Source organism: Arsenicicoccus sp. UBA6765, assembly GCF_002453335.1.
GTDB classification, from domain to species: Bacteria; Actinomycetota; Actinomycetes; order Actinomycetales; family Dermatophilaceae; genus Arsenicicoccus; species Arsenicicoccus bolidensis.
The window spans coordinates 1-57,092 of the sequence record NZ_DKGR01000022.1; the positions used below are offsets into that span (position 1 = coordinate 1).

The 57,092-nt window shown below is 71.5% G+C and carries 49 protein-coding genes, 2 tRNA genes and 1 pseudogene (1 of these 52 running past the window's edge); 23 read left to right on the top strand and 29 right to left on the bottom strand.

The genetic code is table 11. From position 1 onward, the window contains the following. Positions 1–119: 119 nt before the first annotated feature. Positions 120–641: pseudogene (locus B4K29_RS18410) on the top strand (recombinase family protein); the annotation flags it as partial. A 562-nt stretch (positions 642–1,203) separates the two neighbouring features. Here B4K29_RS18410 and B4K29_RS06480 read toward each other — a convergent pair. The 8 genes from B4K29_RS06480 to B4K29_RS06510 form a co-directional block, all read right to left on the bottom strand. Continuing rightward, positions 1,204–1,276 (bottom strand) — tRNA-Ala (locus B4K29_RS06480). Between the two features lie 26 nt (positions 1,277–1,302). Further along, a complete protein-coding gene (locus tag B4K29_RS18415; protein WP_230082589.1) occupies positions 1,303–1,419 on the bottom strand; it encodes a DLW-39 family protein in 117 nt (38 codons plus the stop codon). A gap of 145 nt (positions 1,420–1,564) precedes the next feature. After that, a tRNA-Ile gene (locus B4K29_RS06485) sits at positions 1,565–1,641 on the bottom strand. 109 nt (positions 1,642–1,750) lie between these two features. Continuing rightward, the gene (locus B4K29_RS06490) at positions 1,751–2,242 is read right to left on the bottom strand and encodes a DUF3566 domain-containing protein (RefSeq protein ID WP_239262039.1); all 492 of its coding nucleotides are present in this window, start codon (positions 2,240–2,242) and stop codon (positions 1,751–1,753) included. Further along, on the bottom strand, positions 2,239–4,923 hold the full coding sequence (gene gyrA, locus B4K29_RS06495; RefSeq protein WP_286966729.1) for a DNA gyrase subunit A: 2,685 nt from the start codon (positions 4,921–4,923) through the stop codon (positions 2,239–2,241). The genes B4K29_RS06490 and gyrA overlap by 4 nt, the downstream gene beginning before the upstream one ends. Before the next feature lie 189 nt (positions 4,924–5,112). Beyond that, positions 5,113–7,257, bottom strand: a complete 2,145-nt coding sequence (gene gyrB / locus B4K29_RS06500) for a DNA topoisomerase (ATP-hydrolyzing) subunit B (protein ID WP_286966730.1) — start codon at positions 7,255–7,257, stop codon at positions 5,113–5,115. Positions 7,258–7,551: 294 nt separating this feature from the next. Beyond that, positions 7,552–9,366 (bottom strand): FUSC family protein, encoded by a 1,815-nt coding sequence (locus B4K29_RS06505; protein WP_156911410.1) that lies wholly within the window; start codon positions 9,364–9,366, stop codon positions 7,552–7,554. Between the two features lie 20 nt (positions 9,367–9,386). After that, positions 9,387–9,785, bottom strand: coding sequence for a PaaI family thioesterase (locus tag B4K29_RS06510; protein WP_286966733.1), 399 nt, complete (start codon positions 9,783–9,785; stop codon positions 9,387–9,389). 62 nt (positions 9,786–9,847) lie between these two features. Here B4K29_RS06510 and B4K29_RS06515 point away from each other — a divergent pair, with 62 nt between their 5' ends. Both B4K29_RS06515 and B4K29_RS06520 read left to right on the top strand, forming a co-directional pair. Beyond that, complete coding sequence (locus B4K29_RS06515) at positions 9,848–10,231, top strand: DoxX family protein (RefSeq protein ID WP_286966736.1); 384 nt, start codon at positions 9,848–9,850, stop codon at positions 10,229–10,231. A 50-nt stretch (positions 10,232–10,281) separates the two neighbouring features. Beyond that, a complete protein-coding gene (locus tag B4K29_RS06520) occupies positions 10,282–11,061 on the top strand; it encodes a hypothetical protein (protein ID WP_286966738.1) in 780 nt (259 codons plus the stop codon). Between the two features lie 10 nt (positions 11,062–11,071). Here the strand turns inward: B4K29_RS06520 and B4K29_RS06525 are convergent, their stop codons facing one another. The 5 genes from B4K29_RS06525 to dnaA all read right to left on the bottom strand — a co-directional run bounded on the left by B4K29_RS06525 (position 11,072) and on the right by dnaA (position 17,443). Beyond that, positions 11,072–11,689 (bottom strand): DUF721 domain-containing protein, encoded by a 618-nt coding sequence (locus tag B4K29_RS06525; RefSeq protein WP_019285986.1) that lies wholly within the window; start codon positions 11,687–11,689, stop codon positions 11,072–11,074. Next, positions 11,670–12,881, bottom strand: coding sequence for a DNA replication/repair protein RecF (gene recF, locus B4K29_RS06530; protein ID WP_019285987.1), 1,212 nt, complete (start codon positions 12,879–12,881; stop codon positions 11,670–11,672). Before recF ends, B4K29_RS06525 begins: the two co-directional genes overlap by 20 nt. 1 nt (position 12,882) lies before the next feature. After that, a complete protein-coding gene (gene gnd, locus B4K29_RS06535; protein WP_286966741.1) occupies positions 12,883–13,887 on the bottom strand; it encodes a phosphogluconate dehydrogenase (NAD(+)-dependent, decarboxylating) in 1,005 nt (334 codons plus the stop codon). A gap of 97 nt (positions 13,888–13,984) precedes the next feature. After that, on the bottom strand, positions 13,985–15,118 hold the full coding sequence (gene dnaN / locus B4K29_RS06540; protein WP_239262021.1) for a DNA polymerase III subunit beta: 1,134 nt from the start codon (positions 15,116–15,118) through the stop codon (positions 13,985–13,987). Between the two features lie 660 nt (positions 15,119–15,778). Beyond that, entirely contained in the window at positions 15,779–17,443 is a 1,665-nt protein-coding gene (dnaA, locus tag B4K29_RS06545) for a chromosomal replication initiator protein DnaA (RefSeq protein ID WP_286955787.1), read from the bottom strand. Positions 17,444–17,990: 547 nt separating this feature from the next. Between dnaA and rpmH the strand changes: the two genes are divergently transcribed. From rpmH to B4K29_RS06585, 8 genes are all read left to right on the top strand, one after another. Beyond that, entirely contained in the window at positions 17,991–18,128 is a 138-nt protein-coding gene (rpmH, locus tag B4K29_RS06550) for a 50S ribosomal protein L34 (RefSeq protein ID WP_013885212.1), read from the top strand. Between the two features lie 13 nt (positions 18,129–18,141). Further along, positions 18,142–18,501 (top strand): ribonuclease P protein component, encoded by a 360-nt coding sequence (gene rnpA / locus B4K29_RS06555; protein ID WP_239262017.1) that lies wholly within the window; start codon positions 18,142–18,144, stop codon positions 18,499–18,501. Further along, the gene (yidD, locus tag B4K29_RS06560) at positions 18,501–18,776 is read left to right on the top strand and encodes a membrane protein insertion efficiency factor YidD (RefSeq protein WP_286966743.1); all 276 of its coding nucleotides are present in this window, start codon (positions 18,501–18,503) and stop codon (positions 18,774–18,776) included. The genes rnpA and yidD overlap by 1 nt, the downstream gene beginning before the upstream one ends. Before the next feature lie 66 nt (positions 18,777–18,842). Continuing rightward, the gene (gene yidC, locus B4K29_RS06565) at positions 18,843–19,910 is read left to right on the top strand and encodes a membrane protein insertase YidC (protein ID WP_286959642.1); all 1,068 of its coding nucleotides are present in this window, start codon (positions 18,843–18,845) and stop codon (positions 19,908–19,910) included. Between the two features lie 119 nt (positions 19,911–20,029). Then, positions 20,030–20,728, top strand: coding sequence for a protein jag (locus B4K29_RS06570; RefSeq protein ID WP_286959641.1), 699 nt, complete (start codon positions 20,030–20,032; stop codon positions 20,726–20,728). Further along, complete coding sequence (gene rsmG, locus B4K29_RS06575; protein WP_286966745.1) at positions 20,728–21,510, top strand: 16S rRNA (guanine(527)-N(7))-methyltransferase RsmG; 783 nt, start codon at positions 20,728–20,730, stop codon at positions 21,508–21,510. Before B4K29_RS06570 ends, rsmG begins: the two co-directional genes overlap by 1 nt. Positions 21,511–22,888: 1,378 nt before the next feature. Next, entirely contained in the window at positions 22,889–23,884 is a 996-nt protein-coding gene (locus B4K29_RS06580) for a ParA family protein (RefSeq protein ID WP_286959643.1), read from the top strand. Continuing rightward, on the top strand, positions 23,881–25,011 hold the full coding sequence (locus B4K29_RS06585) for a ParB/RepB/Spo0J family partition protein (RefSeq protein WP_286959638.1): 1,131 nt from the start codon (positions 23,881–23,883) through the stop codon (positions 25,009–25,011). Before B4K29_RS06580 ends, B4K29_RS06585 begins: the two co-directional genes overlap by 4 nt. 166 nt (positions 25,012–25,177) lie before the next feature. On the opposite strand, the gene B4K29_RS06590 is transcribed toward B4K29_RS06585, so the two are convergent. Together B4K29_RS06590 and B4K29_RS06595 are read right to left on the bottom strand one after the other, a co-directional pair. Continuing rightward, the gene (locus B4K29_RS06590) at positions 25,178–26,143 is read right to left on the bottom strand and encodes a D-alanine--D-alanine ligase family protein (RefSeq protein ID WP_286955780.1); all 966 of its coding nucleotides are present in this window, start codon (positions 26,141–26,143) and stop codon (positions 25,178–25,180) included. After that, entirely contained in the window at positions 26,140–27,450 is a 1,311-nt protein-coding gene (locus B4K29_RS06595) for a PLP-dependent aminotransferase family protein (protein WP_286966747.1), read from the bottom strand. The genes B4K29_RS06590 and B4K29_RS06595 overlap by 4 nt, the downstream gene beginning before the upstream one ends. A gap of 147 nt (positions 27,451–27,597) precedes the next feature. On the opposite strand from B4K29_RS06595, the gene B4K29_RS06600 reads away from it, so the two are divergent. Next, complete coding sequence (locus B4K29_RS06600; protein ID WP_286966749.1) at positions 27,598–28,251, top strand: hypothetical protein; 654 nt, start codon at positions 27,598–27,600, stop codon at positions 28,249–28,251. Positions 28,252–28,387: 136 nt separating this feature from the next. Here the strand turns inward: B4K29_RS06600 and trxA are convergent, their stop codons facing one another. The 8 genes from trxA to B4K29_RS06640 all read right to left on the bottom strand — a co-directional run bounded on the left by trxA (position 28,388) and on the right by B4K29_RS06640 (position 38,195). Continuing rightward, positions 28,388–28,717, bottom strand: coding sequence for a thioredoxin (gene trxA, locus B4K29_RS06605; protein ID WP_286966752.1), 330 nt, complete (start codon positions 28,715–28,717; stop codon positions 28,388–28,390). Between the two features lie 82 nt (positions 28,718–28,799). Continuing rightward, complete coding sequence (trxB, locus tag B4K29_RS06610) at positions 28,800–29,798, bottom strand: thioredoxin-disulfide reductase (RefSeq protein WP_205621881.1); 999 nt, start codon at positions 29,796–29,798, stop codon at positions 28,800–28,802. 180 nt (positions 29,799–29,978) lie between these two features. Beyond that, positions 29,979–30,839 (bottom strand): hypothetical protein, encoded by an 861-nt coding sequence (locus B4K29_RS06615; protein ID WP_019286003.1) that lies wholly within the window; start codon positions 30,837–30,839, stop codon positions 29,979–29,981. A 190-nt stretch (positions 30,840–31,029) separates the two neighbouring features. Further along, positions 31,030–31,581 (bottom strand): RNA polymerase sigma factor SigM, encoded by a 552-nt coding sequence (gene sigM, locus B4K29_RS06620; RefSeq protein ID WP_019286004.1) that lies wholly within the window; start codon positions 31,579–31,581, stop codon positions 31,030–31,032. Position 31,582: 1 nt separating this feature from the next. After that, complete coding sequence (locus B4K29_RS06625) at positions 31,583–33,532, bottom strand: hypothetical protein (RefSeq protein WP_286966754.1); 1,950 nt, start codon at positions 33,530–33,532, stop codon at positions 31,583–31,585. Positions 33,533–33,607: 75 nt separating this feature from the next. After that, complete coding sequence (gene murJ, locus B4K29_RS06630; RefSeq protein WP_286966755.1) at positions 33,608–35,281, bottom strand: murein biosynthesis integral membrane protein MurJ; 1,674 nt, start codon at positions 35,279–35,281, stop codon at positions 33,608–33,610. Next, positions 35,281–37,707 (bottom strand): DUF6049 family protein, encoded by a 2,427-nt coding sequence (locus B4K29_RS06635; RefSeq protein ID WP_286966756.1) that lies wholly within the window; start codon positions 37,705–37,707, stop codon positions 35,281–35,283. Before B4K29_RS06635 ends, murJ begins: the two co-directional genes overlap by 1 nt. Next, entirely contained in the window at positions 37,704–38,195 is a 492-nt protein-coding gene (locus B4K29_RS06640; RefSeq protein ID WP_034253333.1) for an NUDIX hydrolase, read from the bottom strand. Before B4K29_RS06640 ends, B4K29_RS06635 begins: the two co-directional genes overlap by 4 nt. Positions 38,196–38,272: 77 nt before the next feature. Between B4K29_RS06640 and B4K29_RS06645 the strand changes: the two genes are divergently transcribed. Continuing rightward, a complete protein-coding gene (locus tag B4K29_RS06645; protein WP_286966757.1) occupies positions 38,273–39,835 on the top strand; it encodes an HDIG domain-containing metalloprotein in 1,563 nt (520 codons plus the stop codon). A 177-nt stretch (positions 39,836–40,012) separates the two neighbouring features. Here the strand turns inward: B4K29_RS06645 and B4K29_RS06650 are convergent, their stop codons facing one another. Further along, the gene (locus B4K29_RS06650) at positions 40,013–40,687 is read right to left on the bottom strand and encodes a GOLPH3/VPS74 family protein (protein WP_019286887.1); all 675 of its coding nucleotides are present in this window, start codon (positions 40,685–40,687) and stop codon (positions 40,013–40,015) included. Positions 40,688–40,941: 254 nt separating this feature from the next. Next, positions 40,942–42,033, bottom strand: coding sequence for an inositol-3-phosphate synthase (locus B4K29_RS06655; RefSeq protein WP_019286886.1), 1,092 nt, complete (start codon positions 42,031–42,033; stop codon positions 40,942–40,944). Between the two features lie 259 nt (positions 42,034–42,292). Between B4K29_RS06655 and B4K29_RS06660 the strand changes: the two genes are divergently transcribed. The 6 genes from B4K29_RS06660 to rplI all read left to right on the top strand — a co-directional run bounded on the left by B4K29_RS06660 (position 42,293) and on the right by rplI (position 47,875). Next, positions 42,293–44,533 carry a transglycosylase domain-containing protein gene (locus tag B4K29_RS06660; protein WP_286966760.1) on the top strand — a complete coding sequence of 747 codons (2,241 nt, stop codon included), beginning with the start codon at positions 42,293–42,295 and terminating at the stop codon, positions 44,531–44,533. 28 nt (positions 44,534–44,561) lie between these two features. Then, complete coding sequence (locus B4K29_RS06665; protein ID WP_286966761.1) at positions 44,562–45,944, top strand: glycosyltransferase family 87 protein; 1,383 nt, start codon at positions 44,562–44,564, stop codon at positions 45,942–45,944. A gap of 120 nt (positions 45,945–46,064) precedes the next feature. Beyond that, on the top strand, positions 46,065–46,352 hold the full coding sequence (rpsF, locus tag B4K29_RS06670; RefSeq protein WP_019286883.1) for a 30S ribosomal protein S6: 288 nt from the start codon (positions 46,065–46,067) through the stop codon (positions 46,350–46,352). Positions 46,353–46,401: 49 nt separating this feature from the next. Beyond that, the gene (locus B4K29_RS06675) at positions 46,402–47,025 is read left to right on the top strand and encodes a single-stranded DNA-binding protein (protein ID WP_029212168.1); all 624 of its coding nucleotides are present in this window, start codon (positions 46,402–46,404) and stop codon (positions 47,023–47,025) included. A gap of 141 nt (positions 47,026–47,166) precedes the next feature. Next, positions 47,167–47,403 carry a 30S ribosomal protein S18 gene (rpsR, locus tag B4K29_RS06680; RefSeq protein WP_019286881.1) on the top strand — a complete coding sequence of 79 codons (237 nt, stop codon included), beginning with the start codon at positions 47,167–47,169 and terminating at the stop codon, positions 47,401–47,403. 22 nt (positions 47,404–47,425) lie between these two features. Further along, a complete protein-coding gene (gene rplI / locus B4K29_RS06685) occupies positions 47,426–47,875 on the top strand; it encodes a 50S ribosomal protein L9 (protein ID WP_286966763.1) in 450 nt (149 codons plus the stop codon). Positions 47,876–48,130: 255 nt separating this feature from the next. On the opposite strand, the gene B4K29_RS06690 is transcribed toward rplI, so the two are convergent. Further along, positions 48,131–48,871 carry a GntR family transcriptional regulator gene (locus B4K29_RS06690; RefSeq protein WP_029212042.1) on the bottom strand — a complete coding sequence of 247 codons (741 nt, stop codon included), beginning with the start codon at positions 48,869–48,871 and terminating at the stop codon, positions 48,131–48,133. A 169-nt stretch (positions 48,872–49,040) separates the two neighbouring features. Between B4K29_RS06690 and B4K29_RS06695 the strand changes: the two genes are divergently transcribed. From B4K29_RS06695 to B4K29_RS06705, 3 genes are read left to right on the top strand one after another with little or no spacing between them, the layout of a single operon-like run. Further along, entirely contained in the window at positions 49,041–50,108 is a 1,068-nt protein-coding gene (locus B4K29_RS06695) for a transaldolase family protein (protein ID WP_286958598.1), read from the top strand. Between the two features lie 25 nt (positions 50,109–50,133). Then, positions 50,134–52,095 carry a 3D-(3,5/4)-trihydroxycyclohexane-1,2-dione acylhydrolase (decyclizing) gene (iolD, locus tag B4K29_RS06700; protein WP_286966766.1) on the top strand — a complete coding sequence of 654 codons (1,962 nt, stop codon included), beginning with the start codon at positions 50,134–50,136 and terminating at the stop codon, positions 52,093–52,095. Between the two features lie 17 nt (positions 52,096–52,112). Continuing rightward, positions 52,113–52,847 carry a sulfite exporter TauE/SafE family protein gene (locus tag B4K29_RS06705; protein ID WP_239264346.1) on the top strand — a complete coding sequence of 245 codons (735 nt, stop codon included), beginning with the start codon at positions 52,113–52,115 and terminating at the stop codon, positions 52,845–52,847. A gap of 190 nt (positions 52,848–53,037) precedes the next feature. Here B4K29_RS06705 and B4K29_RS06710 read toward each other — a convergent pair whose 3' ends face one another. Further along, positions 53,038–54,030: a sugar phosphate isomerase/epimerase family protein gene (locus B4K29_RS06710; RefSeq protein WP_286966768.1), complete on the bottom strand. Its 993-nt coding sequence runs from the start codon at positions 54,028–54,030 to the stop codon at positions 53,038–53,040. Positions 54,031–54,032: 2 nt separating this feature from the next. Continuing rightward, entirely contained in the window at positions 54,033–55,253 is a 1,221-nt protein-coding gene (locus tag B4K29_RS06715) for a Gfo/Idh/MocA family protein (protein ID WP_286966770.1), read from the bottom strand. A 122-nt stretch (positions 55,254–55,375) separates the two neighbouring features. Between B4K29_RS06715 and B4K29_RS06720 the strand changes: the two genes are divergently transcribed. After that, the gene (locus tag B4K29_RS06720) at positions 55,376–56,362 is read left to right on the top strand and encodes a LacI family DNA-binding transcriptional regulator (protein WP_286966772.1); all 987 of its coding nucleotides are present in this window, start codon (positions 55,376–55,378) and stop codon (positions 56,360–56,362) included. Between the two features lie 116 nt (positions 56,363–56,478). On the opposite strand, the gene B4K29_RS06725 is transcribed toward B4K29_RS06720, so the two are convergent. Next, positions 56,479–57,092: the 3' portion of a 6-phospho-beta-glucosidase gene (locus B4K29_RS06725; protein ID WP_286966774.1), read on the bottom strand. It continues 724 nt past the right edge of the window; 614 of the gene's 1,338 nt are visible here — the last part of the coding sequence; its start codon lies off the right edge, out of view; its stop codon occupies positions 56,479–56,481.

A 57,092-nucleotide genomic window follows, 5' to 3' on the forward strand; every position in this document is an offset into this window, starting at 1 on the left:
CCACCAAACCCGGGGCGGTTCACACCGAAGTCACCAAGGGCATGACCCAGAAGGCCATCGGTGGCGGCACGAACGGACGAGCACCCATCGGCTACCTCAACGTCCGCAAGCGCGACGAGATGGGCCGCGAGCTCCGCACCATCGAACTCGACCCCGAGCGAGCACCGATGATCGAGTGGGCATTCAAGGCATACGCATCCGGGAACTGGAGCGTCAGCCAGCTCCACGACGAACTCACCTCGCGCGGACTGCGCAGCCTGCCCACGCCGAAGAGGCCGGCGAAGCCCTTGGCCGTGTCCACCATCCATCGCCTCCTGATCAACCCGTACTACAAGGGCGATGTCATCTACCGAGGCACCCGATACAAGGGCAACCACCCGGCGCTCGTGCCTGCCGAGGTCTGGTACCAGGTCCAGTCCGTGCTCACCGCGCACCAGTGCGCCGTCGAGGCGACCCAAGTCCACGGCCACTACCTCAAAGGCACTATCCACTGCGGCCAGTGCGGTTCGCGGCTCATCGTCTCCAACGCGAAGAACCGCCACGGCAACGTGTACTGCTACTTCGTCTGCTCCGGCCGACACTCCAAGCGGACCGACTGCACGCGCCAGGCGATGCTCATCGAGGATGTCGAGAAGCTCGTCGAGGACTACTACTCTCGCGTGCAGATCACGCCGGCTCAGCAGGACGCACTCGCGGGGATGCTCCACCACGAGTTCGACCGGCTCATGGCCGCCGAAACCGAGGAATTGGAACGCCTCACCACCAGCCGCGACCGGCTCGAAAGCGAGCAGGACCGGCTCATGCAGGCGCACTACGCCGACGCGATCCCGCTGACCGTGCTCAAGCGCGAGCAGGACCGAATCGTCGCCGAACTCGACAAGGTGACCCGACGTATCGACGCCCACTTCGGCGACTACGCCGACGCCCGCGCCCACCTCGACGACGCCCTCGGACTGCTCGCCAACTGCGCCGACATCTACGCCCGCTGCGACGACACCAACCGGCGGCTATGCAACCAGGCGTTCTTCACGAAGGTCTACATCGACGAGGACAACGAGCTGCGCGTCGAGCACAACCGGCCCTTCGAAATGCTCCTCGATCCGCAGGTCAACGCCAACGCTCTGACCTGGGCCGCAGACGCACACAAGGCCCGAACCTCCACCAACGTTTCCGTTGGCAAGGGTTCGAGCCTTGTGCGTGGGGTGGAGCCTAGGGGACTCGAACCCCTAACCCCCTGCTTGCAAAGCAGGTGCGCTACCAATTGCGCCAAGGCCCCGGATGCGCCGCGAGGCGCTCGGCCGACTATACCGGCTTGGTGGCCTCGGCCCACAGCTCGTCCTCGGCCCGACGGCGACGCTCGCGCTCGGTGAGGGCGACGGCGGCGCCGACGGCGAGCAGACCGGCGATGATCTTGCGCATGACTACCTCCTGGGTCGGGGGCTCCAGCCTAGCCACCGTGACGATCCGGGGCGGCGGACAGGCGGGGCGGGCCGGCGGCGGTGCCTGGCGATCATGCTCGGACGACGAAAGGAGCCACCGTCTCGGGGACTGGTGGCTCCTCACGTGGTGGGCCTAACAGGACTTGAACCTGTGACCTCTTCCTTATCAGGGAAGCGCTCTAACCGTCTGAGCTATAGGCCCGCACCCGCCTCGAGGACCCCTTGACAAGGTGCTCGACGCGAGGAGTAACGCTACCGCATGCCCGGTGCTGCGGCCAAAACGGGCGGCCGTCTGCCAGGCTCGCGGCTCGTCAGTCGTCGGTCAGCGTCTGACGCACGCCGCCGACCAGGCCGGCGCAGATGTTGTAGAGGAACGCCGCCAGGGTGGCCAGCGCCGTCAGCAGCAGGATGTTGATGAACGAGATCACGATCGACAGGGACAGCACGCGGCTGAAGCCGACGTAGTCCATGAGGTCGAACTCCTTGCCCTGCGGCAGGAGCCCGAGCACCATCTCGTTGATCGACGAGAATACGCCCATCCCGTTGAGGATCATCCACAGCACGGCGATCAGCACGACCCCCGCGATGCCCGCAGCCACCGACAGCAGGAACGCCAGCTTGAGCACCGACAAAGGGTCGACCCGCTGCACGCGGAGCTTGGCCTGCCGGCCGCTGCCCGTGCCCGAGCCCGCCGCCGGGACGGAACCGCCCGACGTGGTGCGGACGGGCTCGCGCACCGCCGTGTCGTTCACGGCGTCCATCGACTGGGTGCGGTCGGATGCCGAGCTGCTCGAGCTGCTCACTGGTCGTCCTCCTGCGGGTCCTCGGCTGTGGTCGCGTCGTCGGACACGTCCGTCTCGTCGCTCTCCCCGGCCACGCTAGTGCCTGGGGACGGCTCCGTCGTGCTCGCAGCGCCGTCACCGGCGCCCGTGTCGGCGGTGTCCGAGGGGCCGTCGCCCGGCATACCGGCGTCGTCGTCACCCTCGGGGGCGAGCGCGCCCGCCTCCTCGAGCTCCTCCTCCGCGGCGCGCTCGACGTTGCGGGCCACGGCCACGATCGCGTCGTTCTTGCCCGGGTTGGCGAAGGTCACGCCCTGGGTGTTGCGGCCGGTGTAGCGGACCTCGTCGACGCGGGAGCGCACGATCCGGCCCTTCTCCATGACCAGCATGACCTCGTCCTCGGGGGACACGACCAGCGCACCGACGAGGTCGCCGCCACGGTCCGAGGCCTTGGCCACGAGCACACCGAGCGTCGCGCGGCCCTTGACGGGGTACTCCGACGAGAGCGTCCGCTTGGCCAGGCCGTTCTCGAACACCACGAAGACGTCCGGGTCGGTGCCGTCCTCGATGACGTTCATCGCCAGCAACGAGTCGCCGTCGCGGAACTTCATGCCCGTCACGCCCGAGGTCGAGCGACCCATCGGCCGCAGCGTGTCGTCGGTCGCCGTGAACCGCACCGACTGACCCTTGACCGACACGAGCAGCAGATCGTCAGCCGCCGACGCCAGCGAGGCGCCCACGAGCTCGTCCCCGTCGCGCAGGTTGATCGCGATGAGGCCGCCGGAGCGGTTGGAGTCGTAGTCGTCCAGACGGGACTTCTTGACCAGGCCGTTGCGGGTGGCGAGGACAAGGTAGGGGACGTTGATGTAGTCCTGGATCGCCAGGACCTGCGCGATCTTCTCCCCCGGCTGGAAGGCCATGAGGTTGGCGACGTGCTGGCCCTTGGACTCGCGCGAGCCCTCCGGCAGCTCGTAGGCCTTGGCGCGGTAGACGCGACCGAGGTTGGTGAAGAACAGCAACCAGTGGTGCGTCGTCGTCGTGAAGAAGTGCTCCACGATGTCGTCGCCACGCAGCGAGGCGCCACGCACACCCTTGCCACCGCGGTGCTGCGAGCGGTACTCACGGGTGACGGTGCGCTTGGCGTAACCACCACGCGTGATGGTGACGACCACGTCCTCCTCAGGGATCAGGTCCTCCATGGACATGTCGCCGTCGTAGGGGACGATCTCGGTGCGGCGGGCGTCGCCATACTTGTCGACCAGCTCGCCGAGCTCGTCCTTGATGATCTGCCGCTGCCGCTCGGGCTTGGCCAGGATGTCGGTGTAGTCGTCGATCAGGCGCTGCAGCTCGTCGTGCTGCTCCATGATCTTCTGCCGCTCGAGGGCGGCCAGACGACGCAGCTGCATGTCGAGGATCGCCGTGGCCTGGATCTCATCGATGTCCAGCAGGTCGATCAGCCCGTCGCGCGCCACCTCGACCGTGCGCGAGGCGCGGATCAGGGCGATGACCTCGTCGAGGGCGTCGAGGGCCTTGAGCAGGCCGCGCAGGATGTGGATGCGCTTCTCGGCCTCGCGCAGGCGATAGGTCGTGCGGCGCACGATGACCTCGACCTGGTGCTCCACCCAGTAGCGGATGAACGCGCTCACCGGCAGCGTGCGCGGCACCCCGTCGACCAGCGCCAGCATGTTGGCGCCGAAGGACTGCTGCAGCTGCGTGTGCTTGTAGAGGTTGTTGAGCACGACCTTGGCCACGGCGTCGCGCTTGAGCACGATCACGAGGCGCTGGCCGGTGCGGCCGGACGTCTCGTCACGGATGTCGGCGATGCCCTGCAGGCGCCCCTCCTTGGCGAGCTCGGCGATCTTGAGCGCCAGCGCGTCCGGGTTGACCTGGTAGGGGAGCTCGGTGACGACCAGGCACTGGCGGCCCTGGATCTCCTCGACGTTGACGACCGCCCGCATGACGACCGAGCCGCGGCCCGTGCGGTAGGCGTCCTCGATGCCGCGACGGCCCAGGATCAGCGCTCCCGTGGGGAAGTCCGGGCCCTTGATGCGCTGCATGCACACCTCGAGCAGGTCCTCGCGGGACGCCTCGGGGTTGGCCAGCAGCCACTCGACCGCGCTCGCGACCTCGCGCAGGTTGTGCGGCGGGATCTGCGTGGCCATGCCCACAGCGATGCCCGACGAGCCGTTGACCAGCAGGTTGGGGAACCGCGCCGGCAGGACCTCGGGCTCCTTGGTCTTGCCGTCGTAGTTGTCCTTGAAGTCGACGGTGTCCTCGTGGATGTCGCGCACCATCTCCATGGCGAGCGGCATCATGCGGCACTCGGTGTATCGCGGCGCGGCCGCGCCGTCGTTGCCCGGCGACCCGAAGTTGCCCTGCCCGTCGATCAGCGGGTAGCGCAGCGACCACGGCTGCACCAGGCGCACGATGGCGTCGTAGATCGCCGAGTCGCCGTGCGGGTGGTAGTGACCCATGACGTCGCCGACGACGCGGGAGCACTTGTTGTAGCCCCGGTCGGGGCGGTAGCCCCCGTCATACATGCCGTAGACGATGCGACGGTGCACGGGCTTGAGCCCGTCCCGCACGTCCGGGAGCGCGCGGCTGACGATGACGCTCATGGCGTACTCGATGTAGCTGCGCTGCATCTCGGAGTTCAGGTCGACCGGCTCGACCCGATCAACAGTAGGAGGAGTCTGCTCACTCATGCGTCAACGGCCTCTCGTCGGGCGAAGGTGCAAGAAGGGTGCTGGTGGCCACGAGCCGCAGGGAGACCGGTCCCGAGCGGAACGGCTGGGCGGCGGGCCGTGGAGGGCTTGGCGGGAGCCGCGAGGAACGAGCGGCGGATGGTAGGCCCGCCGCCCAGCCGTGAAGCTCCACCGTCGACATGCGCGAGATCACGCATCGAGGAACCGCACGTCCCGCGCGTTGCGCTGGATGAACGACCGCCGCGACTCGACGTCCTCGCCCATCAGCACGGAGAAGATCTCGTCCGCGGCGGCCGCGTCGTCGAGGGTGACCTGCAGGAGCACCCGGTGGTCGGGGTCCATCGTGGTCTCCCACAGCTCCTGGTAGTTCATCTCGCCGAGGCCCTTGTAGCGCTGGATGGGGGCGTCCTTGGGGAGCCGGCCACCGTTGGCCTGACCGGCGGCGACCATCTCGTCGCGCTGGCGGTCGCTGAACGCGAACTCGTGCTCGCGGTTGGACCACTTGAGGCGGTAGAGCGGGGGCTGGGCGAGGTAGACGTAGCCGGCCTCGATCAGCGGGCGCATGAAGCGGAACAGCAGCGTCAGCAGCAGCGTGCGGATGTGCATGCCGTCGACGTCGGCGTCGGCCATGAGCACGATCTTGTGGTAGCGCGCCCGGGTGATGTCGAAGTCCTCACCGACGCCGGTGCCGAAGCCGGAGATGAGGGCCTGGACCTCCTGGTTGGCGAGGACCTTGTCGATGCGGGCCTTCTCGACATTCAGGATCTTGCCGCGGATCGGGAGGATCGCCTGGTTGAAGGGGTTGCGGCCCTGGACGGCGGAGCCGCCGGCGGAGTCACCCTCGACGATGTAGACCTCGGAGACCGAGGGGTCCTTGGACTGGCAGTCCTTGAGCTTGCCGGGCAGGCCGCCGGACTCCATGAGCCCCTTGCGGCGGGTCGCCTCGCGGGCCTTGCGGGCGGCGATGCGCGCTGCGGACGCCTGCACGGCCTTGCGGACGATCTCGCGACCCTCGGTGGGGTGCCGCTCGAGCCAGTCGCCGAACCGGTCGGTCATCGCGCCCTGCACGAAGCCCTTGACCTCGGAGTTGCCGAGCTTGGTCTTGGTCTGGCCCTCGAACTGCGGCTCGCCGAGCTTGACCGAGATGACGGCGGTGAGGCCCTCGCGGATGTCGTCGCCGGTGAGGTTCTCGTCCTTGTCCTTGAGGAGGTTCTGCTTGCGCGCGAAGTCGTTGATCATGCGGGTCAGCGCGGCTCGGAAGCCCTCCTCGTGGGTGCCGCCCTCGTGGGTGTTGATGGTGTTGGCGTAGGTGTGGACCGACTCGGAGTAGGCGTTGGTCCACTGCATGGCGATCTCGACGGACAGGGACTTGCCCTGGTCCTCGAGCTCGAAGTCGATGATGTCGTCGTGCACGACGTCGGCACGCTTGGACGTGTTGAGGTGCTTGACGTAGTCGAGCAGGCCGTTGTCGTAGCGGTAGGTCACCGAGCGGCCCTTGGCCTTGCCGGCCCGGTCCTTGGCGACCTCCTCCTGCGCGCCCTCGTCGGCGCCCTCGCCGGCCTCGGTCTCGACGCTGTCGACCGCGCCCATCTCCTCGGCCTCGAGGTCCGCGTCGGCGTCGGCCTGCGCCTGGGGACGCTCGTCGGTGAGGACGATGGTCAGGCCCTTGTTGAGGAAGGCCATCTGCTGGAAGCGGGCCCGGATCGTCTCGAAGTCGTAGGTCGTCGTCTCGAAGATCTTGTCGTCGGCCCAGAAGGTAATGGTCGTGCCGTTGCGGTCCGACGCCTCCTCCTTGGCCAGGGGGGCGACGGCCTCGCCGTGGTCGAACTCGACGCGCCAGGCGTGGCCCAGCTGGTGCACCTCGGCGACCAGCCGGGTGGACAGGGCGTTGACCACCGACGAGCCCACGCCGTGCAGACCGCCGGACACCTTGTAGCCACCGCCGCCGAACTTGCCGCCGGCGTGCAGCTGGGTGAGGACGAGCTCGACGGTGCTCATGCCGTACTGCTCGTTCTTGCCGGTGGGGATGCCGCGCCCGTTGTCGACGACGCGCACCCCTCCGTCGGCGAGCAGGGTCACGTCGACGCGGTCGGCGAACCCCGCCATCGCCTCGTCCACGGCGTTGTCCACGATCTCCCACACGAGGTGGTGCAGACCGCGCTCACCGGTGGACCCGATGTACATGCCCGGGCGCTTGCGGACGGCCTCGAGCCCCTCCAGCACCTGGATCGAGCTGGCGTCGTAGTCGCCGCTGGGGGCCGGCGCCTGCTGGGCGAGGTCCTCGGCGAGCTTCTCGACGGCCTCGGGACCGGTGGGCTCCTCGACGTCGGCCACAGTGCTCCTCACAATCGATCGCGCGTATGCCGGAAACCTCCCGCACGACCCTGGCCCGTGATGCGGGCAGGGGTCGCGCCCTCGGCCGCGTCATGCGCGTGCCGTGATGAGGCCGGACACCGGTCGCCACCTTGGCTGACCGTCCGTCAGTCTATCGGTCGCGGGAGGTAAAACACGCCTCCTGAGGCCCCTGGGAGCCATGTCGGCGGAAAATTTCCGCCATCTGCATGGTCCCCCTCACGGACGGGGTCGCGAGAGGCCCCTGTGGGCCGCCACCCGCCCCGCCATGGGGCGTCAGCGGAGGCTCAGCACGAGCTCCTCGACCTCACGCACGTCGCGCTCGATGGCCTCGGCGGGGCGCGGCGTGGTGACGGGGTCGGCCATGATCCGCTCCAGCGGGCCCCGCGCCCGGTCGAAGGCCGCGTGCGCCCGGCGGATGTCCGGGTGCCAGCACGCCCCGAGCACGAGATAGCCGAGCGCGGCCAGCGAGCGCTCCATCCGGTGATAGGGACCGACGGCGTCGCGGCTGTCGGCCAGCGCTCGTCGGGCGACGACGTCGGACTCGAGCAGCTCGTAGTAGAGGTTGCGTCTGTGGTCCAGCGCGTCCCGCGTCTCGAGGGCGCCGGCGGCGAGGTCCACCATGACGCGCTCGGTCGCGACGACGACCCGCCGGGCGTGCGCTCGCAGCACGACCTCCGGCGCCCGTCGACCCGTCGCCCAGAGCACGAGCAGGGCGCACGCCACGCCGACGAGCGTGTCGACCAGGCGGTCCGCCACCACCGAGGACACGGGCTCGCCCGGGGCGGACGCCATACCGATGGTGAGGGCGAGCGGGGTGATCACGACCACGGCGAGCGCGTAGTTGCGCGTGATGAGCAGCTCCACGACCAGCTGCATGCCGGCCACGACGACCACCAGCCACCAGCCCTGCGGGTCCAGCGCCAGCAGCCCCGCAAAGATCAGGAGCCCGACCAGCGTCCCGAGGGTGCGATGCACGCCGCGGACGGTCTGGACCTCGCGGGTGCCGCCCTGGTGCAGGACCAGCGCGGCGAAGCAGACGGCCCAGTAGACGTGGCCCTGGTGCAGGACGTGCGCGACCAGACCGGCGAACGTGGTGGCCAGACCCACGCGCAGCACCATGAGCAGCACCTCTGACGGCCATCGCGCCGCCTCCCGCAGCAGGTAGCCCGCACCGGGTCGACCGAGGGCGGTGTCGCGCAGCTGCTCGGCGTCGACGGCCGCATCGACGAGTGGCTCCTGCTCGCCGCTCCGGACGTCGTGATCGGCGGCCTCGTCGTCCACCGATCCCCACGGTCGGGGCTCGACGCCCAGCCGGGCCCCGGCCAGGCGTGCGCTCGCGGCGGCATAGGTGAGCTGGGCGCGCTCCAGGCGCTCCACCAGCCGTGGGGGCCGACCACCGTCGGTGACGGCGGTCCAGGCCCGGTGCAGCGCGCCCGAGGCGCTCGCTCGCAGCGCCTCGAGGTCGCCGTCGTCGTCCTTGCCGGGCTCTGGGGCCGGGTCAGCCGGGTCCTGGGGGACACCGGCGGCAAACGCCCGTATGGCGCCCTCCGCCGCCTCGGTCGCCCGCTGCTCGGCCCGGTGCGGCGCCACGAGCAGGTCCGCCATGCCGATCACCCACGCCGACACCGCTCCGGCGAAGGTCAGCGCCACCACGCTCCAGGGAGCCGCGCCGTGGGTGACCGCGAGATTGCCCACGCCCAGCACCAGGACGAAGAAGTAGGAGCCGGGTGGCCCGACCTTGAGCGCCACGCACACGAACGCCGCGACCATCGCCACCACCACGAGCACCGCGACCGTCACGACGGGGTGGCCCGCCGTCATCGCCCCCAGCGCCACCGCCCCGGTCAGGCCGAGGGCGGCCAGCGCCATGACCCGGGCCCGGAAGCGGCCGGGCGCGGTGGCGCCATACAGGATGGTGAAGACCCCGAGGCTCGCCACGAGACCGAGGGACAGGTGCCCGGCCAGCTGCCCGACGGACAGGGGCACCGCCATGGCCACGGCGGCCTTGACCGCGACCGGCCATCGCGGCGGTGAGGGGTTGAGGCGCAGGATCGTGCGCGTGTGGCGGCGCAGGCTGGGAGAGCTCATCGCCACCATCATCCCGCGCGTCAGTCCCCGTCGGTCACGTCGATCACCGAGAACGTGGCGACGCCGTGGGCGATGGCCTTGTCGTCCTCGGCGCGGACCACGTCGCCCTCGACCATGACGAGCGATCCTCCCTGCTTGCGGACCTCGGCGCTGGCGAGCAGCTCCTCGCCGACCTTGGCCCCGGAGAGGAAGGTCACGGTGAGCGAGACGGTCACGGCGCTCTCGCCGTCGGGCAGGTCGGAGCGAACGGCGTCGCCCATGACGGAGTCGAGGAGGGTGCCGAGCAGCCCGCCGTGCACGCCGCCGTTGACGTTGCTGTGCTCGTCGGTGGGCGTGACGCGCAGCCCGGCGTCGTCACCGGGACGGTCCGTGGCCGAGGGGTCGCTGCCGGTGACGCCGAGAGTGTCGAGGAAGGTCATTCTCGTGACTTGCCCCCGCCCAGGGCTCCTGAGACCTCGGGCGAGGACCTAGGGTCTGCCGTATGACGCCCGACGCCGCCTCCCACGCCCCCCGAACGACGCTCGCCCTGGTCGGCCTGCTGACCGTCGCGGGGGTCCAGCACTTCCGCAAGCCGCGCCCCTTCGACTCGATCGTGCCACCGGCGCTGCCCGGTCCGGCGCGGTGGTACACCTACGGCTCCGGCGTGGCGGAGCTGGCCACCGCGGCGCTGCTCGCGGCGCCCCGGACCCGCCGGCTGGGTGGCGCGGCGGCGACGGCGCTGTTCGTCGCGGTGTTCCCCGCCAACGTGCAGATGGCGTGGGACTGGCGACGCAAGCCGGCCAAGCAGCAGGCCATCGCCTATGGTCGGCTGCCCCTGCAGGGCCTGCTCGTCGCGGGGTCGGAGCACGTGCGCAAGCACGGGTGAGGCATCCTGTCGTCTGTCCTGCCGTCTGACCTGTCGTCTACCGTGAAGGCATGGATCGTCGTCTCGCCATCGCAGCCCTCGCCTCCTCGATCGCCCTGGTGACCGCCTGCTCGGGCGGCTCCGGCGCCGCGACCACCTCCACCACGACCTCCACCACCGCGTCTGCCAGTGCTTCTGCCTCTGCGCCCGCCTCCGCATCGGGCTCACCGTCGGGCTCGGCGCCAGCGACGGCGACGGCGTCGGCGTCGGAGACGGAGACGTCGAGCGGCGCGACGAGCACCGCCAGCACCCCCGCCGCAGCCGTCTCCCTCCCCAAGGGTCACCAGTGGCTCACCGTGCCCGCGCTCGGCACCCGCCTCGCCATCCCCACGACCTGGAAGGCCCTGGACGTCGCCACCCTGCGCGACCAGAAGGGGACGCCGGCCTACGCCACGGCGGCAGAGAACCTCGGCTACACCGAGGCGGAGCTCACGAGTCTCGTGTCGTCGGGGGCCTTCGCGATCGCGGTGGGGCCCAACACCGGGGAGACGGCGCCCAACCTGCTGATCCGCGCCATCGGCGGCGGAACCTTCGAGGACGGCGACCAGCTCACCTCCGGCACCCGCGGCGAGACCGGCACCCTCGACGCCCAGAGCAAGCCGCAGACCGCGGTGGGGCCGGGCGTTCGCGGCGACTACCACGCCACCGTCGACGGCACCGTCCTGCACGGCTCCCAGCTCGCGGTCACCAGCCAGGGCCAGCAGGACGTGATCGCGATCGGCGCGGCCGACGCCGCCACGGTCAAGAAGGTCATGGACGTCGTCGTCGCGACCTACTCGACCGCCCCCTGAGGTCAGTGGCTCAGCCGTAGGTGTCCCGCGGGCCGCGCCCGTCCGTGGCGCGTCGGCGCCCGTGCCCCCACCGCGGGGCGCTCGGCCCGACGACCCGCAGCTCCTCCACGACCCCCTCGCCCACCTCGGCCGACAACCGCCCGAGGATCGTCGACGCCATGAGCCGCAGCTGGGTGGCCCACGCCGTCGACGACGCCCGCACCGTCAGCACCCCCTCGTCGAAGGTCACCGGCTCGCTGTGCTCCGCCACGTCGGACCCCACGACCTGCGGCCAGCGCCCCATCACCGACCCGACCTTGACGTCCGACTGCCAGCCCCGGCCGGCCACCAGGCGCTCGAGGGTGTCCCCGAGCAGGAGCGGGTCTCGTCCGTCGACCTCGGCGGCCGAGCCGCTCAGCATCACCTCCGACGGACGGCGACGTCGCTTGGCCATCGAGCCGGGGCGCAGGCCCTTGCCCTTGGCCACCGTCCGGGCCCGCAGCAGCGCGGCGGACGCTGCCGTTCTGGCCGCGTCCGGGTCCAGGCGGGGGTCCGGCTCGTCGGCGTGATCGTCCCGCTCGGCCGCACGGCCCGCGGCGTCGTCGGGCGGGGCCCCGTCATACGGCTGGTCAGGAGGCTGGCTGCTCAACGGGGTTCACCTCCCCGCGTTTCACGTGGAACCGCGCACTCTCGCCGAGCTCGGACGGGATGTCGTCACCGACTGCCGCGGTGATGAGCACCTGCTCGCAGTCCGCCACGAGACCGGCGAGCCGCGAGCGTCGTCCGGCGTCGAGCTCGGCGAAGACGTCGTCGAGGATCAGGACCGGGTCCTCGCGCAGGTCCGTGCGGAGCAGCTGGAAGGCCGCGAGCCTCAGCCCGAGCGCGAAGGACCAGGACTCGCCGTGGGAGGCGTAGCCCTTGGCCGGCAGGTCTCCGAGCCCCAGGACGAGGTCGTCGCGGTGCGGCCCGACCAGCGTGATCCCGCGCTCGACCTCCTGGTCCCGGACCCGGGCCAGCGAGTCCACGATCAGCTCGGCGAGCTCGGGGATCTCGGGCACCTCGCCCTCGGCGAGGCGAGCGGCCGCCTCCTCGTGCAGGGACGAGCGATAGGTGACCCGTGCGTCGGACTGTCCCGCGCTCACCTCGTCATAGGCCTGCGCCAGATAGGGGCCGAGGTCGCGCAGCAGGCGCAGCCGGGCATAGAGCAGGCTCGACCCGACCTGCGCGAGGTGCTGGTCCCACACGTCCAGGGTGTGCAGGGCGCTCGCCCGGGAGTCCTCCACCGGTGCTTGGTCGTATGCCGACCGCCGGCGCGAGCCCTTGCGCAGGACCGGTGCGGCGGACTTGAGCAGGGCGTTGCGCTGCTTGACGACCTTGTCGTAGTCGCCGCGGACCCCCGCCCAGCGGGGTTGGCGCTGCACGAGCAGGTCGTCCAGGAAGCGCCGGCGCTCGGAGGGGTCCCCCTTGACCAGGGCGAGGTCCTCGGGGGCGAAGAGCACCGTCCGCAAGGACCCCAGGACCTCGCGGGTGCGGGTCACGGGGGAGCGGTTGAGCTTGGCCCGGTTGGCCCGGCCGGGGGTGATCTCAAGCTCGATCAGCGTCTCGCGACCGTCCCGCACGACCACGCCGCGCACGATCGCGTGCTCGGCGCCATGACGCACGAGGGGCGCATCCTGCGCGACCCGGTGCGAGCCGAGCGTCGCGAGGTAGCCGATGGCCTCGACCAGGTTGGTCTTGCCCTGGCCGTTGAGGCCCTCGAAGGTCGTGACACCCGGTCCCAGCGGCAGCTCCGCGGTCTCGTAGCTGCGGAAGCTGCCGAGGGACAGGTGCCGGACGTACACCTCAGTGCTGCTGCAGGTCCTGGGTGCCGGACTCGTCCCCGCCACCCTGACGGCCCTCGGCCTTCGCGCCCGTGTCGTCGCTCTTCTCCTCGGCGCCGCGGTGGACGTCGGACTTGGGCGTGCCCTCGAGCATCTGCACGGCGTGGCCGCCGAACTGGCCGCGCAGGGCGGCGACGGCCTGCATGGCGGGGGAGTTCTCCTGGCGCGACTGGAAGCGCGCGAACAGAGAGGCTGCGAGCACCGGCATGGGGACGGCGAGCTCGATGGCCTCCTCGAGGGTCCAGCGACCCTCGCCGGAGTCCGTAGTGAACTCGCTGATGCCCTCGAGGTCGGGGGTCTCCTCCAGCGCCTTGACCATGAGGTCGAGCAGCCAGGACCGCACGACGGTGCCGCGGGTCCACGCCTTGAAGCAGCCCTCGACGTCCTCGACGATGTCCTTGGCCATGAGCAGCTCGAAGCCCTCGGCGTACGCGTGCATCAGGCCGTACTCGATGCCGTTGTGCACCATCTTGGCGTAGTGGCCGGCGCCGACCTTGCCCGCGTGGACGAAACCCTCCTCGCGCGGACCCTCGGGGCGCAGCGCGTCGAAGATCGGCATCGCGCGCTCGACGAGCTCGTCGCCGCCGCCGCACATCAGGCCGTAGCCGTTGTCCTTGCCCCAGATGCCGCCGGAGACGCCGCAGTCGAGGTAGCCGATGCCCTGGCCGGCCAGCAGCTCGGCGTTGACGGCGTCGTCGGTGAACTTGCTGTTGCCGCCGTCGATCACGAGGTCGCCCTCGTCGAGGACCTCGGACAGCTGCTGGATCGTCTCGCGGGTGGGGTCTCCGGCCGGGACCATGACCCACACGGTGCGCGGTGCCTCGAGCCTGCTCACCAGGTCCTCGAGGGAGGTGGCGTCGCTGACGTCGGGGTTGTGGTCGTAGCCGACGACCTCGTGCCCGGCCGCACGGATGCGGTCGCGCATGTTGCCGCCCATCTTGCCGAGGCCGATGAGTCCGAGCTGCATGGGTGAACCTTTCCTGGCGCGGTGGGCGCCGACGAGGAGGTCGGGGCTAGTGGGTTCCGGGGGGTGGGTGCGGTGGTGGTCGGGCAGCGGTGGCGGGTCAGGCGGGGAAGCGCACCGGCATCAGGACGTAGCGATAACTCATGTCCGGCTCGGCGTCGGCGTCGGCCTGGCCGACGAGCACGGCCGGGCGGCTGGGCTGGGTGAACTGCAGGCGGCAGTGCGACGTGCCGAGGGCGCCGAGGCCGTCGAGCAGGAAGTGCGGGTTGAAGCCGATCTCGAGCTCCGGGCCGGTCATCGTGCACGGCACCGCCTCGCTGGCCTGCGCGTCGTCGCCGGCACCGGCCTCGATGGCCAGCTGGCCGTCGGTGAAGCGCAGCCGCACCGGGGTGTTGCGCTCGGCGACCAGGGCGACGCGCTTGACGGCCTCGACCAGCGCCGCCGTCTCGACGACGGCCTCGCTGTCGACCGAGGACGGAAAGATCGACGTGACCTTGGGGTACTCGCCGTCGAGCAGGCGGGTCGTCGTGCGGCGGGTGCCCGCCTCGAAGCCGACCAGGCCGTTACCGCCGGCCGCGTCGCCCAGGGCGATCTCGACCGAGCCGGAGGCACCGAGCGACTTCGCGGTGTCGGAGAGCAGGCGGGCCGGGATCAGCGCGACGTGGGCGGTGCCGGGTGCGGAGGGGCTCCAGGTGAGCTCGCGCATCGCCAGGCGGTAGCGGTCCGTGGCCAGCAGCGTCATCTTGTCGCCATCGATCTCGACGCGGACGCCGGTGAGGATCGGGAGGGTGTCACCGCGGTCGGCCGCCACGTGCACCTGGGCCACGGCCTGGGTGAAGGTCGTGCCGTCGATGGAGCCGCTGGGCTCGGGGCTGCTGGGGAGCGTGGGGTAGTCGCTGACCGGCATCTGCAGCAGCGCGAAGCGGCTGGACCCGCAGGTGAGCTGGACCTTGGAGCCGTCGGTGGCGAGCTCGGCCGGCTTGGCGGGCAGGTTGCGGCAGATGTCGGCGAGCAGGCGGCCGTTGACGAGCGCGGACCCGGCCTCGGTGACCTCGGCGGCGATGGTGAGCCGAGCGGAGATCTCGTAGTCGAAGGCCGACAGCGTGACGGTGTCGTCGTCCTTGGCCTCGATCAGGACGCCGGCGAGCACCGGGGTCGGCGGGCGGTTGGGCAGCGCGCGGGCCACCCAGGTGACCGCCTCGGTGAGGACCTCACGCTCCAGTCGGAACTTCACCGTCGGTCTCTCCTCATCGCTTGCTCCTGCTCTCCACTCGGACCGCACACGCGTCCAGTCCCGCACGACAGTAGTGCAACGACCGCCGCGACGTGTAGTTCTCCCCAGCCGTTCTCGTGCCGTCCCGGCCCGTGGGTTCTCCGTGATCCGTGGAGGCTCGTTCATGCCCTCGTCCCCAGATGTACGCGGGGCGGATCGATCCAGGTGAATAGGTCTCATCGTTGTCATAGGGCCTGTGGACGTTGTGGACAACTTTCGTCTCCGCACGTCAGGGGCCGGACGGGCCTGTGTACTCCGTGTGGAGCGATCGGTGGACACACAACGTTGCCTGGGGACGACGGCGGGTTGTCCACATCCCGTCCACCGACGATGCCCGCTCGTCCCCAGGTGGAGTGGGGGGTTATGCCCGAGTTATCCACCGACGGCCCACAGGGCGTCCGGACCTGCCCGACATCACCCGGGTCAACACGGCCAGCGATCATCCACAGGGTTTTCCACAGCTGGGGATAGGCCGAGTGAGTGATCTTCTGGGACCGGGGGATTGACGCTGAGTAACACTTGTCGCTAATGCGTCACAATGCACAGGTCTGTGGACAACCCTGTGGACAGCCAGCTCCGCGGGATCCTCGCGGGCAGAGGGCGTCGGGCGGGACGCCCGTGTCAGCTGGGGTTGGACTTGATCCGGTTGGTCAGCTCGGTGACCTGGTTGTAGATCGCCCGACGCTCGCTCATGAGCTCTCGGATCTTGCGGTCGGCGTGCATCACGGTCGTGTGGTCGCGCCCACCGAACTGCTGGCCGATCTTGGGCAGCGACAGGTCGGTCAGCTCGCGGCAGAGGTACATCGCGATCTGGCGTGCGGTCACGAGCACCCGCGACCGGGAGGTGCCGCACAGGTCGTCGACCGTCAGACCGAAGTAGGACGCGGTCTGCGCCATGATCGTCGCGGGCGTGATCTGGTTGGTCTGGTCCGCGGGGATCAGGTCCTTGAGGACGACCTCGGCCAGGGTCATGTCGACGCCCTGGTGGTTGAGGCTCGCGAAGGCAGTGACGCGGATCAGGGCGCCCTCGAGCTCGCGGATGTTGGTCGAGATCTTGCTCGCGATGAACTCCAGCACGTCGTCCGGCGCGGTCATGCGCTCCTGGGCGGCCTTCTTGCGCAAGATCGCGATCCGGGTCTCGAGGTCCGGGGGCTGCACGTCGGTCAGCAGGCCCCACTCGAACCTGCTGCGCATCCGCTCCTCGAAGCCGGAGAGCAGCTTGGGCGCCACGTCGCTGGTGATCACGACCTGCTTGTTGGCGTTGTGCAGCGTGTTGAAGGTGTGGAAGAACTCCTCCTGCGTCTGCACCTTGCCCTGCAGGAACTGGATGTCGTCGATCATCAGGAAGTCGATGTCGCGGTAGCGCCGCTGGAAGTCGCTGGCCTTGTTGGCGCCGATCGAGTTGATGAAGTCGTTGGTGAACTCCTCCGAGTTCACGTACTTCACGCGGACGTTCGGATAGATCTGCTGGGCGTAGTGCCCGATCGCGTGGAGCAGGTGCGTCTTGCCCAGTCCCGAGCCGCCATAGATGAACAGCGGGTTGTAGGCCTTGGCCGGCGCCTCGGCGACCGCGATGGCGGCGGCGTGGGCGAACCGGTTGCTGGACCCGATGACGAAGGTGTCGAAGGTGTACTTGGGGTTGAGCTTGGCGTCGCGGCCGTCCTCCGGCACGAACGGCTTGCGGAACATCTCACGGATCCCGTCGCCCTCGGCGAGCAGCTCGCGGTCGTCGTCCGCGTCGTCGTCCTGAGCCCACCGTATGCCGGGGGCGTGGCCAGGACCGCCGTCGTGCCGGGCTGCCTCGGCATACGGCCGCTCCCCTCCGAACGAGGCGTCGGTGGACACGGGGCGCGGCACGCGCTCGTCGCGCACGAGGCGGGGCCCGTCGGTCGAGCGCGGGTCCGACTGGCGGCGGTCGCCGTCGTGGCGCACCGCGTCGGAGGACGTCACGACGTGCGGGACCTCGCCGGGCGAGCCGGGACGCTGCGTGCTGTCGTCGCGGTCCTCCGCCTCGGACAGCTCCAGCGAGCTGTCGACGGTGACCGCGAGGCGCACGTCGCGACCGAGCTGCTCCTGCAGCGCCGCGACCAGCTCGGTGCGGATGCGCTTCTCGACGATGTCGCGGGTGTAGTCGTTGGGGACGGCGATGAGCGCGGTCCCCTCGAGCAGACCGACGAGCCGGCTGAGCCGCAGGAAACCACGGTGCTGGGCAGAGATGCCGCCCGACTCGAGGGCGCGCAGCGTGTCTCGCCATACGCGGGGGACGTCCACCTGCGCGTCGGTCACGAAGTGCCTCGTTTCACGGTCTGCTGCTCGGCTGCGTGCCTGCTGGCACGACCTGGGGACGACGGGGCGTCCTGGCTGTGGATGACGCTGGATCGACGCTGGTGGCGCCGTGGTCCACACCTTTGTCCACAGGCTGTGGACAAGAGCATAAACAGGCGGGGCCGCGCCGACCGGAAGCCACCACGCTAACAACCCCCGTGTCTCGTCACAAAGGGAGCGGAGCGCCGGGCGGGTGAACGCCGACCGCCCCGGTCGGCGTGTCGTCGGATCCCGCCCCAGGCCATCGCCGATGCTGGAGACGTCGTGTGCCCGCGTCGGACCCGATGTCGCAGGAGACGGCGTCCGCGCAGCTGCGACGGTTTGACCGCTCTCGACCGGCTGACGTACCTTGGAGGACGGTCGGTTCGCGCCGACCCGTTTTGCATGCCGGTTGGCACCCGCTCGTCCGTCTCGTCATCGCGGGGCCGCGACCCGTCAGGCGTGCAGACCACCCGCCCAACGGGTCCACCACGAGTGGACCGCCCGACACCGTCAACGGAGTTGTCCCGTGAGCAAGCGCACCTTCCAGCCGAACAACCGTCGTCGCGCCAAGACGCACGGCTTCCGCCTCCGCATGCGCACCCGCGCCGGCCGCGCCATCCTGGCCGCCCGCCGTCGCAAGGGCCGCTCCGAGCTGTCCGCCTGAGAGCCGACCTCCCGTGCTGTCGGCGCAGCACCGCCTGCGCGACAGCGCGGACTTCGCCTCGACGGTGCGCGGACGGACGTCCGTCCGCTCGGGCAGCCCGCTGCTCGTGGTGCACACCAACCTGACCGACTCGCGTGCGGCCCAGCCGCCGCGGGTCGGTCTCGTCGTGTCCAAGGCCGTCGGTGGAGCGGTCGTGCGCAACCGCACCAAGCGTCGGCTGCGGCACGCGATGCGTGACCGGGTGGAGACCCTGCCCCGCGGCCTGGACGTGGTCGTCCGGGCCAACCCCCCGGCTGCCGAGGCGGACCACGCTCGGCTGGTCGCCGAGCTCGACCGGCTTCTCACCCGCTGCCTGACCAAGGTGCGTCCCTGATGGCCCCGGCATGGCACGCCGAGTGGCGGCGGCGCCCGGTCAAGGCCCTGGCCCTCGGTCTGATCCGCTTCTACCAGGTGTGGATCTCGCCGCTGACCCCGCCGTCGTGCCGGTTCTATCCCAGCTGCTCCGCCTACGCCATGACCGCGGTCCAGCGGTTCGGGCCGGTCAAGGGCACCTGGCTCGCTGCGCGTCGTCTCGGGCGATGCCATCCGTGGAACCCCGGCGGGGTCGACCACGTTCCCGAGAAGGACCCCCCTCCAGCGACCCTCTGACGTCGCCTCGCGGGTGACCGCGGCCGGCCCACGACAGGGCAGACTGGACCCAGACCTGCACCACCCATGGCGGACGACCGCCTGAGCACAGAGGACGAGATGGACTTCTTCAGCACCTTGCTGCGGCCGATCGAGATCGCCGTCGCGTGGATCATGTACGGCTTCCACCAGCTGTTCACGACCATCGGCATGGACCCTGAGGGCGGTCTCACCTGGGGCCTGTCCATCGTCGGTCTCGTGGTGGTGATCCGCATCCTGATCACGCCGCTGTTCATCAAGCAGCTGCACGCCTCGCGCAAGATGACGCTGATCCAGCCGGAGCTGCAGAAGATCCAGGCGAAGTACAAGGGCAAGACCGACCCGGAGTCCCGTCAGAAGATGACGGAAGAGACGATGGCCCTCTACAAGGACTCCGGCACCAACCCGTTCTCGTCCTGCCTGCCGATCCTGCTGCAGATGCCGATCTTCTTCGCGCTGTTCAACGTGCTCAACGGGCTGGGCTCGATCGCGAGCGGGGCTCGTGACGGTGTGGGTCCCATCACGGCGGCCGTGGCGAGGCAGGCCGAGCTGTCGACCTTTGCGGGGGTGCAGCTGTCGGACAAGTTCATCGGCAGCCCGGACCTGGCGGCCAAGGCCATCACCGTGGCCCTGATCGTCCTGATGTCGATCACGCAGTTCACCTCGCAGCACCAGGCCATGACCAAGAACATGCCGGCGTCCGCCATGGACAACCCGATGTTCAAGCAGCAGAAGATCCTGCTCTACGTCATGCCGGTCGTCTTCGCCGTCTCGGGCATCAACTTCCCCATCGGTGTCCTCATCTACTGGCTGGTCACCAACCTGTGGTCGATGGGCCAGCAGTTCTACACCATCGGTCGTATGCCGACCCCCGGCTCCCCGGCCTACGAGCGTCTCGAGGCCAAGCGCAAGGCCCAGGGCAAGCCCATGCCGGGTGCCGGCAGCATGACCCGCGGCACCAGCGCTGCGGCCACCGACACCGTGGAGGGCGAGGTCACCTCACCCCGGCCGAGCGGCCAGCGGGTGCAGCCCAGGCGCAAGGGACGCAAGGGCACGGGCCCGGCCGGCGGAGCTGCCGGAGGCGCGTCCCGGGCGACCCCAGAGGGCACGGACTGACCGAAGCGCCATCGGCCCACCAGAGCCGACCAGCACCGACCAGCACCGACCAGCACCGACCGGCGCCTCCGGGACGACCCTCGTCCTACCGCCGGCCACGATGAGAAAGGCTGACCGCAATGAACACGAGCACCACCGAGGGAGTCGAGCCGCAGACGGACGGCGCCCCTGACCAGACGTCCCACGCCGACCCCGGCACCCAGATCGAGCCGGCCGCGCAGGCCGAGCAGCGGGAGCAGGGCCAGGGCCCGGACCAGCAGCCGGACCAGGAGCAGGGCCCGGACCAGGAGCAGGACCCGGACCGGACCGAGGACCAGGGCCGCGAGCCCGGGCGCCGTTCGGGGGGCCGGGTCGCTCTGCTGGAGCGCGAGGGCGAGGTCGCAGCCGACTTCCTCGAGACGCTGCTGGACATCGCAGACCTGGACGGCGACATCGACGTCGACGTGGACGGCGACCGTGCGTCGGTGGCGATCGTGGACTCCGACGAGGGCCGTGTCCCGCGCCGTCTGGTCGGCGACCAGGGCAAGGTCCTCGAGGCGCTGCAGGAGCTGACGCGCCTCGCGGTGCAGGCCGAGACCGGTGAGCGCAGCCGCCTGATGCTGGACGTGGCGGGGCACCGCGCGTCGCGTCGTGACGAGCTCGTCGAGCTGGCCCGTGACGCCGTGCGCGAGGTCAAGGAGTCCGGCGAGGAGAAGGCTCTGGAGCCGATGACCGCGTTCGAGCGCAAGGTCGTCCACGACGAGGTCCTCGCGGCCGGGCTGAGCTCGGAGTCCGAGGGCACGGAGCCCCGGCGTCACGTCGTGGTCCTTCCGGCCTGATGACGCCCCAGCGCGACCAGCACGACCAGGCTGACCACGACGGCGCCGCTCCCGACCTGGGGGCGGCGCTGCCGCGTGTGCCGGCCGCGGCCGAGGTCGTCTTCGGTGACCGCCTCCCCGTGGCGCAGGTGTTCGTCGAGGCCCTGGCCACCACCGGGGTGGCCCACGGCCTCATCGGCCCCCGCGAGATCCCCCGGCTGTGGGAGCGGCACGTGCTCAACTGCGCTGTCGTGGCAGAGCTCGTCCCCCGGGGCGCCTCGATCGTCGACGTGGGGTCGGGTGCCGGGCTGCCGGGGCTCGCCCTGGCGATCGCCTGCCCGGCGAGCGAGGTGCACCTCGTCGAGCCCCGGCGCCGGGCGACCGACTGGCTCACGGCCACCGCCTCCGCCCTCGGGCTCGACAACGTCATCGTCCACCAGGGTCGGGCCCAGGACGTGGTCGGCACCGTCGTCGCCCCGGTTGCGACGGCGCGCGCGGTGACGCGCATCGGCCAGCTGGCGCAGTGGTGCGCCCCACTCACGTCTGCCGGAGGGACCCTCTTGGCGCTGAAGGGCGCGAGCGTGGTCACCGAGCTGGAGGAGGACTCTGCGGCGCTGCGAGCGGCGCACGTGGTCGACCACGAGGTCTTGAGCTGCGGTGCCGAGATCCTGGAGACACCCACGACCGTCGCTCGCCTCTACCTGGCGGACGACCACGTGCCGGGGATCGCGATCGTGCCCGAGGGCTCCGGCCCCCGGCGTGGGCGAGCCGGCAAGGGACGCCGCCGGGCGTCCAGCTCCTAGCCCGGTCTCGGTCCGTCGGTCACGAACGGCCGCCGCGGCGTCGGCGCCGGCCTCGCACCTGGGTGGTTCGTCCCCCCGGACTCGTCGTCCGGTCCCGGGCCCGGTCTCGTCGTCCGTCCGGGTCTCGTTGTTCGTTCCCCGTCTTGAGCTGCAGCCCCTGACGGGGCATGGCGGCCCAGAGCGTCACTGCTACACCAGGCGGGCCATTCATCTGTGAGGCCGAGGCTGGAATCCAGTGGGGTCGGTGGCTGGCCCAGAGCACGTTTCACGTGAAACAGATGTCGGCCACGTGGGTCTCTCACCGATCCGGGACAAACCGTCCGACGCCGCGCGGCAACACGTGACGAGGCTCGTCCGACGGGCGTCTAGAGTGGGCGCTTGGCATCATCGAGCGGCACGAGGAGTAGGTGTGAGCGTCACGACCGGGTTGGGTTGGCCTGACCTGCAGCTGTTGGCAGGTGGTGGTTCGGGGCTGGGTTGGCCGTCACCTGTTTCACGTGAAACGGCGCGCGTCGAGGTGCACGATCCCGCGAACGTCGGGCTCCGCGGGCTGGCCGTGGCGGGGGATGACGGCGCCGACGTCACGGAGACCAATGCGGCCAGAGGGGTCCCCGAGGCTGAAGCCGGGCCTGATGACGGCATAGGTGACGGCCTGGGTTCTGGGGTCCCCGGCACTGAGCTCATCGGCACCGCGGTCCGCGAGGCGACCAAGGGGGTGCGGTCCACGGGGCCGGCCAACGAGGGTGCTGAACCGGCTGTCGGCGCTGACGTCGATGGCGATGGTGTTGAGGGCGGGGACATGGCCGAGGGGGCGCCGGACGAGCCGTCGCTCGTACCCGCCGGCTCTGACCGCTCGACCGATGCCGGGGGGGCGCTCGGGGTGATGGCGGCCACCGAGGATGCCCGCGCCCACGGCATCGAGAGCTCCGAGGCGGAGGTGAGCGCTAGCCAGACCGCACCCTCGACGCCGTCGGCCCTGCCTGGCGAGGGACTGGGTGATGGCCTGGGCTCGGTGGCGCAGTCCTGGACCAAGGATCTCCCGGGCAAGGACTACCAGCCCGAGCAGCGCTTGCGAGCCAACCGGACACGCGGTGCCGAAGCCGCGGCGAACGCCGACGTGCAGAGCCGCTTCCTGGGGGCCGCCCCCCACGACGATCGCAAGAGCCGCCTCGCGTCGGCGTGGGAGGAGCCGGCGAGCCGGCAGGTGGCGGATGCCGCCCTCTTCGGCAACACGGCTGAGGCTGCTCGGGACGAGCTCGCCGAGGTGGCTTGCGCCGTCACGAGCGACGACCCTGTTTCACGTGAAACGGGCAACGAGAGCGGCGATGTCGACGTCGTGGAGACCTTCCGTCAGCAGGAAGACAAGGACCAGGACGCCATGACCGACCTTCAGGCCACGCCCATGACGGCATCCGTCGGCGCGCCGGCCCCCGCTGTCACCCAGGGGCCCTCCGCTGCCCCCGCCACGGCGGCCCCAGACGCCGCCGCTCGCGCGAGCGCGCCAGCCTCGGCGACCACGCCCGCCGGCCGCGCGCAGACCGAGGGCGAGGCCCTCCCGGCACCGCGGCGCACCCGCGTCATGACGGTGGCCAACCAGAAGGGTGGCGTCGGCAAGACGACGACCACGGTCAACGTCGCCGCAGCCCTCGCCAAGGCCGGGCTCCGCGTGCTGGTCCTGGACCTGGACCCCCAGGGCAACGCCTCGACCGCGCTCGGCATCCCGCACCACGCCGAGGTGCCCAGCGTCTACGACGTCCTCGTCGACGGTGCGCCGATGCGCGACGTCGTCCAGTCGTGCCCCGACGTGCCCAACCTGCTGTGCGCCCCCGCCACGATCGACCTCGCCGGCGCCGAGATCGAGCTCGTCTCCCTCGTCGCGCGCGAGATGCGCCTCGGTCGCGCCCTGACCGCCTACCTGCGGGACCAGGAGGACCGCGACGAGCGGATCGACTACGTGCTCATCGACTGCCCGCCCAGCCTCGGGCTCCTCACGATCAACGCCTTCGTGGCGGCCGAGGAAGTCTTCATCCCGATCCAGTGCGAGTACTACGCGCTCGAGGGGCTGTCGCAGCTGCTCAAGAACATCGAGCTGATCAAGGCGCACCTCAACCCGTCGCTGCACGTCTCGACGATCCTGCTGACGATGTATGACGGGCGCACCCGGCTCTCGGCGCAGGTCGCCGACGAGGTGCGCCGCCACTTCGGGCAGCAGGTCATCCGGTCGACGGTCCCGCGCTCGGTGCGGATTTCGGAGGCACCCAGCCACGGGCAGACCGTCATGACCTACGACCCGACGAGCAGTGGTGCTCTGTCCTATGCCGCCGCGGCGGTCGAGATCGCACGGCAGGGTGCCGGCGAGGGAGGTATCCGATGAGTGAGAAGCGACGCGGCCTCGGACGCGGACTCGGGGCGCTGATCCCGCAGGCTCCTGCCGGGGACCGCCCGATCGACGTCTTCTTCCGCGACGCCGAGCCGGCGAAGCCCGCCACGGACGTGGCCACCGCCGACTCGGTGACGCCGGAGCAGCAGCCCCCCAGCCCCCTCGGCGACGACCTGCGCGGCCTCGGCTACGGTCGACGACCGCTCGACGCGGGGCTCATCGCCTCGGTCACCTCCGAGGGTGCGATGGCGTCCGAGGGCGGGCTCCAGCAGGTCCCCGGCGCGACCTACGCCGAGGTGCCGGTCGACGCGATCCAACCCAACGCCAAGCAGCCGCGCACCGTCTTCGACGAGGACGACATGGCCGAGCTGGTGCACAGCGTCACCGAGCTGGGCGTCCTGCAGCCCATCGTCGTGCGTCCCCTGCGCGGGGCACCCTCGGCCGACCACCCGCGGGCCGAGTACGAGCTGATCATGGGCGAGCGTCGCTGGCGGGCGACGCAGCGGGCGGGGCTCGCCACCGTGCCTGCGATCGTTCGCAACACCGACGACGACGAGATGCTCCGGCACGCCCTGCTGGAGAACCTCCACCGCTCCGAGCTCAACCCCCTCGAGGAGGCCGCCGCCTACCAGCAGCTGCTCGAGGACTTCGGCTGCACGCACGACGAGCTGGCGGGCAAGCTGGGGCGTTCGCGTCCCCAGATCTCCAACACGATCCGCCTGCTCCGGCTCCCGCCCCTGGTCGCGCGCCGTGTCGCCGCGGGCGTCCTCAGCGCCGGTCACGCACGGGCGCTGCTGGGCCTCGACGACGCCGCTGCCATGGAGCGGCTGGCCCAGCGCATCGTCGCCGAGGGGCTGTCGGTCCGCTCGGTCGAGGAGATCGTCTCGCTCGGCGGCGACGGATCGTCCGAGCCCACGGCGCGGGCACCACGCAACCACGAGCCGCAGCCGGAGCTCGACGAGGTCGCCACGTCCCTGTCCGACCGCTTCGACACCCGGGTCCAGGTCACCATGGGCCGCCGCAAGGGCAAGCTCACGGTCGAGTTCGCGTCGGTCGACGACCTCCAGCGGATCCTCGCCCTGATGGGTCAAGAAGGCGGCCTGGACTCGTCCGGGGTCTGATCCGACGGCAGCCACCCCGGCCACCCGGCCCCGTCGAGGGGACGCATGAGCGCGGGGAGGCCGAACGCCCGCCGCCTCGCACGAGGTGCGAGACGGCGGGCGCTCTAGTCTGGGCTAGCAGGCGCTAGGCGGATCTATGCATGTCTAGGATTGTGTGAGAGCGATTCTAAGCGTCGTCGCGGGCCGCGCGATGCTCCGCGATGACGCGTTCCGCGAGGTCGGCATACACGTCGGCGGCCTCCAGGCCGGCTCCCGCGATGGCCAACGGGACCTGGCTGGTCTCGGTGAGGCCGGGAGAGACGCTGCACTCGAGGAACCACGGGGTGCCCTCGGCGTCGACGATGAGGTCGGTGCGGGACAGGTGGCGGTGGTCGAGGACCCGGTGCGCGGTGAGGGCCGCCTGCAGCGACGCCTCGGTGGCCTCCGGGGAGAGCCGCGCGGGGGTGAAGTACTCCGTCTCGCCCGCGTTGTACATGTGGTCGTAGTCGAAGACCCCGTCGACCGGGCAGATCTCGACCGGCGGCAGGGCCCGCAGCTCGCCGTCCGCCTGCTCGATGACCGTCACCGACACCTCCGTCCCCTCGACGACGTGCTCGACGAGCGCGAGGTCGTCATAGGCATAGGCGTCCACCAGGGCCGCGCCCAGGTCCGTCGCCGTCCGGGCCACGTGGAACCCGAGGGCCGAGCCACCACGAGCGGGCTTGACCGCGAGCGGGAGGCCCAGGTCGCGGGCGAGACGCTCGAGGACGGCCCCGGCGCCGATCTGGCGGAAGGTGCTGTGGGCGACCGCCACGTGCGCGGGGGTGGCGACGCCGGCCCGCGCCACCAGACCCTTGGCGATGGGCTTGTCCCACGCCATGCGCGAGGACGGACCCCGCGGCCCGACGAAGGCAAGACCCAGGTGCTGCAGCACATCTCGCAACGACCCGTTCTCACCGGGTGATCCGTGGAGCGTCGGCCACACGAGGTCGGGCTGCAGAGAGTCGATGGTGCCCAGCAGGTTTCGATCGAGATCGGCGATGGTGACCTGGAAACCCTTGGAGCGCAACGCTTCCGCGAGCCGGCGGCCCGATCGGACGGACACCTCACGCTCGTGCGAGAGGCCACCTGCGAGGACGAGGACAGAGGTCATGACACATCCGGTGAGGGGAGGAGGACTCGGCGAGCCCTGGAGCGGGTGGAATCGTCATACGGCCCGAAGGTGTCGAGCAGCTCCTGCTCGCGCTCGACGACGGTCGCGAAGCGGCGCACGCCCTCGTGGATCCGCTCGGAGGTGGGGTAGGAGAAGTTGAGGCGGGCGTTGCGGCGTCCCGTCCCGTCGGCGTAGAAGCCGGTCCCCGGTGCGTAGGCGACGAGCTCCTTGACCGCCAGCGGCAGCATGGCCTTGGTGTCGAGGCCCTCGGGCAGCTCGATCCAGAAGAAGAGGCCGCCCCGGGGGAGGTTCCAGCGGGCCTGCGGCAGCAGCGATCTCAGCGCGTCCGCCATCGCGTCGCGACGCTCCTGGTAGAGCGCGCGATAGCTCGCGGTCTGGGCCTGCCAGTCGATCTCGGACAGGTAGCGCGACGCCACCGCCTGGGTGAACGCGCTCGGGCACAGGATCGCGGCCTCGTTGGCGAGGACGAGCTTCTCGCGGACGGCGTGCGGAGCCACGGCCCAGCCGACGCGCAGACCCGCGGCAAAGATCTTGGAGAAGGTCCCGAGATAGATCACGCCGTCCTCGTCCATGGACTTCAGCGCCGGGTAGGTCCGCCCCTCGAACCCGAGCAGGCCGTAGGGGTTGTCCTCGACCACGAGGATGCCGTGACGGCGACAGATCTCGAGCACGCGGGGGCGGCGCTCGTCGGACAGCGCCGTGCCGGCGGGGTTCTGGAAGGTCGGGACGGTGTAGAGGAACTTGATCCGGCGGCCCTCGGTCTCGAGCCGGGTGATGTGCTCCTCGAGCGCCTCGGGGACGAGACCGTCGGCGTCGCAGGGCACGTGCACCACGTCCGCCTCGTAGGCCGCGAAGACCCCGAGAGCGCCGACGTAGGAAGGGGACTCGGCGATCACGACGTCGCGCGGGTCGAGGAACACGCGGGCCACGAGGTCGAGCGCCTGCTGGGACCCGGTCGTCATGACGATGTCGTCGGGGTGGGCGTCGATCCCCTCGAGCGCCATGACCTCCAGCAGCTGGTCGCGCAGCCGCTCGTCGCCCTGGCCCGAGGAGTACTGCAGCGCCGTGAGCCCCTGGTCGTGCAGCAGCCGCTGCACCGTGTCCCCGACCAGGTCCATGGGCAGGGCGCCGATGTTCGGCATACCCCCGGCCAGGGAGACCACCTCCGGGCGGGAGGCGACGGCGAACAGGGCGCGGATCTCGGAGACCTTCATCCCGGCGGTGCGTGCGGCATAGGACTCGATCCAGGGATCCAGCCGTGAGCCAACGGGATGCTGGTCGGTCATGCGCGCTCCTTCGTCGTGGGCCGGGCACGGCGAGCGGCATCGGCCCGTAGCCTGGGACCAGGGTGAGGTCTGCATCCTCGCACGACCACCCGAGGCGGCGTCGTAGTGTCCGGGCGCGCCGGGCCCCGAGCAGGGAGGATCTCAGCCATGACCGGTCGTCAGGTGGTCCCGCTGACGGCCGCGACCACGGACCTGCTGCGTCCGTCCTGTCGCGGCTGCGTGCGCTGGCTGCGCGACCCGGTCGAGGCGCACGAGGACTCGCCGCGGCACTCGGGCCCGCGGCTGCGGTCGTGGGCCGAGACGGTGACCCGCGAGTGGGGTCCGCCCGGTCTGCTCGTGCGCCAGGACGGGCGCACCGTCGCGCACGTCGTCGTGGCGCCCCCGTCGCTGGTGCCGCGCGCGGCCCTGCCGGCGACGGCCCCCGTCTCGGAGGACGCCGTGCTCCTTCTGTCCCTGTCGTCGAGCAGCCGAGCGTTCACCAAGGTCGCCGTCCAGTCGCTCGGCCGGGAGCTCCTCCGGCGCCGGGTCCGGGCCGTCGAGGCGTATGGCGGGCCCGCCGTGGTCCCGGGGTGCCTGTCACCAGCGGCGGTGACCCGGAGCGACCTGCCGTGGCCGCCGCCGGACGTGTGCCGGGTGCCGACCACGCTGCTGACCGGTGTGGGCTTCACGGTCGTGCGCGAGCACCCGACGTGCCCCCGGCTCCGCCTCGACCTGCGCTCCGCAGCCACGGTCCGCGAGGACGTCACCGCTGCAGTGCGGTCGTGGTTGTCGGACCGCGCCACGGCCCCGGCCGCGACGTGAGGCGGCCGTGCACGACGGCCCCGGCCGCGACGTGAGGCGGCCGTGCACGACGACGCCCGCCACGACCTGAGGTCGGGCGGGCGTCGGGGGGTGCTGGTGGCTGGCGTGCGGCTCCAGCGGGCGTGCGGGTGTCGGCTCAGCTGATGTAGTCCGCGAGCTCCTTGAGGATGCGGGGCTTCGGCTGCGCGCCGACGATCGACTTCACGACCTCGCCACCGACGTAGACGTTGATGGTCGGCAGACCGGTCACGCCGTACTTCGCGGTGGTCTGGGGGTTCTCGTCGGCGTTGAGCTTCACGACGTCGATCTTGTCGGCATAGGTGCCGGCGATCTCGTCGAGGACCGGCGAGATCTGGCGGCACGGGCCGCACCAGGACGCCCAGAAGTCCACGAGGACGGGCTTGGGGTTCTGCAGGACGTCCTGGTCGAACGTCGCGTCGGTCGTGTCCTTGGTGTTGGCACCCATGAGGGCTCCTCCTTGGTCGGGATGGTCGAGGTGGTGGTGGTGCAGGCAAGCAGACGAGCAGGTGTGCAGACGAGCAGGTGGGTCAGCGGGCCATCGCGGTGGCCTGCGGCTCGGCGGTCAGCGACGCATCGGTCGCCGGGGCGCCGGCCTCGTCGCGGGCCGCGAGGTAGCGCTCGGCGTCGAGGGCCGCGGCGCACCCGGAGCCGGCGGCGGTGATCGCCTGGCGGTAGGTGTGGTCGACGAGGTCGCCGCAGGCGAAGACGCCGGGCAGGTTGGTGGCCGTGCCCGCCTGCGTGAGGACATAGCCCTCGTCGTCCAGGTCGACGACGCCCTTGACGAGCTCGTTGCGCGGCTCGTGGCCGATCGCCACGAACACGGCCGAGGTCTCGAGCACGCGCTCCTCGCCGGTGACGGTGTCGCGCAGGGTCACGGACTCGACCTTGGTGTCGCCGTTGATGGAGGCGACCCCGGAGTTCCAGGCGAAGCTGATCTTGTCGTTGGCCATGGCGCGGTCGGCCATGATCTTGGAGGCGCGCAGCTCGTCGCGGCGGTGCACGATCGTGACGCTCTCGCCGAACCGCGTGAGGAAGGTCGCCTCCTCGATGGCGGAGTCGCCGCCTCCGACGACCACGATCGGCTTGTTGCGGAAGAACGCGCCGTCGCAGGTGGCGCACCAGGAGACGCCGCGGCCGGACAGCCGCTTCTCGTCCGGCAGACCCAGCTCGCGGTAGGCCGACCCCATCGCCAGGATGACGGCGTGGGCGCGGTGCTCGTTGCCCTCGCCGTCCGTGACGACCTTGATGTCGCCGGTCAGGTCCACGGCGGTGACGTCGTCGCGGACCAGCTCGGCGCCGAAGCGCTCGGCCTGCGCCCGCATGTTGTCCATGAGGTCCGGGCCCATGATGCCGTCGCGGAACCCGGGGAAGTTCTCGACGTCGGTGGTGTTCATCAAGGCGCCGCCGGCGGTGACCGAGCCCTCGAAGACGAGCGGCTCGAGGTTGGCGCGGGCTGCGTAGACGGCGGCGGTGTAGCCCGCCGGGCCGGAGCCGACGATGATGACGTTGCGGACGTCGCTGGTCATGAGGTCCTTCATCCCTGGGTGGTGTGGACGTCGGCCGAGCCGACTCGGCGCCCGGGCGACGAGACGCGGTGGGTGCGAGACCCACTGTCCCATCGCAGGGCGCACGGGCGGAAACCGTGCGGGCGGCGTGTTCATTCCACCCGCCCGTCACGTGGACGTTTCACGTGGAACGTGCGGCGCTCAGGGGGTGATGGCCTGGGTGAGGAGCGTCGCGCCCGTCGGGCCGCAGGGCATCGCCGCGACGTAGACCCCGACCTGACGCCGGTCAGCGCCCTGCTGGGCGGCGATCACGACGGCCGGGCGGCCGTCATACGTGGTGATCTCGGCCGCGACCCGGCCGGTGGTGGTGCCGCCGAGGGCGCCGAGGCACTCGCGGACCCCGGCGGGGGTGCCGATGGGGCCGACCGTGGGCTGCTCGACGGTGTGCGGGGTGGCCGGGCTCCAGCGCTGCCGGAGGAGGTCCTGGCCGTATGCCGCCAGCCCGGCCCCACCGACCGCGAGGGGACCGGCGGCGAGCCGGATCTGGACGTCCGGGTCAGTGACGTCACCGGTGCCCTGACCGCTCTGCTGCTGCCCCTGCTGCTCGCCCTGCTGGCCGGGGGCGGACGACGCCGCGCTCGCGCTGCCCACGGCGCTGGAGGCGGAGCTGTTGGGCCCCGAGCCGAGGTTGGCGACGGCGGTGCTCAGGTCACCCCCGGAGGCCTGGATGAAGGAGGTCGCCGCGATCCCGAACACGGTGACGGCCGCGGCAGCAGAGGCGACGAGGCCGAACATCCGCCGGCCGGAGGGCCGCCGGGTGGCCGGGTGCAGCGGGACGACGACCGCGATCGGGCCGTGCTCGTCGGCACGCGGGATGGGAGCGGGGTCGTGCCCGGAGGCCGTCAGACGGGCGCGCGACTCGGCCTCGAGCGAGGCGGTGATGCGGGCCACGAGGTCGCCGGGCATGGGACCGGGGTCGGGCAGGGAGCCGAGCAGGTCGCGCACACCCGTGGGGTCGTGGTCGCCGTCACCGGATGCGTGCGACGATCGGGTCGCGGTCATCTCCGGACACCTCCCGGGGCGGTCGAGGGGGCTGCGTCGTGGTCCGACTCGTCGGGTGCCACGACCTGGTGCGGGCGCAGGGACGCGTGGACCCTCAGGAACCTGGGCGTACCTGCACCATGTGTAGGACGTGCCGTGGGCGGCGTTGGTTCCCGGCGGTCGCGGAGGCGGACCGCTGACGTGGGGGCGCTCATGTGCCCGCTCGTCGCAGCCCGAGGATCTCGGCCATCGCGGCCCGGCCACGGGCGCACCGGGACTTGATGGTGCCCTCCGCGACGTCGAGGACCTGGGCGGCCTCGGCGACGCTGAGGCCCTGCATGTCGACCAGGACCAGCGCCAGTCGTTGTCCCTCGGGGAGCTTGGCGAGGGCCTGCCGGACGTCGAGCTGGACCTCGAGCGAGGCATGCTCGTCGCGGCCGTCCGCGAGGTCGTACTCCGGCAGCTCGGAGGTCGGCCGGACGCGTCGCAGCCGGTCGAGGCAGGCGTTGACCACGATGCGGTGCAGCCAGGTGGTGACGGCGGCCTCGCCGCGGTAGGACGCCGACCGACGGAACGCGGCGATGAAGGCGTCCTGCACGGCGTCGGCTGCCAGCTCCCGGTCGGAGCAGGTGCGCATGGCCACGGCCCACATGCGGTCGCGGTGCCGGCGGTAGAGCTCGCCGAAGGCGTGGGGGTCCCCGTCGTTGTGCGCCGCCATGAGCGCGCGGTCGTCGGCCGCGGCGAGGTCGAGGACGGCGCTCATCTCAGGACAGGCTGATCTCGGAGAGCGCGGCGTAGTTGCCGCCGAACATCCTCGGGCTGTTGGTGAACCACACGACGATGTAGGGGCGCTTGCCCTGGCCCGCCGGCACCGTGATCGTGACCTCGCCCTTGGCGCCCTTGGCGGTGCCCAGCACGGCTGCGCCGTCCTTGGTCGGGGTGTCGCTGCCGTAGACGGTGAGGTCCTCGCCGGCCGAGTTGGGCAGCGTGAGCTTGATCTGGGACACGTCCGAGTGGGCGTCCCCGAGGTAGACGGCGAGGCCGACCCCCGACTTGAGGTTGCCGAACGTGTCGGTCTTGTAGCGCTGGCTGCGCCAGTAGGTCGCCGTGTCCCCGTCGTGGACGTTGCCGACCGTGTCGTTGTTCTCCGCGTGGTCCTGGCCCTCGGGGTCGTATGCCGTCACGCCCACCACGGCGATCGGGGCTCCCGGTGCTCGGGTGGGGGCCGCCGGCTTGGTCGTCACGGTGCCGTCGGCGCCCTTGGTGATGGTGACCGCCGGCGCCGTCACGGTGTAGGTGCGGCCGACCGGAGGCGCGTCGAGCTGGCGCTGGATGTTGTTGACCATGGACATGACGCCGACGACGCCGAGCACCAGGCCCAGCACCACGAGGGCGGCGAGCAGCGCCAGGACGAAGTTGGCCTGACGTCGCGAGGGGGTGCCGGTGGGCACGTCGTTGACGAAGATCGGGGCGACGGGCTCGGCGCGGCGGGGGCGCTCGTCCGCCAGCGTCGACAGGGGCACGCGGGCGGGCTGGGTCTCGAGGCGCCGCGTCTCACGCTCGCGGCGACGGTCCTCGGCCCGCCGGGAGGCGCCGTCGACCAGGTCGCCGACCCGCCGGGCAGCCGCCTTGGCCCCGGCCGCGGTGGCCCCGGCGGCGGCGATCGCGGCGGCCTCGGCGCGGGAGGGCACGTGCTCGACGTCCTTGCGCAGGTCGTCCGCGAGGCGGTGGGGCGTGCTGCCGGTTGCCGCCCCTGCGCCTCCAGCACCGCCCATCACCCCGGCCGTGCTCGCGACCCCTGAGCTGCTCGCGGCGTCGGCGGGGCTCGTGGTGCCTGAGGTGTCGCTCGTGGCTGCGGTGACCGGGCCGGAGCGGTCGCCGGCGGACGGGTCCGAGGTGGGTGGATCCGCGGGAAAGCGGTCGGAGGTGTCGGTGGGGCCGGGTGACGGCGCGAGGAGCGTGGCCGGGCGCAGCGCATCGGCGACGGCACCGGGGTCCTGCGGCCGGCCGTCAGTCCCGCGAGCGCGGCCGAGGGCGCGCCGGACCAGGTCCTCGATGTCGTCCGGGACGGCGGCGACGAGCTCGGACGGCGGGGCCGGTGCGCCGGCCACGACGGGGGTCGCCTGCAGCGAGGTCGCGTCCTTGCCGGGCCAGGTGGCGGTGGTCGCCGCGTGCAGGAGGGCCGCGAGGCCGAGCGCGTCGGTGCGGGACGCGGCCTGGTCGCTGTCGCCGTCGCGCCCGAGGAGCGCGGCCTGGACGGCCAGCCCCCGCAGCCGGACGCTGCCGTCGCGGCCGCGGAGCACGTCGTCGGGGGTCAGGGCGAGGTGGTGCAGGCCCCGGCCGCGGGCCCGGTCGAGGACCTCGGCCACCTCGAGCACGATCCGACGCGCCTCGGGGGCCGGGAGGCCGCCGTCCCGCAGCAGCTCGGTGAGGGTGCTGCCCTCAACCTCCGCCTCGACGACGTGGACCAGGTCGCCCTCGCGACCGGCGTCGAGGATCGGCAGGAGGCGGGGGTCGGTGAGCGCGGACGCGCGGCGGGCGGCGTCCAGAGCGGCCTCGGCGGCTGGGTCGTCGGCGTCGAGCACGGTCACGACGACGCGGCGACCGAAGGTCGTGTCGTCGGCCTCCCACCGCTCCACGCGGTCCGTGCGCTCGAGACGCTGCCGCAGGTGGTAGCGCCCCCCGATCGACGTGCCCGGTCCGACTGCCGGCATCCGTCACTCCCTCTCGTCGTCCTGCGTGACCCGCATCGCGTCCCCCTGGGGCTGGCCGGTCGTGCTCATCGCATCCTAGGCGCTGGGGGCGGCTCCGGTCCGGCGACGCAGCCGCGCGGCGACCGGTCCGAGCAGGTCGTCCACCTCGCGGATGTGAAAGACGCGGGCGAGGCCGAGGAAGGCCAGGACGAACAGGACGCCGCCGACGAGCAGCTGCACGAGGTGGTCGAGGCGGGAGGTGCCGAGCAGCTCGGACAGCCCCACCACCGCACCCCACGTGGCGAGGGCGGCGAGGGCGGAGACGAGCACCAGTCGGACGTGCAGGCGCAGCACGTGCCTCAGGGGCAGGCCGCCCACGCGGCGCTGGGCGATCACCACGAAGGCCACCGCTGCCGCGAGGTTGCCCAGGGTCTGGCCGGCCGCGATCAGGGCGACGACGTGGTCACGGGGTCCGACGAGCGCCAGCAGCGCGAGCGTGATCTGGATCGCGGTGAGCAGGATCTGGAGGTGCAGGTTGGTGCGACCGTCCTCGAGGGCGAAGAAGAAGCGCTGCTGCAGGGTGGTCCAGCCGAACGGGATCAGGCCCAGGATCATGATCGCGAAGACGAGGGCCGTCTCGCTGAGGGCGTCCCCGCTGACCCGGGGCACCATCGCCATGCCCGGCACCGCCAGCGGGATCGCCGCGGCCGTGATGGGGACGAGGGCCACGGAAGGCAGGGTCAGACCACGGGTCAGCAGGCGGCGCAGGTCGCCGGTCGCACTGTCGTGGGCCGCGCGCGACATCCGCGGGTAGATGGCCGTCAAGATCGACGTGGTGATGATCCCGTGCGGGAGCATGAAGACGAGGAAGGCGAGCTGGTAGACGGTGATGCCCGCGACCTGCCGGCCGTCGTGCTGGGCCCAGCCGGCGACGGTGTTCATGACGGCGGCGCACGCGTAGCCGCCGAGCTGTGCCACGACGAGGGCGGCGAACGCCCAGCCCGCCATCGTGGAGGCCGACCGGAAGCCGTAGCCGCGGAAGCCCCAGCGGGGACGCCAGCGGAAGCCGCTCGCCCGCAGGTCGGGGACCAGCGCGAGGGCCTGCAGCGCGATGCCGGCGGTGCTGGTGCCCGCCAGCAGCCAGACCATCTCGGGGGTCCACGCGTCCGGGGGTGCCGCGTGCGCGTAGCGCTGGAGGAAGACGGCCATGCCCGCGATCTGCACGAGGTTGGCGAGCACGGGCGTCCACATGAACGACGCGTAGCGCCCCCGCGCGTTGAGGACCTGGCCGAGGACGGCATACAGGCCGTAGAAGAAGATCTGCGGCAGGCAGATGATCGCGAACGCCGTCGCGAGCTCGCGCGTGGCGGGAGAGATGCGGTAGATCGTGACGAGCGGGGAGGCGAGCAGCGTCGCCAGCAACGTGACGACCAGGATGGCGCCGATGCAGATGGTCAGCAGGCGGTCGATGACCTCCTGGCCGCCGTCCTCCCGCTTCATCGCCTTGGTGATCTGGGGGATGAGCACCGCGGTGAGCAGGCCGCCGGACAGCAGCATGTAGATGATGTTGGGCAGCTGGTTGGCGGTGTTGAACGCGTCGGCCGTCGCGCCGGTCACGCCCAGGCAGGCCACCAGCATGAGCTGCCGGACGAGGCCGAGGGGGCGCGAGACGATCGAGCCCGCGGCCATGAGGGCGCTGGCCCGCCGGACGCTCTGCTCCTGGACCACGCCGTCCCCGGGTGGGGGTGCGCCGTGCCGTGTGCTGCTCATCAGGAGTCCTTGTCGCTGCTGTCGGGTCGGTCAGCGCCGCCAGGTCGGTCGCCCCCGGCAGGGCGGGTGGCGCCGAGCACGGCGTCGGCCACCGCCTCGTGGTCGCCGAGCTCGCGCTCGGCGCGGGTGGGACCACGACGTAGGGAGCGGGCGAGGCCGAGCACGAGGATCAGGCCGACGATACCGGCGACGAGGGCGAACACCCACACGCTGGTCGGGCGGACGTTCATGTCCACGGTGGTCGCCGAGCCCAGGGCCACGCCGTCCGGTGTGGACAGGCGCGCCTCCAGGGGGACGGTGCCGGCGCCGAGCGCCGTGACCTCGACCTGGATGGTCGTGCGGCTGCCCGCGGCGATGGTGAGGGTCTTGGTGCTCTGCGTGACCCGCAGCTTGGGACTGCCGGGGACCAGCTCGAGACGGACGTCGTGGACGGCATACGGGAGGGTGTTGTTGACGGTGATCTGGATGGTGCCGGAGTCCGCCAGGAAGTTGATCGTGCTCGGGCGCACCTGCACCCCGTGGGCCGCGGCGTCGATGGATCCGTCGACCGCCCCTCGCAGCTGCGTCCAGGCCTGCGAACCACCCCGCCACCGGGCCGAGGTCAGCTGCTGGATCGCGGCGGTCCAGGCCCGGGCGCCGGGGGCGTCGGCCGGCAGGATGCGGCGCAACCCGTTGACCGTCGCGAGGTCCGACTCGAGCTCGTCCACCGCCGGGCCGTCCAGCGGAGAGGCGGGGCGCGAGGGCTCGGTGGTCGTGGCGACACTCTGGCTGCCCTGGATCCCCTGCCTGGCCTGAGCGCCCTGCCCCAGGATGCTGCTCACGTCGACCTGCCGCAGCCACGGCGCCGAGGCCGTGGCCGACCAGAGCCGCCGCAGCGCCGGTCCGGACAGGGCGGTGCGGCGCGGGACGGCCACCAGCGCCGTGCGGCGCGTGCCGGGGAGCTCGCCGAGCAGCGTGAGCGACTGGCCGAGGAACTCCTGCACCATCTGGGTGTCCGAGGACGAGGGGTCGCCCGCGGTGACCTCGCTGAGGCGCTCGTCGTAGGCGAGCAGCGGCGTGCCGTCCGGGCTGCGCTGCGCGGCTCCCGGCGTGGTCTGACGCTGCGGGGCCACCGCGTCGGTGGATACCACGGCGGCCGTGGGGGCCGAGCCACCGGTGGTGCGGGTCCACGCGGTGGTCCGGCCCTCGGCCCAGGAGCCGTCGGCCGGCCAGGCGATCGAGTCGGTGACGGAGCGCCCGACGGCCCTGGTGAGGGGATTGGTGCCCGCAGGCCAGACGACGGCACTGAGCGCGGGATCGGGCCCGGCGCGGAGCAGCGCGGCGGTGTCGGGGTCCCCGACGGGCAGCGACCAGACGGGCTGGTCGTCCCCGAGCGCCTCGAGGCGGGCGGTGAGCGCGTCCGCGTCGGTCCTGGCGGCGGCCAACGGATCGCTCGGCGAGGTGGGCGTCTGCGCGGGAGCGGGAGCGGAAGGGGTCGCGGGCGTGGACGACGGTGGTGCCGACGACGCCGACGGCGTGCTGGGTGTGCCGGCGGGCGGCTCCGGTGCTGCCGCTGACGTCGCTGACGTGCTGGAGGGCGGGCTCGCGGTCGAGGCCCCCGGGGAGGTCGAGGCCGCAGGCGCCGCCGTGGCGCTCACCAGGCCACCGGGACCGCTGGGGGGCGTCAGGACGGCCGGGTCGACCATCCAGGTCACCGGTGTGCCGACCGCGGCGTCCAGGCGCTGCCGCAGGGGGCCAGCGGCCCCGACCGTCTGCGACCAGGCCTGACCCACCTCGTCGACGCTGCCGGCGAACAGGTCTGGCCGGGCCGGGAGGGTGAGGGGAGCGATCCAGGCGAGGCGGAGGGGCTCGTACTCCTGGTCGGCGCCGACCCAGGGCAGCACGGAGCGGGCCAGGGCCACGCGGTCGCTGCCGCTGCGCACCTCGACGGCGAGCGGGTAGGTCCCGAACGGCGTGCCGCGCCGCAGGGCTGCGCGGGGCACGGTCAGCGTGACCGACGTCGTGCCCTGGGCGGGGACCCCTGCGGCGATGGGCTGGCTCACCACCTCGCGCGTGGCCAGGGAGCGGGGCTGGGCGTCGTGCAGCCACGCGGACAGCGCCTGTCGTTGGGAGAAGGGCGTGCCGCCCAGCAGCACGCGCGCGGACAGCGGCCCGCTCGCCCCAGAGCTCGTGGACGTCACCGTCACCCGGACCGTGACGTCCTGGTCGGGGCGGACGACCGCCGGGGAGAGCTCCTCGAACCGGACCGTGAGCCCGGGCACCGCCGCGCCGGGGCGGGCTGCGGGTGCGGGGGCTGCGGGTGCGGGGGCTGCGGGGGCTACGGCGACGGAGCGATCCGGCGTTGCGGCGGCCGCCCCCGGCATACCGCCGAGCAGGGAGAAGGCGGCGACAGCCGCCGCGCCGGCGCGAGCCAGCCGACCGGTCACCGGTCCCCCGCGAGGCGCTGCCAGGCTGCCGCGGCGATGCGCCTCTCGTTGGGAAAGGTCAGCTCGGTCGTGTTGTCGCCCAGGCGCACCCAGGCGACGTCGATCGCCTCGGCGTCGGGGTCGTTCTCGATCGTCAGGTGCCCACCGAGCGCCTCGAGGAGATAGTGGTGGACGACCTTGTGGACGCGGGAGGCCGAGGTGGTGAACCAGTAGTCGATGGACCCCAGGGAGGCGATGACCCGCCCCTCGATGCCGGTCTCCTCCGCCACCTCGCGGACCGCGGTCTCCTCGAGCGTCTCGGTGCCCTCGATGTGGCCCTTGGGCAGGCACCACTCGACGCGGCCCGCCCGGTTGCGGCGCGCGATGATCGCCAGCTCCGCCAGACCCCGCTCGACCCGCACGATCACACCACCCGCCGAGACCTCCTCCACCGCAGGCAGTCGACGCGGGAAGCGCGCTGCCGGGCTGGTCGGATGGGGAGTGGTCACCTGAGCACTCTAACGAGACCTGCTGCGGTCGGTCGCTGTGCCACGTCGGCCCCCTCGGTCTTCTAAGGTGGGGAACTGTGCCTGGAACCACCCACCCCACCACCGACGAGCTGCTCGCCGCCGCGGCGCGTCGGCTCGCGCCCGTCACCGGCCTCCTGACCGAGCTGGGCGAGAGGTTCGGGGGCGCCGGGCACGAGCTGGCCCTCGTCGGCGGCCCGGTTCGTGACGCGCTCCTCGGCCGCGACTCCGTGGACCTCGACCTCACGACCGACGCCCGCCCCGAGGAGACCGAGCGGCTGCTCCGGGGCTGGGGCGACGCGCTGTGGGACGTCGGGCGGGCGTTCGGCACCATCGGGGCGCGCAAGGACGGCTGGCAGGTCGAGATCACGACCTACCGCAAGGACGCCTACGACCGCACCAGCCGCAAGCCCGAGGTGACCTACGGCGACCGGCTCGAGGACGACCTCGTCCGTCGCGACTTCACCGTCAACGCGATGGCCCTGCGGCTGCCCGACCTGACCTTCGTCGACCCGCACGACGGCCTCGGCGACCTCGCGCGTGGCCTGCTGCGCACGCCGGGAACGCCGGCCGAGTCCTTCGGCGACGACCCGCTGCGGATGATGCGGGCGGCGCGCTTCGTGTCCCAGCTGGGCCTGACCCTCGACCCCGCGGTCGAGGCCGCCCTGCGCGAGCGGGCCGGGTCGCTCGAGATGATCTCGGCCGAGCGGATCCGGGACGAGCTGGTCAAGCTGATCCTCACCCCCGACCCCCGCCCCGGTCTCGAGGTGCTCACCGACACCGGCCTCGCCGACGTGATGCTGCCCGAGCTGTCCGGGATGCGGCTCACGGTCGACGAGCACAACCGGCACAAGGACGTCTACGAGCACTCGCTGACCGTGCTGGCGCAGGCCATCGACCTCGAGCTCCCCTCGCGGCCGCTGCCGTCGGCTGGGGACGAGTCGTCGCCGAGCGAGGCGTCGGCGAGCGAGACGTCGGAGCAGCCGGGGTCGGCGGCCCCGGCCGACGGCGGGCCCGTCATACGGCCCGACCTGGTCCTGCGACTCGCAGCGCTGCTGCACGACATCGGCAAGCCCGCCACGCGCCGGTTCGAGCCGGACGGGGGCGTGTCCTTCCACCACCACGAGCTCGTGGGCGCCCGTATGGCGACCAAGCGGCTCAAGGCACTGCGCTTCGACAAGGACACGACCAAGGCCGTGTCACGGCTGATCGAGCTGCACCTGCGCTTCCACGGGTACGGCGACGGCGAGTGGACCGACTCGGCGGTGCGACGCTATGTCACCGACGCCGGGCCGCTGCTCTCGCGCCTGCACCTGCTCACGCGCGCCGACTGCACGACGCGCAACGTCCGCAAGGCCGCCCGGCTGCGACGCAGCTATGACAGCCTCGAGCAGCGCATCGAGCGGCTGCAGGAGCAGGAGGAGCTCGCCGCCGTCCGCCCTGAGCTCGACGGCAACGAGATCGCCGAGGTGCTGGGGATCCGGCCCGGACCCGTGCTCGGACGGGCCTACAAGCACCTGCTCGCCGTCCGCCTCGACGAGGGGATGATCGGGCGCGAGGAGGCGGCGATGCGCCTCAAGGAGTGGTGGGCCACCCAGCCCGAGTCAGGCCCGTCCGACTAGCTCCACCCTCATGGTCGCGTGCCGACTCCGTCGTCACGCGCGCCCTTTCGTGTCAGCGCTGTGCCTGTGGACGAGCTTCCTCATGGTCGCGTGCCGACTCCGTCGTCACGCGCGGCCTTTCGTGTCAGCGCTGTGCCTGTGGACGAGCTTCCTCATGGTCGCGTGCCGACTCCGTCGTCACGCGCGCCCTTTCGTCAGCTCGTCGATAGCGGCGAGGACGCGACCGCACGGCCCGTGCACGTCCGTCAGCGACCGCACCTCCAGCGCCGTCTGCAGCGCGCGCTCGCGGTCGTCCTCGAGCTCGGGCATGGCCACGGTCAGGGCGCCGATCGCGTGGAGCAGACCGATGAGATGCCGCGCGCGGTCGTCGGGCTCGGCGTCGTGCAGCAGCACGTCCGCCAGGTGCGTGCGCACGGAGTCCTCGTGGCTGCTGTCGACGGCCACCCAGGTCGTGCTGGGGATCATCGACTGCCGGGTGGGTGCCTCGCGCCGCAGCACGCCCTTGGCCTCGAGGTCACGGTGCAGCACCGGATAGAGCGAGCGACCCATGATCGGCAGCACGTTGCTGAGCTTGCGACCCTGCATCCCGCGGAAGGTCTCGAGCGCCCCGTCCAGCACGGGATCGGCGTCGTGGCTCATCTCGTCGTCGATGACCAGGCGGCCCGCCTGGATCGGCTCGCCCAGCGACCCGACCACGTGCTCGTCCTCGTCGACGACCCGCACGCGCTCGATCGCCCCCAGCTCGCTGAGAGCGCCCCCGGCCACGGCCAGGTCCAGCACGCGCTCGGGCACGCTCATCCGGCCCGTCTCGTCGTCGGTGAGCAGGAGCAGGAGTTCCTCGGCCAGCTGCATGGCTCGACCGTAGACCCCAGCTGGCGCCCGCGCGACCCATCGCGCCGGTGCCACGCGGTCAACGAGACCACCGCCACAGGACGCTGCGGAAACCTGGGCACCGTGATCGCGGAAACCTGGGCACCGTCCTCGGTGCCCAGGTTTCCGCGATCTCTCCGGCAGCGCCACGCGGGCCCTGTCGTCAGCGCGACGGAACCGGACTGCCGCGCTTCCTCAGGCCCGCGTGTCGCTGACGCGCCACGCGGGCCCTGTCGTCAGCGCGGCTCTGACCCGGCGATGAAGGCCTCGAGCTTCTCCCGCCCCTCGTCGTCGGGACGCTGCTCGGGCGGCGACTTCATCAGGTAGGCCGCCGGCGACAGCAGCGGTCCCCCGATCCCCCGGTCGAGGGCGATCTTGGCGGCGCGGATGGCGTCGATGATGATGCCGGCGGAGTTGGGGGAGTCCCAGACCTCGAGCTTGTACTCCAGGTTGAGCGGCACGTCGCCGAACGCACGGCCCTCCAGACGCACGTAGGCCCACTTGCGGTCGTCCAGCCACGCGACGTAGTCCGAGGGCCCGATGTGGACGTTGCGGTCGTCGGTCTTGCCCGCCAGCGAGCCGTGCAGGTTGGAGGTGACGGCCTGGGTCTTGCTGACCTTCTTGGACTCCAGGCGCTCGCGCTCGAGCATGTTCTTGAAGTCCATGTTGCCGCCGACGTTGAGCTGGTAGGTGCGGTCCAGCGCGACGCCGCGGTCCTCGAACAGCTTGGCCATGACGCGGTGGGTGATGGTGGCGCCGACCTGCGACTTGATGTCGTCGCCGATGATCGGGACCCCGGCCGCCTCGAACTTCGCCGCCCACTCCGGGTCGCTGGCGATGAACACCGGCAGCGCGTTGACGAAGGCCACGCCCGCGTCGATCGCGCACTGCGCGTAGAACTTGTCGGCGTCCTCCGACCCCACGGGCAGGTAGGACACGAGGACGTCGACGCGCGCGTCCTTGAGCGCCTGGACGACGTCCACGGGCTCGGCCGTCGACTCGTCGATGGTCTGGCGGTAGTACTTGCCGAGCCCGTCGAGCGTGTGCCCGCGCTGCACCTCGACGCCCAGCGTCGGGACGTCGCAGATCTTGATCGTGTTGTTCTCCGAGGCGTTGATCGCCTCCGACAGGTCCTTGCCGACCTTCTTGTCGTCGACGTCGAACGCCGCCACGAACTCCACGTCGCGCACGTGGTAGTCGCCGAGCATGACGTGCATCAGACCCGGGACGGTGTCCTCGGGGCTGGCGTCCTCGTAGTAGTGGACGCCCTGGATCAGGGACGTCGCGCAGTTGCCGACGCCGACGATGGCGACGCGCACTTCGGGCATGGGAGCTCCTCGTGGGGATGGCTGGGTGCCGGGGGCACGTGGCCGGAGCAGCTCGTATGCCGTCCGCCCGTCACCGACATGACAAAGACGCACTTTGTCATGTCCCTGAGCAGGTTGTCACCCCGGCCCGCGCGTCCGCACGGACCCATCACCGCACGCCCGGTCCCGGCGATGCTCCAGGCCGGGACCAGGATGGTTCGTCATACTGGAGGGCAGACCGGAGGTGGGATCGACCACCTCGGACCCTCAAGGAGATCGCGTGAGCCCAGCCACGACCCAGGGCGCCGGAGCCGGCGTCGGCCCCGGGGGCAACCCGCCAAGCAAGGTGCGCAAGCCCCGTCGCCGCCGCAGCGGATGGGCTCGCTTCCTGACCTGGTTCGGCCTCGCGGTCGTCGCCCTGCTGGCGCTCGGTGCCGCGGGGGTCGCCTACCTCTACGCGACGATCGACATCCCCGAGCCCAACCCGGCGTCCCAGGCGCAGATCTCGACCGTCTACTTCGCCGACGGCAAGACCGAGATGGGTCGGCTGACCGGCGGCACCAACCGCGAGAACGTCCCGCTGTCCACGGTCCCCGACCACGTGCAGAAGGCCTTCCTCGCCGCCGAGGACCGTTCCTTCTACTCCAACAACGGCGTAAGCCCGAGCGGCATCGCCCGCGCGATCAAGGTCTCGCTGGAGGGCGGTGCGACCCAGGGCGGGTCGACCATCACGCAGCAGTACGTCAAGAACACCTTCCTGACCAGCGACCAGACCATCCAGCGCAAGCTCAAGGAGATCATCATCTCCGTCAAGCTGGACCAGCAGCGCAGCAAGGACCAGATCCTCGAGGACTACCTCAACACGATCTACTTCGGGCGCAGCGCGAGCGGCATCCAGACGGCGTCCAAGGCCTACTTCGGCAAGGACGTCTCGCAGCTGACCCCGGCCGAGGGTGCCCTGCTCGCCTCGGTCATCCGCGGGCCCTCCATCTACGACCCCTCCCGCTCGGCGGCCAACCTGACGCGCAGCAAGGAGCGCGTCTCGTGGATCCTCGACGCGATGGTCGAGCTGGGCTGGCTCACCACGCAGCAGCGGTCCCAGGCCGTCTATCCGACCGTGGCCAAGGCCAAGCCGATCGAGATCACCGGCGGCACCAACGGCTACCTCGTCGACCTGGCCAAGAAGGAGCTCGTCTCCCGGGCCAAGCTGGACGAGGACGACATCGCCAAGGGCGGCCTGCGCATCGTCACGACGGTCGACCAGAAGTACCAGGAGGCGATGATCGAGGCGATCGCCGACCGGGGCGCCGCCGAGGACATCGAGGGTGCGCAGACCGGCATGTCCGCGGTCGAGCCCGGCACGGGGGCCATCAAGGCCTTGTATGGCGGCACCGACTTCGCCAAGCGTCCCTACAACAACGCGGTGGACGCGCACCTGTCGGCCGGCTCGACGTTCAAGGCCTACACGCTGGTGGGTGCCCTGCAGAACGGCTACTCCACGCGGTCCCGCGTCAGCGGCTCCTCGCCCTACCAGGTGCCGGGCACCTCCGACGAGATCGAGAACGAGTTCAACCAGCAGTACGGCTGGATCGACCTGCGCCAGGCCGCGGCCGACTCCGTCAACACGGCATTCGTGCGCCTCAACAACGCCATCACGCCCGCCGCGACCAAGAAGGCCGCCGTCGACGCCGGGATCCCCGACAACACCAAGGTCAACGTCGAGGAGAACCTCACCAACACCCTGGGCACCGCCACGCCGAGCGTGCTCGACAACACCAACGGCTACGCGACGATCGCGGCCGAGGGCAAGCGCGCGACGCCCCACATCATCGCCTCGGTCAAGAGCACCGACGGGGAGGTCGACTACACCGCGTCGACGAGCACCACGCAGGCCATCGACCGGGACGTCGCGGTCGACGTCACCGAGGCGCTGACCCACCCGATCACCGAGGGCACCGCGTCATACGCCCAGCGGGTGCGTCGTCCGGCCGCCGGCAAGACGGGCACCGCCGAGGACCACAAGGAGGTCTGGTTCATCGGCTACGTGCCGCAGCTGGCCGCCGGGTGCGCGATCTACAAGCCGTCCGAGGACGGCAGGACCAACGTCCCGCTGGGCCGCAACGTCGGTGGCTACAAGTACTGCGTGCCGATCTGGACGCAGTTCATGCGCACCGTCATGGACGGCGTCGAGGAGAAGGACTTCCCCGAGCGGGTCGGCGTCAACGACGACAGTCGCAAGAACATCGGCACCCGCCCGCGCTCGACGTCCACCGCGACCCCGGACGGCTCCTCCGACTCGCCCACCACCTCCGGCACGGGCGAGACCAACCGGCCGGGCGCGACCGCCACCTCGTCGGCACCCGAGCCGTCGGACGCCCCGACGCAGGGCACCCCGACGGTGCCGAGCGAGCCCACGCAGCCGTCCGTCCCCACGCGGACGGCGCGCCAGCAGCCGTCGGTGCCGGCTCCGCCCTCGCCGAGCCAGGCGGGCCGGGCGACCACCGCCGCGGGCACCGGCTGACCGGACGCGGACCGGGCATGATGGGCGCATGCAGCTGAGCGACCCCACCCGCACCGTCGCGCCCACCCGCGAGGACCCGGTGGCCCGGGCCGCCAGCGAGTGGCTGGGTGGTCCGGTCGGGCGGTATGCCGCCATCGGTCGCCGTGGTCTGCGTCCCGCCGTGGTCGTGCTGTCCTGCACGGCGACCGTGCTGATGGCCCTGTCCGTCCTCGTGCGGGGCCACTGTCTCTCGCGGGGCTGGCGCGCGGCGGACCAGTTCTGGCACGCCTGCTACTCCGACATCCCCGTCGTCTACCAGAGCAGCGGCCTGGCGGACGGCGGCTTCGCCTACGGCCACGGGTCCGGCGTGGGTCAGCCGGCCGGCACCGGGGTCGTGATGTGGGCGCTGTCGCTGCTCGTCCCCGGCGGCCCCGAGCAGGGGCGCACGCTGGCCGCCGCGCAGGTGTACTTCGCGGCGTGGGCGGGGCTGCTCACGATCCTGCTCGTCCTGCTCGTGGGGCTGCTCGTCCGCATCCAGCCCCGCACGCGCTGGGCGGTGGCGCACCTCGCCCTGTCGCCGGTCGTGGTGACGGCCGGGCTGGTCAGCTTCGACCTGCTCGCGGTGACGCTGGGCGTGGCCGGTCTCGTGGCGTGGGGGCGACGGCACGCCGTGCAGGCCGGCATCCTGCTGGGTCTGGCGATCAGCTGCCGCTCCACGGCCGTCCTGCTCGTGGTGGCGCTCGGTCTGGTGTGCCTGCGCGCCGGACGCGTCGTCGACTGGGGTCTCACCGCGGGCGTGGCCCTGCTGACCCTCGTCGCGGTGGTGGGCACGGTGGTCGCGCTGTCCGGCCCCCAGGCGCTGGACGTCTACACCGGGTGGGCGTCGGCCGCGCCGGGCTACGGCTCCCTCACCCACGTCATCACGTCGCTCGGCGTCGCGGTCCCGTCCGGTCTGGCGTCCGTGCTCGCCGTGCTCGGCTGGGTGGTCGCCGTCGTGGTCGCCGCGTTCTTCGCCCTGGGCACGGCCCGGCGGCCCACCGTCCCCGAGGTGGCGCTCCTGCTGGTCGTGCTCGTCGCCGTCACGGGCAAGAGCCTGCCCCTGCAGGCCGCCCTCTGGATCTGCCCGCTGCTGGCGCTGATCGGCGTGCGGTGGCGCGACCACCTCGTCTGGGCCGCCGTCGAGGTGACCTACTTCGTGGGGGTGTGGCTGCACATCGCGGCCCGCACCAACCCCGACCGGGGCCTACCCGCAGGCTGGTTCGCGGTGCTGGTCGTGGCCCGCATCGCCACCTGGCTCTGGCTGGCGTGGGTCGTCACGCGGCGGGCCCGCGACGAGCCGCCGGACCGCGAGGCCCCCGGTCGTCCTGAGCGCGACCCCGTGGCCGGGGTCGCCGGCAACGCCCCCGACCAGGTCCTCCTCAAGGTCGTGTAGGCTGGGACGGCTCGTCTGTGTGCTCGCGACGCCTGTCGCGGGCGCCCGGACGTTCGTCATGCACACCCTCCTGTCACGGAGACTCCGTGACCGCCGAGACCAGAGGAGGTGGGTTAACGCATGCGTCAGTACGAACTGATGATCATCCTGGACCCCGCTCTCGAGGAGCGCACCATCCAGCCGTCGCTGGACAAGTTCCTCACCGTCATCACCAAGGACAAGGGCACCGTCGACAACGTCGACCTGTGGGGCAAGCGCCGCCTGGCCTACGAGATCAACAAGAACGCCGAGGCCTACTACGCCGTCGTGAACTTCACGGCCGAGCCCGCCACGGCCAAGGAGCTGGACCGCCAGCTCGGTCTGAACGAGTCCATCCTGCGGACCAAGCTCCTGCGCCCCGGCGCCTGAGTCGTTCTCGCACAGCTCGATCCACCACCCGCTCGACGAGGAGAGATCCATGGCCGGAGAGACCACGCTGACGATCATCGGCAACCTCACCCAGGACCCGGAGCTGCGGTTCACGCCGTCCGGTGCGGCTGTCGCCAACTTCACCGTGGCGTCCACGCCGCGCACGTTCGACCGCCAGTCCAACGAGTGGAAGGACGGCGAGACGCTGTTCATGCGCTGCTCCGTGTGGCGTGAGGCAGCCGAGAACGTCGCCGAGTCCCTCCAGCGCGGCATGCGCGTCGTCGTGACCGGTCGCCTGGTCTCCCGCTCGTGGGAGGACAAGGAGTCCGGCCAGAAGCGCTCCGTCATGGAGATGCAGGTCGACGAGGTCGGCCCGTCGCTGCGCTACGCCACGGCCAAGGTCACGCGCACCCAGCGCGGTGGCGGCGGTCAGGGTGGCGGCTTCGGCGGCGGTCAGGGCGGGGCTGGTGGCGCCGGTGGCGCGGCCGGTTCCGGCGGTGGCTGGGGCGGCGGCAACGCCGGCTCCGGCGACGACCCCTGGTCGACCGGCGGTGGCTCCGGTGGCGGCGGCAACGCCGCTCCCTCGGGCCAGCCCTCCGGCGGTCAGCCCGCGGCCGGCGGTCAGGGTGGCTGGGGCGGCGGAGCGCCGTCCTACGACGAGCCCCCGTTCTGATCGGCCCGGACACCTCGCACCACGCTCGGATCGAGCACGTCCGTCGGTGACGGCGCCCCGCGCCCGTCATACCGACAACACACTCTGAGCCGCTGCCCCAGGCCAGCGGCACCACGCATCGCAAACCCAAGGAGTCCCACAATGGCCAAGCCCGTTGTGCGCAAGCCCAAGAAGAAGGCGAACCCGCTCAAGGCCGCCAAGATCGAGACGATCGACTACAAGGACACCGCGCTGCTGCGCAAGTTCATCTCCGACCGCGGCAAGATCCGCGCTCGCCGGGTGACCGGTGTCTCCGTCCAGGAGCAGCGCCTCATCGCGCGGGCCGTCAAGAACGCCCGCGAGGTCGCGCTGCTTCCCTACTCGAGCTCCGCTCGCTGAGCCCGGGAAAGGACGAACTGACATGAAGCTCATCCTCACCAACGAGGTCACCGGCCTCGGCACCCCCGGCGACATCGTCGAGGTCAGGGACGGCTACGCCCGCAACTACCTGATGCCCCGCGGTCTCGCGACCCAGTGGACCAAGGGTGGCGAGAAGCAGGTCGAGGCGATCCAGAAGGCCCGCGCCGCGCGCGAGCACAAGACGATCGAGGAGGCCAAGGACGCCAAGCAGCGTCTCGAGGTCAAGGCCTACAAGGTGCCGGTCAAGTCCGGCGAGGCCGGCCGCCTCTACGGCTCGGTCCACACCGCGCAGATCGTCGAGGCGATCGTCTCCGCCGGTGGCCCCAAGGTCGACCGTCGCAAGCTCGAGGTCAAGGGCGCGATCCGCACCCTCGGCGCCTACGAGGCGACCGTGCGTCTGCACACGGACGTCACGGCCAACGTCAAGCTGGACGTCGTCGCCGCCAAGTGACCTACCGGGGGTAGAGGCATCGACCGGCCTTCGTTCGTCAGGTTGATGCCTTTACCGGGGGTAGAGGCATCAACCGGCCTTCGTTCGCCAGGCTGATGTGACCAACCCAGGCTGATCCACCAGCCGTATGCCGAGAGGCCCGGCGCCATCCCCGATCGGGGTCATGGCGCCGGGCCTCTCGCCGTCCCCGCTCGCACGATCGACCCGTGCATGATCGACGGGCGCCGCGTGCCCGCGTCGTCAGGGGTTGCGTCGTCAGGGGTTGCGCAGGGTGTTGTCCACGACGTACTGGTCGCCCCGGTACGCGTGGTCGCCGTACTCGATCGGGGTGCCGTCGGCGGCGTAGGACTGCCACAGCACCGTCAGCACGGCGTCGGCGCGCGTGAGCTGCAGCTGGCGTCGTTCGGTGAGGGTGGCCATGCGGGCCCCGAGGCGCTGGCGAGCCACGTCCGCGACCACGCCCCGGCGGCCCAGCAGCTCGTAGAGCCCGTGCTCGCTCAGCTCGGCCGCCGTCAGCGTCGCGAACTGCGGCGGCAGCCACGACCGCAGCACCACGAGGGGGCGGCCGTCGGACCAGCGCACCCGCTCGAGATAGACGAGCGGCACGCGTGGCTCGAGCCCCAGCGCCGTGGCGGCGACCTTGTTGCGGCGGGCGGGCACGAGGCGGACCACCTGCGTCTGGGGGCGGCGGCCCGTGCGGTCCAGCTCGTCATACAAGGGGGTGAGGTCGTCGCGCTGGTGCACGACCGGGGAGGCGACGCGGGTGCCGATGCCGCGGTGGCGCACGAGCAGGCCGTCGGCGACGAGCTGGGCGATGGCCTTGCGGACGGTCGGCCGAGAGACCTGGAGGCGGGCGGCGAGGGACAGCTCGTTCTCGAAGGAGTCGCCGGGCTGCAGGACGCCGTCGTCGATCGCCGCGCGCAGCTGGGCCGCGAGCTGGTCGTAGAGCGGGGTCGAGGCCGCCCGGTCCAGCGTGACGGGCAGCGGCGTGGGCACCCGTGCACAGTATCCGATCTCGCCGCGGCGCCGGGTCCGATCCTCGCCCAGACGCGATGGTGTAAATGTAAGGACAATAGGTTGACATGGGGTCACGACGCGGTTTGAATGGCAGTACCCGCGACCGACCGCGACCCACCCGCACGCCGACGTGCACTGGAGGCATCTGATGAGCACCAACCTGAACTCGATGGTGGAGGCCAACCCGACCACCGTGCTGTGGAACGACTCCGCCGATCCCGTCGAGCTCAAGCAGTCGATCGAGTACGGCGCGGTCGGTGCCACGTGCAACCCCGTCATCGCCGTCACCTGCATCAAGGCGGACCTGCCCCGCTGGAGCGCCCGCATCAAGGAGCTCGACACCGAGATGCCCGAGGCCACCGAGTCCGAGATCGGGTGGAAGGTCGTCGAGGAGCTGTCGATCGACGCCGCGAGGCTCCTGGAGCCGGCGTTCGCGAAGTATGCCGGCCGCAACGGCCGCCTCTCGATGCAGACCGACCCGCGCCTCGCCCGCAGCGCCGCCAAGCTCGCCGACCAGGCGGAGTACTTCAACGGGCTGGCCGACAACATCATCGTCAAGATCCCCGCCACGCGTCGCGGCATCGAGGCGATCGAGGAGGCGACCTACCGCGGGGTCAACATCAACGTGACGGTGTCCTTCACGGTGCCGCAGGCCGTCGCCGCCGGGGAGGCCATCGAGCGCGGGCTGAAGCGCCGCGAGGCGGAGGGCAGGAGCATCGAGGGCATGGGTCCCGTCGTCACGATCATGTGCGGCCGCCTCGACGACTGGCTGAAGGAGTGCGTCGAGGCCGACGGCATCGACATCGACCCCGAGCACCTCGAGTGGGCGGGCGTCGCGGCGTTCAAGAAGGCCTACGGGATCTTCCAGGACCGCGGCCTGCGAGCCCGCCTGCTGTCCGCGGCCTTCCGCAACACCAAGCAGCTGTCGGAGTTCGTCGGTGGGGACGTCGTGATCTCCCCACCGTTCAAGTGGCAGAAGCAGATCGTCGACGGTGGCGAGGAGCTGCCCGAGCGCATGAGCGCCCCCGTCGACCAGGCGATCGTCGACGAGCTCTACGCCAAGATCCCGGAGTTCCGCCGGGCCTACGACGTCGACGGCATGACGCCCGACGAGTTCGACACCTTCGGCGCCACCCGCAAGACGCTGCGCCAGTTCCTCGCCGCCGACGAGGAGCTCGACCAGGTCGTGCGTGACATCCTCGTCCCGGCACCCTGACGCGACCAGACCGAGGAGGACGTCGATGACCTCGACCTACCCGTATGCCGGAGCACCCACCGTGCGGCTGACCGTCGCCCAGGCGGTGGTGCGCTTCCTGGCCAACCAGTGGTCCGAGCGTGACGGCCAGGAGCAGCGGTTGATCGCCGGCTGCTTCGGCATCTTCGGCCACGGCAACGTGGCGGGGGTGGGCCAGGCGCTGCTGCAGGACGACGTGGCCGCGTCCGCCGAGAGCGAGCGCGCGGGCTCCGAGTCCGCGCAGGCGTCCCAGCACCTGCCGTACTACCTGGCCCGCAACGAGCAGGGTGCCGTCCACGCGGCCACGGCATACGCCAAGACCAAGGACCGGCTGCAGACGCTCGCGGTCACGACCTCCATCGGCCCCGGCGCGACCAACATGGTCACCGGCGCGGCCCTGGCCACGACCAACCGGCTGCCCGTGCTGCTGCTGCCGTCCGACCAGTTCGCGACCCGCTATCCGGACCCGGTGCTGCAGCAGCTCGAGGACCCGCGCAGCCTGGACGTGTCGGTCAACGACGCGTTCAAGCCGGTCAGCCGCTTCTGGGATCGCATCAACCGGCCCGAGCAGCTCATCCCGAGCCTGCTCGCCGCCATGCGGGTGCTCACCGACCCCGCCGAGACGGGCGCGGTGACGATCTGCCTGCCGCAGGACATCCAGGCCGAGGCCTTCGACTGGCCGGTCGAGCTCTTCGCGAAGCGCGTGTGGCACGTCGCGCGTCCCGTGCCCGAGCCCGCCGCCCTGCAGCGCGCGGTCGAGGCCATCAAGGCGTCGAAGCGTCCGCTGCTGGTGGCCGGCGGCGGCGCGATCTACAGCGGGGCGAGCGAGGTGCTGCGGGCCTTCGCCACCGCGACCGGCATCCCCGTCGCCGACACGCAGGCCGGCAAGGGCGCCATCAACTGGGACCACCCGCTGTCCGTCGGCGGCGTTGGTTCCACGGGAAACAGTGCCGCCAACACCCTCGCCCGCGAGGCCGACCTGGTGATCGGGGTGGGGACGCGCTACAGCGACTTCACGACGGCGTCGCACACCGTGTTCGCCGCGGACGACGTGCGATTCGTCAACGTCAACGTCATGGCCTTCGACGCCGCCAAGCACAGCGCGACGATGGTGGTCGCGGACGCGCGCGAGACGCTGACCGCGCTCCAGGGAGCCCTCGAGGGCTGGACCACCGATCCGGCATACCAGCAGCACGCCGCCGACCTGTGGGCCGAGTGGGACCAGGTCATCGACGAGTGCTACCACCGCGACAACCAGCCGCTCCCGGCGCAGACCGAGGTGTTCGGCGCGCTCAACGAGCTCATGGGCGAGCGCGACGTCGTGATCAACGCGGCCGGCTCGATGCCCGGCGACCTGCAGGCCCTGTGGCGCGCGAAGACCCCCGAGCAGTACCACCTGGAGTACGCCTACTCCTGCATGGGCTACGAGATCCCGGCGGCGATGGGCGTGCGGCTCGCCCTCGACAGCGACGGCCACGAGGACCGGCAGGTCGTGGCGATCGTCGGCGACGGGACCTACCAGATGATGCCGATGGAGCTCGCGACCATCGTCTCGGAGGGGCTCAAGGTCATCGTCGTGCTCCTGCAGAACCACGGCTTCGCGTCGATCGGTGCGCTCTCGGAGTCGCGCGGGTCGCAGCGCTTCGGCACGAAGTACCGCATGCGCAACCGCGACTCCGGGCGTCTCGACGGCGAGAAGGTGCCCTTCGACCTCGCCGCCAACGCCGCCTCCTGGGGCGCGGACGTGCTGCGCTGCAACGGGATCGAGGAGTTCCGGGCCAGCTACGCCACGGCCGCCGCGGCGGACGGGCCGGTCGTGCTCTACATCGAGACCAACCTCTACGGCCCCAACCCGCCCGGGCACGCCTGGTGGGACGTGCCGGTCTCGGAGGTGTCCGAGCTGGAGTCCACGCAGCAGGCCTACGCCGAGTACGCCGAGGAGAAGAAGGCCCAGCGCCACCACCTCTGACCGGAGCAGGACGTCGTATGCCGGAGCTCAGCCTCCTCGCGTGGTCGCTGCTGGCGGCCGGTGCCCTCGTCGTCGGCTTCTCCAAGACGGCGATCGGCGGCGCCGCGATGGTGGCGGTCGGGCTGTTCGCGCTCGCGCTGCCGGCGAAGGAGTCGACCGGGACGCTCCTGCTGCTCCTGCTCGTCGGTGACCTGGTGGCCACGCGGGCCTACCGGCACACGGTCGATCGGGCGCTGCTGCTGCGTCTCGTCCTGCCGGTGCTGCTCGGTGTGGGGCTCGGCGTCGCCTTCCTGGCGCTCGTGGACGACCTGGTCCTGCGGCGCACGATCGGGGTGATCCTGCTGGTGCTGCTGGGAATTCAGCTGTGGACGACGCGACGACCCGTGTCGGGCAAGGGTTCTCGTGCTGCCGGTCGCGCGTATGGCGCCCTCGCCGGCTTCACGACGATGGTGGCCAACGCCGGCGGGCCCGCCATGAATCTCTATCTCCTGCGCGAGAACTACGAGAAGTGGACGTTCCTCGGCACCACCGCGTGGTTCTTCCTCGCGGTCAATCTCGTCAAGCTGCCGTTCATGGTGGGGCTGGGGCTGGTGACCGGGCGGGGCCTCGTGCTGCTGCCGCTCCTCGCGCCCGTGGTGCTGCTGGGCGCCTGGGCCGGGGGCCGGGTCGTGGCGCGCATCGACCAGGTGTGGTTCGCGCGGATCGTGACCGCGTTCGTGGCGGTCAGCGCGGTGCAGCTCACCCTGCTCTGACGGCGGTCGCCGCGCCCTGCCCGCATTCGAGGGGGCGCAAAGTTACGCGACACGCCGTGCAGCGCGACATACGCGTCCCCTCGCCGGCGCCGCACGCCGCGGCGGGCACCCCACCCCCAAGATCGTGAGGGTTTGGTCCAAGAATGTTGGAGAAAACACTCACGATCCTGGTGGGACGGGTGGGGCGAGCTCAGGCGCGGGCGGCGGCCTCGAGGAGGGTGGAGGCCGCCATACGCAGGCCGTCCATCGTCGACATGGCGGCGTCCTCGTGCTCGATGTTGATCACCATGTCCTCGTCCACCTCCTTGAGCGCGCGCAGCACCTCGACCCAGTAGTCCACGTCGTGACCGACGCCGACCGCCACGAACCGCCACGCGGGGTCCTGCGGCCAGGAGGCGCACCAGTGGTGGTAGCCGACGGGCACCTTGCCCTCCGCCTCGGGCGGCACGACGCCGAAGTCGACGTCGAGCACGCCCTTGGTCTTGACGCCGTCGAACAGCGCGACGTCCTTGGCGGCGGCGAAGAAGATGCGGTCGCCGAGCGTGCGGATCACCGTGGGGACGTCCATCTGCTGCCACATCAGGTGCGAGGTGTCCATCTCCACACCGATGTTCGTGGCGCCGGTCTCATCCAGCAGCCGCTGGTAGGTCGTGGTGTTGAAGACCAGGTTGCGCGGGTGCAGCTCGAGGGCGACGCGTACGTCGTGGTCGCGGGCGAGCTGGTCGATCTCCTTCCAGAACTCCACGGCGATCGGCCACTGGTGGGCGAGGATCTGCTGGTCCTGGCCGTGCCAGGCGTTGACGACCCAGGTGGGGAGCGTCGCGCCGGGCTCCGCGCCGGGCAGGCCGGACATCGTGATCACGTGCTTGACGCCCAGCGCCGCGGCCAGCTCGATCGACCGGCGCACGTCCGACGCGTGCTTGGGGCCGTCGGACGCGTTGGGGGACAACGGGTTCCCGTTGCAGTTGAGGGCGGTGAGCTCCATGCCCTTGTCGGCATACACCCCGAGGTAGTCCTCGCGGGCCGAGGCCGAGGCGAGCAGCCCGTCGACGTGGATGTGCGGGGCGGGGATGAAGCCGCCGGAGTTGACCTCGACCGACGTCAGCCCGAGGCCGCGCAGCGTGTCGAGCATCTCGGGGAGGGACTGGTCGGCCAGGCAGGCGGTGTAGGCGCCGAACTTCATGGTCAGAGCTCGCTTCCGGGGGCGGGGACGGCGACGGAGGCGCCGCCGGACTGGTGGGACCGCAGGACGGCGTCGACGACGAGCATCGTGCGATAGGCATCGGTGAACGACGCGTTGGGCGGCGTGCCGTGGTTCAGGCCCGCCACCTGGTCGAGGAAGGCCCGGCACTCGTAGGCGAACATCTCGGCGTTGCCGCCCCCGTTGCCGGCGGCCTGCATCGGGTAGCCGCCGTTGAAGTAGGGCAGGTGGGGGCCGGCGATGATGCGGCGCTCGCCGCGGGTGGTGGCGTCGGGCTGCTCGTCGTCGTAGGTGTACTCGGCGGGGCGGTGCCAGTCGACCGCCGCGCGCCCCTGCAGGCCGTAGACCTCGAGCCGCAGGCCGTTGGGCATCCCGAACGCCGTGCGCGAGCAGGCGAGCGTCGCGGCCACGCCGTTCGCGAAGCGCGCCGTGAACGTCGCGGTGTCCTCGTTGGTGACCTCGCCCGTCTCGTCCGAGACCGGCGCGGCGCCGTGGCCGACGACGAAGCCGAGCGGCTTGGGGCGCTCGGTGACGAGGGTCGACAGGGTGCCGCCGGCGACGGACTCGATGGGCCCGCAGACGAATTCGGCCAGGTCGATCAGGTGGGCCCCGACGTCCGCGAGGGCCCCGCTGCCCAGCGGACCGGTGGAGCGCCAGGTCAGGGGACCGCTCGGGTCGCACGCGTAGTCGCAGTCGTAGCGACCCTCGACCAGCGACAGCGGCCCCAGGTCGCCGTCCGCGACGTGCTGGGCGACGCGGGCCATGGCGGGGTTGCGGCGATAGGTGAAGCCGACGCCGGTCACGACGCCCGCCTCGCGCGCGGCGCCCTGCTCGAGCTCGGCCATGGCGCGCCCGTCCTCGAGCGTGCCGGCCAGCGGCTTCTCGCAGAACACGTGCTTGCCGGCGCGCACCAGGGCCTCGGCGATCGGGCGGTGCAGGTCGTTGCCGACGACGATCGAGACGATGTCGATGTCGGGGTCGTCGACGATCTCCTGCCAGCTGCCCACGGCCTTGTCGTAGCCGTAGCGCCGCGCGCAGTCCTCGGCGAGCGGGAGGTTGGCGTCGGCGATGGCGGCGAGCCGCACCGGCGGCAACCCTTCGAGGTCGAACATCGTGGTGGCCATGCGCCAGCCGTTGGCGTGGCTGCGCCCGGCCATCCCTGCGCCGATGACGGCGACGGACAGGGGCTTCGTGCGGTCGGTCATGGTGATGCCTCTCTGCATCTGCGGCCGGTCGATTCACCGAACCGGAACGTTCCGGTAGAGTCAATGCTAGGCCCCCACCACAGGCCTGTCAACAGATTGTCAGGACATGATGAGGAGGGCTCGTGGCAGCCGGACGCGTGACCATCGTCGACGTCGCCCGCGAGACGGGGATCTCCGTCTCCTCCGTCTCCGTGGCCCTGCGCGGGGAGCCGGGCGTGTCCGACGCGACCCGCAGCCTGGTCCTGGCGGCGGCGGATCGCCTTGGCTACCAGCCGGATCGGCGCGCCCGTGGGCTGCGCGAGCGGCGCAGCCGGGTGGTCGGGGTGACCTTCGGGCTGCACCAGACCTTTCACGCGGCCCTGGTCGAGAGCCTGTATGACGCCGCAGCCGGCCGGGGCCTCGACCTCGTCCTCAGCGCGACGACGCCCGGTCGTGACGTCGCCGCCGCGGTCGACAGCCTACGCCACGAGCGGTGCGACGCGGTGATCCTGGTCAGCCCCGACGTCGACGCGGCCACCCTGGCCGACCTCGGGTCCCGGCAGCCGACCGTCCTGGTCGGCTCCGACCTCACGGCGCCCGGGGTCGACACGGTGCGGGCGGACGACGACGCCGGTATGGCGCTGCTCGTGGGTCACCTGCTCGAGCGGGGTCACCGCTCGATCAGCTTCGTCGACGGCGGGGATGCCGCGATGGGCGCGACGCGGCGCGAGGGCTATTGCCGGGCGATGCGCGCGCACGGGCTCGAGCGCGAGATCGACGTGCTGCCAGGGGATCCCAGCGAGGACGCCGGCGTGCGAGCGGCGACCACGCTGCTGGCACGCCACGCACCCCCGTCGGCGGTGCTCGCCCACAACGACATGATCGCGACCGGGCTGCTGCTGACGCTGCGGTCGGCCGGGGTGGCGGTGCCGGAGGGGCTGGCGGTGGCGGGCTACGACGACACGCGGCTGGGGGCGCTGTCGAGCATCGACGTCACGACGGTGTCGCAGGAGCCGGCACGCCTGGCCGAGGAGGCGCTGCGGCTGGCGCTGTCCCGCGCCGAGGGGCGGTCGGCCGGTGAGGCGTCGGTCGTCGTGCCCCCGCGGCTCGTCATACGGTCCACGACCTGATCAGCCCCAGAGCCCCAAAGCCGCTGCAGCCCAGAGCCCCAATGCCCCCGACAACGTGAGTGTTTTGTCCACGATTGTTGGACCGAACACTCACGATCGTGGGGCTGTCGGGGAGGTCAGCGAAAGACGGCGTCCAGCGCCGGGATCCGCTCGCGATAGCCCGTGAGCAGCAGGCGCGCCGTCACGACCGAGTCGACCAGCGGGTGCAGCGCAAAGGCCTGCAGCGCCAACGACTCCGACCCCTCCTGCGCCGCCCGGATCGTCAGCGACTCCACCGCCTTGACCTGCTGCACGAGCCCCAGCGGGTGCCCGGTGAGGGGCACGGCCGAGAGCGGCTGCGGCCCGGACGAGTCCACGATGCAGGGCACCTCGACGACGGCGTCGGCCGGCAGCCCGGGCAGGGCGGTGCCGTTGCGCACGTTGAGCAGCATGGACGCGCGCTCGTTGCGGGCGATCGCGGCCATCAGCGCCAGCGCCACGCCCTCGTAGCCCCCGCCCGCCACGTCGGTGGCGTCGCGCTCCTCGCCCTCCTCGCGCGCCTCGGCCATGTAGGTCTCGTCCCGCTCGCGCCGCGTCCGCACCCACAGCTCGTGCGCCTGCTCCGGCGAGTCCCCCACGGCGCGATAGAAGTCCGCCTGCGAGCGCAGGAGATACTCGCCGCGCGTCTCGGCCGACCCACGGATCCCGGCGACCGCCTCGCGGGTGAAGTAGTAGTAGTAGAGGTACTCGT

Excerpts from the sequence above, each read along its gene's own strand:
- B4K29_RS18415 (WP_230082589.1), bottom strand. The coding sequence starts at position 1,419 with ATGCGCAAGATCATCGCCGGTCTGCTCGCCGTCGGCGCCGCCGTCGCC.
- gyrA (WP_286966729.1), bottom strand. The coding sequence starts at position 4,923 with ATGAGTGAGCAGACTCCTCCTACTGTTGATCGGGTCGAGCCGGTCGAC.
- B4K29_RS06505 (WP_156911410.1), bottom strand. The coding sequence starts at position 9,366 with ATGAGCTCTCCCAGCCTGCGCCGCCACACGCGCACGATCCTGCGCCTC.
- B4K29_RS06510 (WP_286966733.1), bottom strand. The coding sequence starts at position 9,785 with ATGACCTTCCTCGACACTCTCGGCGTCACCGGCAGCGACCCCTCGGCC.
- B4K29_RS06515 (WP_286966736.1), top strand. The coding sequence starts at position 9,848 with ATGACGCCCGACGCCGCCTCCCACGCCCCCCGAACGACGCTCGCCCTG.
- B4K29_RS06520 (WP_286966738.1), top strand. The coding sequence starts at position 10,282 with ATGGATCGTCGTCTCGCCATCGCAGCCCTCGCCTCCTCGATCGCCCTG.
- gnd (WP_286966741.1), bottom strand. The coding sequence starts at position 13,887 with ATGCAGCTCGGACTCATCGGCCTCGGCAAGATGGGCGGCAACATGCGC.
- yidD (WP_286966743.1), top strand. The coding sequence starts at position 18,501 with ATGGCCCCGGCATGGCACGCCGAGTGGCGGCGGCGCCCGGTCAAGGCC.
- yidC (WP_286959642.1), top strand. The coding sequence starts at position 18,843 with ATGGCGGACGACCGCCTGAGCACAGAGGACGAGATGGACTTCTTCAGC.
- B4K29_RS06570 (WP_286959641.1), top strand. The coding sequence starts at position 20,030 with ATGAACACGAGCACCACCGAGGGAGTCGAGCCGCAGACGGACGGCGCC.
- rsmG (WP_286966745.1), top strand. The coding sequence starts at position 20,728 with ATGACGCCCCAGCGCGACCAGCACGACCAGGCTGACCACGACGGCGCC.
- B4K29_RS06580 (WP_286959643.1), top strand. The coding sequence starts at position 22,889 with ATGACCGACCTTCAGGCCACGCCCATGACGGCATCCGTCGGCGCGCCG.
- B4K29_RS06585 (WP_286959638.1), top strand. The coding sequence starts at position 23,881 with ATGAGTGAGAAGCGACGCGGCCTCGGACGCGGACTCGGGGCGCTGATC.
- B4K29_RS06590 (WP_286955780.1), bottom strand. The coding sequence starts at position 26,143 with ATGACCTCTGTCCTCGTCCTCGCAGGTGGCCTCTCGCACGAGCGTGAG.
- B4K29_RS06595 (WP_286966747.1), bottom strand. The coding sequence starts at position 27,450 with ATGACCGACCAGCATCCCGTTGGCTCACGGCTGGATCCCTGGATCGAG.
- B4K29_RS06600 (WP_286966749.1), top strand. The coding sequence starts at position 27,598 with ATGACCGGTCGTCAGGTGGTCCCGCTGACGGCCGCGACCACGGACCTG.
- trxA (WP_286966752.1), bottom strand. The coding sequence starts at position 28,717 with ATGGGTGCCAACACCAAGGACACGACCGACGCGACGTTCGACCAGGAC.
- trxB (WP_205621881.1), bottom strand. The coding sequence starts at position 29,798 with ATGACCAGCGACGTCCGCAACGTCATCATCGTCGGCTCCGGCCCGGCG.
- B4K29_RS06615 (WP_019286003.1), bottom strand. The coding sequence starts at position 30,839 with ATGACCGCGACCCGATCGTCGCACGCATCCGGTGACGGCGACCACGAC.
- sigM (WP_019286004.1), bottom strand. The coding sequence starts at position 31,581 with ATGAGCGCCGTCCTCGACCTCGCCGCGGCCGACGACCGCGCGCTCATG.
- B4K29_RS06625 (WP_286966754.1), bottom strand. The coding sequence starts at position 33,532 with ATGCCGGCAGTCGGACCGGGCACGTCGATCGGGGGGCGCTACCACCTG.
- murJ (WP_286966755.1), bottom strand. The coding sequence starts at position 35,281 with ATGAGCAGCACACGGCACGGCGCACCCCCACCCGGGGACGGCGTGGTC.
- B4K29_RS06650 (WP_019286887.1), bottom strand. The coding sequence starts at position 40,687 with ATGCAGCTGGCCGAGGAACTCCTGCTCCTGCTCACCGACGACGAGACG.
- B4K29_RS06655 (WP_019286886.1), bottom strand. The coding sequence starts at position 42,033 with ATGCCCGAAGTGCGCGTCGCCATCGTCGGCGTCGGCAACTGCGCGACG.
- B4K29_RS06665 (WP_286966761.1), top strand. The coding sequence starts at position 44,562 with ATGCAGCTGAGCGACCCCACCCGCACCGTCGCGCCCACCCGCGAGGAC.
- rpsF (WP_019286883.1), top strand. The coding sequence starts at position 46,065 with ATGCGTCAGTACGAACTGATGATCATCCTGGACCCCGCTCTCGAGGAG.
- B4K29_RS06675 (WP_029212168.1), top strand. The coding sequence starts at position 46,402 with ATGGCCGGAGAGACCACGCTGACGATCATCGGCAACCTCACCCAGGAC.
- rpsR (WP_019286881.1), top strand. The coding sequence starts at position 47,167 with ATGGCCAAGCCCGTTGTGCGCAAGCCCAAGAAGAAGGCGAACCCGCTC.
- rplI (WP_286966763.1), top strand. The coding sequence starts at position 47,426 with ATGAAGCTCATCCTCACCAACGAGGTCACCGGCCTCGGCACCCCCGGC.
- B4K29_RS06695 (WP_286958598.1), top strand. The coding sequence starts at position 49,041 with ATGAGCACCAACCTGAACTCGATGGTGGAGGCCAACCCGACCACCGTG.
- iolD (WP_286966766.1), top strand. The coding sequence starts at position 50,134 with ATGACCTCGACCTACCCGTATGCCGGAGCACCCACCGTGCGGCTGACC.
- B4K29_RS06705 (WP_239264346.1), top strand. The coding sequence starts at position 52,113 with ATGCCGGAGCTCAGCCTCCTCGCGTGGTCGCTGCTGGCGGCCGGTGCC.
- B4K29_RS06710 (WP_286966768.1), bottom strand. The coding sequence starts at position 54,030 with ATGAAGTTCGGCGCCTACACCGCCTGCCTGGCCGACCAGTCCCTCCCC.
- B4K29_RS06715 (WP_286966770.1), bottom strand. The coding sequence starts at position 55,253 with ATGACCGACCGCACGAAGCCCCTGTCCGTCGCCGTCATCGGCGCAGGG.